Source organism: Candidatus Gastranaerophilales bacterium, from assembly GCA_028693235.1.
Lineage (GTDB): Bacteria > Cyanobacteriota > Vampirovibrionia > Gastranaerophilales > Gastranaerophilaceae > JAQUVW01.
This window is the reverse complement of record JAQUVW010000001.1, coordinates 1-57,671: the sequence shown is the minus strand read 5'-3', so window position 1 is coordinate 57,671 and position 57,671 is coordinate 1. Positions and strand designations below refer to the sequence as shown.

Sequence of the window (57,671 nt, the reverse complement as noted above, 5' to 3'; positions counted from 1 at the left end):
TATTTGTCAAAATATTATAAGTTTTATCAGGAACCATTTTGCATAAAAATACTTTTTTATGAAAGCGATTTTCAAGCTCTTCACAATATCTCAAGGCATTTTCATCGTCAGAACTTTTGTTGACCAAAATAATTTTATCTGCACGTTTTATGTTTTCAAGCGGTTCTCTCAATGGTCCTGAGGGCAACAATAGTTCATTACCGAAGCGGTTTTTATTGTCAACCAAAGCGAGATTAATGTGACGCCCTAATTTTCTATGCTGAAAAGCGTCATCTAACAACAAAACATCAGCATTAAAGTTTTTTTCGGCAATTTTAGCAGCCTTAACTCGTGAAGCACAAGTTACAACTGATACATTTGGGCAATTTTCCGCCAAGAAAACAGGTTCATCGCCACCTTTTTCAGAAGAATAAAAAATATTCTTGCCGTCAGAAATTATATTTGGCTCTTTGTTATCTAAAGCAGCCCCGTAGCCACGTGACAATATAGAAACTATTTTGCCTTTTTGCGAGAATGTATTTGCAATTTCAGCAACGACTGGAGTTTTGCCAACGCCGCCTGTTGTGAGATTTCCGACAGAAATCGTCAAGGCGTGAGGGCAATAAGACTTGATTAAATTTTCATCATAAAGATAATTTCTGAATTGGACAACCAATTTATAAAAAACAGAAAAGCCGAAAAGGACCTTCAAGACCATAGCCTCGAAAAAGTCCAATTCGTTTATATTTTTATAATGTAATTTTGATAGAAAAAGTTTCATAACTAGAATAACAATCTAAATAACAAGAACCGTTTGTTCAATTTTTCAGAGAATTTTTTCAAATTAGAAGAAGTAACATTTATATCAGCCATAGTCGCTTTGATTTTTTCTCGGTCTTCAGGTGTTGCACTAACGGAGTTAACTGTATCAAGAGTTACACTCAATTTGTCTAACGCCGTATTTAATTTTATAACTGAATTTGAAATATTAGATTTTAAGGCCGGGTCTTTTGTCATATCATTTACGAAACCGGAGATTTCAGCCACATTTCTTGTTGTAACATCTAAATTCGCCAAAGTAACTTTTGTTTTAGGATCTTCAATAATTTTATTCAAATTGTTAGACAATCTGTTGACTGACTTGCTCGTAGTGGAAATATTGTTGATAAGCTCTTTATCACCGGCAATAGCATTCAAATTATCCGCAAGAGTAGAGATTTTTGCCGCCAACATATCTGCATTACTTGATAAAGTCAACAATTCATTTTTAGATGTATCAATCAAAACTTGAGCTTTTTCAAAAGTAGTATTAGCATTTAATGTCAACTCTTTCATCGCTTTTGCAGATTGTTTCAAATCTGCAATTACATCATCAGACAAGAGCAAAGACAAACGTTCATTAGTTTCAGCCAAAGACTCAGCTGAACGATATTGGAGTTTCATAAAATCAGATAAACGCATAGGTTCAATGATTGTATATTTTGATTTTGTTTGAGGAAATAAAATTTGAGCCCCATCGGCTGCTGCAATGCGAAGCTTATCATTATTGCCGTCAAGACTTATTTTACCGGTTATATAATCAGGCAAAATCAACCCCGGTAAATTTATGATATATCCGACTTTATATGCCAATTTTGTTTTCAGATTTTGTCTTTCTGTCAACGGCAATGTTGAAGTATCCACAATTTCAATCTGTTTAACCAAACCGACATCATGCATTTTTTTGCTTAAAAGCATTTGGACTTTGTCGTTTATATGAAGCACATGCGAGCTGTTTCTTACAGGTAAATATATTGTTTTTAATTGAGGAGGTGTAATTTCCAAGAATTGCTCACCGATAATTCCTGATTGTTGAATAGATATAGAAGAAGCAGTAGGTATTTGAATATTAGGTTCTGTTATGACAAATTTGACGATAACGCCGCTATCAGTCGCTTCTATTTTTGGTACAAGTTCTTCCACCTGCCCAATACGAACTCCCATCATTTGAACACCTGAGCCGACCCTCATTCCGTTGATATCTTTAAATTCAACCGCAAATCTTTCACCGCCGGATAAGGTTCTGCCTTTTACCCACAAAACCGTGAACACCAATATAATTATTGCCGCCAGTGTTAATATTCCTACTTTAAATGATGATGAAAATCTCATATATTCCTCAATTCAACTTTAATATTATAACAAATTTTTAAAAACTTGAAGACATAATCTTCATTGGACCCTCTATTGACGCCGAAACGAACTGTTTTGTAAAAGGGTTCTCTTGTCTTAACATTTCAGCAGGCGTCCCTTCGAAAACGATTTTGCCGTCATAGAGCATTATGACTCTATCTGCACACCTTGTAATTGTAGACATTTGGTGCGTGACAATTATTGATGTTGCCTGTGTTTCACTGTTTAAGGTATTTATATAATCCTCGATTATTGTTGAAGCAACAGGGTCTAAGCCGGCTGTAGGTTCATCATAAAGAATAAATTTAGGCTCCGTAACAATCGCCCTCGCGAAACTTACCCTCTTTTGCATACCACCTGAAAGCTCATGCGGGTATTTTTCTTCAATACCTTCTAAGCCTACTATTTTTAGATTTTTAGCAACAATATCTTGAATTTCATCTTTTGTATATTTCCCTTTAAACTCATGTCTTTCAGTCAAAGCAAAAGAAATATTATCAAAAACATTTATGGAATCAAAAAGAGCCGAATACTGAAAAACCATTGCAACGTCACCAGCTGAAAGTTCAATATTTCCGCTATCTTGTTTTAAAAGACCTGAAATAAGCTTCAAAATAGTACTTTTTCCTGAACCACTGAATCCGACAATAGCTAATTTTTCACCGTCTTTTACCGTGAATGAAATATCGTCAAGAACTTTGCGTCCGTCAAATGATTTTGTTAAATGTTCAACTTTTATACCCATAAAGTAACCTTCTTTAAAAATAAAATATAAGTGCAAAAAGATAATCGATAATAACAATAGCAACAAAAGACCAAACAACGGCTTTTGTAGTAGCTAAACCGACCCCTTTGGCACCACCATTTGCGTCATATCCGCAACTGGCACTTATCAAAGTGATGGCAGCCCCAAAGACTGCTGATTTGAATAGAATACAAATACTAATATCTTTCAAAGCAAGCCCATGCCAAACAGAGCTTACATAATTCAAACCGCTCAACTCAGGAGAAACCAATGAAGAAGCCATTCCGCCTGCCAAAATGCCGACAAAAGAAGCAATTGTAACAACAAACGGCATCATAATTGTACCTGATATCACTCTGGGAACAAACAAATATTTGAAAGGGTCAACTTTCAAAACTTTAAGTGCGTCAATTTGCTCTGTTACACGCATTGTGGCGATTTCAGAGGCAATAGCAGAACCAATCATTGAAATAATTGCAAAACCTGACATTATTGCACCGACTTCTCTGACCATAATCATTGCAACGAGCATACCGATATAGTCTTTTCCGCCTTGTTTTATCATCTCAGGAGCTACTTGAACAGCAACAATAATAGCTGTCATTGCAACTATTGATAACGTAATAGGTAATGAATCAACGGCAAATCGAGAAGAACAATCAACAACTTGTTTCCAACTTATTTGACCTTTCAATATATACTTCAATGTTAGAACAAAACGAATACCAATCTCGCCTAAAGTTTCAAAAAAGTCTTTTAACTGTTTAAAAAAAATGCGGGACAACTGGTATGTAGCCGTTTGCTTGAAGTAAATATGAATATTTTCCATAGGTACCTGTTCTGTTTTTACTAAAATGTATAATTTATACAAAATAGCAGAGTCTCTTATAGTATTTTACTCCAAAACGCAGGAAAACTCCAGTTTTCGCCTACTACAGACAGATGATTTTTCATCTTGAACTCATAAAAAGCATGTGTTATACTTTATTGCATAAAAAAGGCAAATAAAATGAGAAAAGCATTCACATTAGCAGAAGTTCTTATCACATTAGTGATTATAGGTGTTATTGCAGCATTAACAATACCGAGCTTATTAAATAGTACAAATCAACAAGAAACGATTACTGGAGTAAAAAAGGTTTACTCTCAATTATCAACGGCATTACAGAACAATTATGCTAAAAATGGGGAAAGCCTTTCTGACATAGAAGACAAATGCGAGGATGACTCAAACTGCTGGTATGATGAGTTTTATTCAAAAAACTTTAATATCATTTCATCAATGGCTCCTGCCGATAGTAAAGCTTGCACGAGCTGGGAACATGGCTCTTATGATATAACTTTTTATACAGCAGATGGAATGGCATATTCAATCTCTGGAGGAAACATTCTTGTCGATATAAATGGAGATAAAAAACCAAACGAATATACAACAGAATGGTCTAGCGAAGTAAAATTAAATGATGGTTTTGGTTTTTCTTTTTCAACAACAGGTCATTATGACTCTGATATTGGTGCTTGGAAAACAGATGGCGATATAGTTGAAGCTGAGGCACCAGCAACTGCCATAATCGAAAATATTGATTGCACGCATGGTCGCCACGATTGTGACTGCAATGCGTGTTATTAACTGTTCACAAAATGGCATTTTGCAAAATGAGTGTAAGAAATCTCTTGTTTTTGAGGTTCTATTTCTCGACAAATTTCTTTTGCATAAGGACAACGTGTATGAAATTTACAACCCTTTGGTGGATTTTGAGGTGAAGGCAAATCACCTTCGAGCAATATTTTTTCTGTCTTTAAATCTTGATTAATCGTAGGGATTGCACTCAAAAGAGCTTTTGTATAAGGATGTTTAGGATTATTGAAAATTTCGTTTTTCAAACCGAGCTCAACAATTTCACCCAAATACATCACAGCAACCCTGTCTGAAACATATTTGACAACGCTCAAGTCGTGAGAAACAAAAAGAACCGTCAAATTGAGCTTCTTCTTTAAATCTAGCAACAAATTTATAATTTGAGCCTGAATGCTCACATCCAGAGCACTTACCGGCTCATCTGCGACAATAAACTTGGGGCTCAATATTATTGCCCTTGCAATCGCAATTCTTTGCCGTTGACCGCCTGAAAATTCATGCGGATAATTAAATAAAGAACGTTCTTCAATCCCAACAAGTTCAGCTATATTTTTTATTTTCTCGTCAATCAAATTTTTATCTTTGTAGCCATGAATAACAAGAGGCTCTTTCAACGTTTCATAAATGGTCATTTTGGGGTCTAAACTGGCGTACGGATTTTGAAAAATGAGTTGTGCATGTTCTCTAAAAATTTTCAATTCTTTTTTATTTTTTTTAAGGACATCATCTTTTTTATATAAGACTTCACCGTGAGTTGGTGCAATTAAACGCAAAACGCACTTTCCCAAAGTCGATTTTCCGCACCCGGATTCTCCCACGAGCCCGAGGATTTCGCCATCGTATATTTTAAAATTCACATCATTTAAAGCATATACATAGCCGCTATTTTTCCCCATAAAGCCATCATTTAGCGGATAATGCATGTCCAAATTTTTTATTTCAAATAAATCTTGCATATCAGCATTATAAATCCCGTTTTGAGGAGATGAATTCTCTACCTGCATTATACTATCGCACTTTCTAATGTTTTTATAAGCCCTAAGTTAGCGTCAAATTCAGATTTGACACCTATAGGCAACGTGTATTTTTTTGCAGCGTGGCTAATATAAAATCCATCTGAAACAGGTACATCAAGTTTTTGAGCTTTGTCTGCCAAAAATTCATCGAGATATTCTTGTTTATCCAAACCCACAAATTCGCCGATTGCAATTCCAGCCAAATTATTTTTAAATTTTTCAATATTAAAAAGCTGCGTAAGCATTCTGTCAATCTTGTAAGCAGGCTCGTTGATATCTTCAAAAAAGAAAATGAATTTTTCGTCAGGAATAAAATCAATGCCCGCAAGCGTAGTTATCGTGGAGAGATTTCCTCCCCAGAGAATACCTCTAGCAACTCCGCAAGAATAAGTTTTAAAACCGTCTTTAGCCTTGAATTCAAGACCTTTTTCCTTTGAAGTAACTACACTGAAGAAAGAATCTTTTGTAAATTCATCGATTTTATCAGCTCCGAAATCACCGTTAGCCATAGCCCCATGAAAAGTTATCAAACCTGTATTCTTATATATCATAGCTAACAATGCTGTTATATCAGAATAACCGATTAATAATTTCGGATTATTTTTTATCAATTCATAATCAATATTTTTAACGAGCCTCAAAACTCCGTAACCACCTCTTGCACACAATATTGCATCAATTTTTTCGTCAGCAAAAAAATTATGTAATGCTTTTAGCCGAACATCATCTGTACCAGCCATGCAAGTAAATTTTTCATCAATATTTTTTGAAAGCACAACTTTATAACCTAAAGCCTCAAAATATTTTTTGGCTTTTTTAATTTTTTCAGCCTCTTTTATAAGCCCTGAAACTGCCAAAATGCCAATAGTGTCGCCTTTTTGTAATTTTTTCGGTTTAATTATGTTCATAAACGCCCATTTTTTAAATTATTCGTATATAATTATAGTATCAATTTTGAGCGGAGTAAACAATTGAGCGAAAAATACGTTCCTTTATATAGAAAATACAGACCTCAAACTTTTTACGATTTAATCGGACAAGAAAATATCGTAAATGCGTTGAGTAATGCAATAAAACTAAACCGCATTGCACACGCATACTTGCTTTGCGGACCGAGAGGAACAGGCAAAACATCATCTGCAAGAATTCTCGCTAAATCACTAAACTGCAAAGAAGGTCCAACATTAAAACCGTGCGGCAAATGTCCGAGCTGCCTAGATATTATGAACTCCGTACCAGTTGATGTTGTTGAAATCGATGCTGCAAGCAACAGAAGTGTCGAAGATACTCAAGCTATACTTGAAAAAATCCAATATGTACCGGTCAACGGCAGATACAAAATATATGTAATTGATGAAGTTCACATGCTTTCAAATCACGCCTTCAATGCTCTTTTGAAAACACTTGAAGAACCGCCTGAAAACGTTATCTTTATCCTTGCAACCACAGAACCTCATAAAGTTTTAGAAACAATTATTTCCCGTTGCCAAAGATTTGATTTCAGAAGAATTACAACAGAAGATATAGTCAAAAGATTATCTTATATTTCAGAACAAGAAAAAATAAATATCGCAAAAGAAGCTCTTTACTCAATCGCCAAAAATTCAGCCGGCGGTATGCGTGACGCTGTAGCTCTATTAGACCAAATCAGCGTTTTGGGACAAAACAAAGAAATTAATATAGAAGATATCAACGAACTTTTGGGAAAAATATCTTTTGAAATGCTTTTTGATATTACTACTTGTATTATCGACTCAGACTCAGCTAAAGCAATTGAGCTCATTGATAAAATCTACAACAAAGGCAACGAACCTATCCAAATCGTAAACAACTTAATTCAATATTTCAGAGATTTGATGATTTTAAAAAACTGTAACGATAAATCGCTTGTTTTAAACCTTACACAATTAAATGAAAATTCAATAGAAAAATCAAAACCACAAGCTGAAAGCTTTGAACCTGAGCAAATAATCGCCCTAATAGACAAGCTTTCTTACTATGCAACTCAAATTAAAGAAACAACAAATAAATACTTATGGCTTGAGCTGTGTCTTATTGATATTGCTAACAATCAGGCAAATATGACCGTCGCATCGCTGACAAAAAGAATTGATTTGTTAGAATCGCAAATTGCAAACGGCTCGCCTATTACGGCAGCACCTCAATCAAAAGCCTTGCAACCTGTCAAAAAGCCCGTTGAGCCCCATGCAACACAACCAATTCATTCAATTGACAAAGAGCCACAAAAGCCAATTGAGCAGACTGAACCGACAGAAACCAAAAAGCCTGCTTCATCACCTCAAAAGCAAGAAGTCAAAACCCCGCAAGAGGTTAAAGTTGCCTGTCTTACAGACGGTGATATAAGAACGACTTGGCACTCTTTGCTCGAAAATATTGAAAGTATGCCCTCTAGAGCCTTCTATTCCAGCTTGGCTCGCCCGATAGAAATAACTCCTGAAAAAGTAACTATTTCATTTGCAAAAGACATTTTTGTCAGACAAGCAAAAGAAGACACGAAAAAATTGCCATTAGAAAATGCAGCAAAAAAATTCTTTTCTGTAGCATCAATAAAAATAGAAGTTCACCTCAGTGACGGTACAGAACCTGAACAAAATGTAAAAAAAAAAGTTGAACTAGCTCCTAAATCCGACACTGATGACAACGAAATTCATACGCAAGAGGAAGAAGAATATTTATCCCAAATGATGAAAAAAGACGCTCCTCTCAAAACCGAAAAGCCGGCTGACCTCGATGAATCCGACCAAGCTAAAATGTTTATTCAACTATTTGATGGCAAGTACATTGATTAAAATTTAAAGACTCAGAGGTAATCTCATCTGTCAAAACATAGGCATGATTTCTTTTTTTGCTATCAAATTCTGATTTTTTATAAATATTATCAATAACACGTTCTCTGTTTCCCAAAACTTCGTCTGCAAACAAATCAACAACATAACCACTTTTTACCAGATTATTTATCAACAAAAAGCTCAGTTTTTCCCCAAGCATATCAAAATCCGTATCCACGTAAATTGAAGTAATAAAAGCTATTTTATTTTTAACCATAAATTCCCCTCACATATTTGATGTAATCTTTTATCAATATAAAATTAAGCTTAACGCCGCCTGATTCAAAGTCAGAATCTGTATAAACAGGAGTGACAAAAGCGACTTTGCCCTTATTCATAGCCAACCTTCTATAATTTATAAGTCAATATTTATATACTTATAAATTATGAATAGAAACAAACCCTACTTAAAAAGTTCGGTAAAAATGTAAAAATCGAACGTATAAAAAAAGACCTGACACAGGAAAGACTCGCAGAGATAATGAATGTCTCTCAAAATTACGTTGCAAACATAGAATGTGGCAAGGCTAATATGTCGCTGGCAAAGGTTTTGGAGCTTTCAAAATTTTTAGATGTAAAAATTGAAGCCCTGCTTACTTTCAAATAGTTATCTGACTTTCATCGCCCTTTGAATATCGCGGTTTTGAGCCTTTTTAGCCAAGTCATCACGCTTGTCATACAGTTTTTTACCTTTAGCAAGTGCTATTTCCAGCTTTGCCCAGCCATCAGATAAAAACATTTCAATCGGAACTATTGTGTAGCCGTCTTTTTTTATTTTCCCGATAATTTTTTCAATTTCTTTTTTGTTGAGCAAAAGTTTGCGAACACGCAACGGGTCTACATTGTAGCGGTTTCCTTGCTCATAAGGGCTAATATGACAATTGTACAAAAAGGCTTCAGCATTTTCTATTTTAACGAAACTGTCCTTAAAATTAACGCTACCTTTTCTTATAGATTTTATTTCAGTACCTGTAAGCACCATGCCTGCGACGTATTTGTCAAAGATATGGTACTCGTGGAATGCTTTTCTGTTTAATGAAATTTGTTTTTTACCCATAGAAGGATTATAGCACGGAAAAGTTTAACAGCGAATAGCCAACTTTGTTGAAGCGATTTGAGAAAGGTTGAATAAAGTTTTATTTGCAATAAAAAACAAAATAAAAGTTTATGAAACTATTACGGAGTTTTTAGATAAAGTTGACTTCTTAAAAGCAAAGCCGAAATTGAGTAAAGCTTTGTTTTTATACACGCCCGCTATTGTCGAATATCTCTCCGTCCAAAACTTTCTGGTTTTTCAAAAAGCAAAATGGTATTTTTATGTGTAGGGTCATCGTCATATAGTTTTGGAACGACTTTTTTCAGATAAAATCCTTGACGCTTAATTGATTTTTGAGGTAAATAGCAAGCACTGTAAACAACTTTTTTATTAGCGTCACCTGCAAAAATCCCCCCGAAACGGTCTTTATAAACGCAACTTGAAGCACGTTTTTTTGTAAAATAAACTGCATTTTTTGCCAATGTATAATCATAAAGTCTTTCTGGATATTTTACATTCATAGCTTCAATCAGTGCGTTATTGGCGATAATATACTTATAATTATCGAGATTAATTTTGTCTAAATCCTCCAATAAAGCAAAGTCCACAGTCCAACCATTTAAAGCCAAAAGCTTGACATTATAGGCTTTAAACACAGTATTGCTAAAGACAAGGATACTTTTATTTTTAGAATCTTCATCAATATATCTTAATACGGAGCAAACATCTGCATCACCTTCAAAAGCCAATGTTTCAGAGCAGCCCATTGTTTTACGGACTTCTTTTGCAGTATATCCCGCATTAAATTGGCTCATAATAACCAAAAACGGCCTTGTTTTCAAATTAATAGATATTACGCAAAAATAAGAAAATACAAAAAACAAAATCAAGTATTTTAAAATATTTTTATTTGATTTTATATAAGAAAATACCAAAACAGGAGATGCCACCACCGCAAAAAAGGCTATAAACCTAACGCTGAAAACCATATACCCAAGAGAAAAAGACAAAACAATCATATTAATAAAAAAGGAAAGGGATATTGCAGCCAAGAGTATATTTCTTTTGCTTTTTTGGTTTATCAATGATTTAAAAATAGCAATGAAAAGAGCAGGAATAAAACAAATCAACCCCAACATACCAAGCCCGATATAAGGGTCTATAAGAGTGTTATTTAAAGTATCTTGACTTGAGATAACCCCAAGTTTGGGGTTTATATGCAAATAAGAAAATATTGCAGCCTGAATTTTTAAAATTATTGGACCAAATACATTTGAATAACTAAAACCACTAAAATCAAACAACAAAAATGTGTTGTGAATCAAATTTGCAATAAAGCCTTTTACTCCGCCATAACAAGAATGGTACTCATACGCCATAGAATTTGAGAGCGGATTGCCAAATTGTATAGCATTTAACACGTAGTTATATGAAGCAAAAATCACGAAATTCAATAATAAAAACCTGAAAAAGTTTGAAAAAGCAAATCGATATTCTTTATTTCCATACAAATGAACAATCACAAAGCAAATCAACAAAAATGATGGAAACGCCATTATTGCAGGGGTTTTGGTACCAATAGCGAGTGCATAAGCCAAAGATGACATATATAAATAAGGGGCATTTTTTTCTTTTGCCCCTATAAAAAATAAATAGACAGAACAAAAAACCAAAGCCCCTAACAGCAAATCTGTTTCAGTGCTAGACGCTTGAGCAACAATAGACGCAAGTGATGAAAAGATAAAAACGCTCCAGAGCATTTTTCTTGTAGAGAAATGTAACTCTTTCAAAAACGAATACAGTGCTATAACGGATACTATGAAAGCTGAAAAAGAGAGCAAACCTAATCCGACACCTTCTTTAAAGAATAATATGTTCCAAGCATATATTATTTCGGAGTTTATAGGCATTATAAGACTTCTGATGTCAGCAATTTCATAATGAGCCAGAGAGCCTTGAGCCACCCAAAAAACCGAGCGTGAAACGTGATAGACTAGTGAATCGTAAGCATTTACACCGGAAACTACAGATAAAATTGCCGTTATTATTAAAAAGAATATAAAAAATATTCCCATTGCCAATAATAGTTTGTCTTTACAAAGTGCTTTGTATATTCTATATGCTGACGTTTTTAGTTGCGGAACATAAACAATTTTTCCACATTTAACCCATAAATAAAAGCTTGCAATCAAAACCAATACATTAGCAATCAATACACAAGGTACATTAATAGCTTTAAATAGGGATAAAAATTCAAAAGTTGCAACCACCTGAGCAAAAAATATTAAGAAAAGAGATATAGCCCCTGAGGCAGTGTATTTTTTTTCAATTTTTGTTTTACTCAAGAATACTCCTGTCAAAAGATAAGAGGAGAGTAGGACGCAAATAAAAGAAATAATAAATAAAATCATGTTAATAATAATCCATATTTTGAAAATTCACATAACTAATCCTAATAAATAAAAATATATATACAAGTGGATAATATACGAAATATAAAATATTAAGTATTATACACCTATACATATTCCACTCTCACTCGTAAACTGTTTTCATTCGGCCGATTCTTATGATCGGTCTTTTTTTTTGGTTATAAATCTTAATAATTATCGTATAGCTATAGAGAACTTGTGACACGAAAAGCATTCTAATTTTGAAGTTTTTTATTTCGAAACGCAATATTGATATTATCCAAATTTAACTAAGTGGATATAAATATACGAATATGGCACTGTTTTTAGATAGTAATTAGAAAAAAGCTATTGTAAATTTAAATGCCAAGAGAATAAGATGTAAACAAGTAAATCTTTTTAAGTTTTTAATCTTTTAGCATAATCTCAACAAATGCTATTGCGTTACTTTTGCAGTGAGAAAGGCTAATTTGAAATGTTAAATTATTATACTTTTCGTTATTTATAAATACATAAGGAACTCCCGTTTCCTTATTCAAAATCTCAATTTCTTTAAATAGAGGACTTTCAAACTCTAAACTTGAAAGAGCCTTAAAAACAGCCTCTTTAGCACAAAATCTCGCCGCTAAATGCGGAGCAGGCAGACGCTTTGAATAGCAATATTCAATTTCCGCCTCAGAATAAACTCGTTTAACAAACGCAGAATTTTTATCTTCTGAATATTTTACAAACCTTGAAATTTCTTCTATATCCACTCCAACAGCGTTTTTTAATGCCATAGAATAGCCCTCAGATTGAACAATATCAAGATTTTATTAGCAAATAGCAACAACCCTAAAAACAAACTAAAAAAAGTTGCGAGCAATACAGCTCCCGCAGACATGTCCTTAGACATTTCAACAAGTTTAGAATATTTATTGCGATAAGTAGCATCTAAAACGAACTCTATAACCGAATTAAAAAGTTCACATATCAAAACCATTGCAATTACAAAAAGCAAAATACACAATTCAATCGTACTAAAGCCCAAGAACAAAGCCAAAATAATAGCAATAGAACCTACAAAAATTTGAGTACGGAAATTACGCTGCGACTTGAATGCGACACGAAGCCCTCTTAGGGCATAATACAAACTTTTTGAAAATTTTCCTGCTGTGTATTTAGACATTTAAAACCGCCTTTGCCAGTTCTTGTGTGTTCATCATGAAATTATACTCATCTTCTGTCTGATGGTCGAATCCCAACAAATGCAAAACTCCATGAGCCAATAAGAAATATAATTCATCATCAAAGGTTTGATTATGGTCTTTTGATTGTTCTTCGGTTTTGTCGATAGAAACAATTATCTCCCCTAAGCTGATATCGCCGTCAAGAATAAACCTCTCGTCCTCATCAGAATCTGCAAACATCGCAAAGGTAATGACGTCAGTAGCCCTATCTTTGTTTCGATAATCTCTGTTTACTTCATGAATTTTATCATTATCACACAAAACGACATCAAAACTTAAAGAATTGAAGACATAATTAGCAAGACAAGAGTTATCAAAGACCTCATTATTTGCCAATATATATTCGACGATACGTTTCAAATTGACGAGAACCTTAGCCTCATCAATCTCGTATTTTTCATAAATGTTTTCAATAAAAATATTAAGTTGGGTCATTTGGATTTTTCAATTGTCGTTTTTGTATCTTTTTCTCTATTTTATCTTCAAGCTCTGTATCGGTCATTTTACTAATATTAGGAGCTTGTTTTGAAGAATTAACTTTATCTTCCAATTCTTGAATAATATTTTCGTGATATTTAATACGTTGGTGATGAGCAGCTCTTAGAATTCTGCTGAACGTAGCGGCAATAGTTTTCAAATCTTTTAAAGTCAACGGACTGTCGGACAATTGCCCATCGTTCAATCTGTCTTGAATAAGCTTGTTTATCATTTTTTCAAGTTCTTCTTGGGAATGATTTTTCAATGTGCGAGAAGCAGACTCAACAGCATCGGCTATCATCAATATAGCAGTTTCTTTAGAATTTGGCTTTGGACCTAAATATCTGAATTGTTCTTCTTTAACATTTTCTTCGCCCTCTTGTTTAAGAGCTTCGTTATAAAAATAGCTGGCTAAAGATTCACCGTGATGTTGAGAGATAAAATTTTGAATAACTTGCGGAATTCCGTACTCTTTTGCCAAATCAATACCATCTTTAGGGTGAGCTGTAATAACCATTTTGCTCAATCTCGGATTTAATTTTGTATGAGGATTTTCAATCCCGAAATAAGTTTGATTTTCAACAAAGAACAATGGGCGTTTAATTTTGCCGATATCATGATACAAAGCTCCGACACGAGCTAAAACAGGGTCACCACCTACTGCTTCAGCGGCAGCTTCAGCGAGAGTTGAAACCATCAAAGAATGGGAGAAAGTACCGGGAGCTTCAAATTGAAGACGTTTTAGAAGTGGCTGATTGTGGTCAGCAAGTTCTGCAAGCCCATATGGACTGATTATACCGAATACATTTTCTAATAAAGGTAAAACGCCCAAGACGAAAACCCCACTGATTATACCGGAGCCGACTCCTGATTCTAAATCTTTCAAAATCATGCCTGTGCTGACGTCAGTAATACAAAGCTCGAGCAAATATACGCTGGCGATAGAGATAAGCATAACAACAGAAAGTTCAATACCAATTTTAATCAAATCAAATCTTCTGGAATATTTAATTTTGGTAGTATTTAACATTGCTATTAAAGCAACGAATACAAAAACGACAATAGCAGGAGCAGACATCTGCATTGAAACGCATAAAATGGCTAACAGAGTCATAGTGATAACAAAAGACGCCCTTGAATTCAAGAATATAGACAAAATAATAGCAAAAGCAGGTATCGGAATTAAGAAAACCGACCAACCATCAGGTAAAATAGCAGCACAAATAGTGACGGCACAAGCAAGCAACGCAATAATTGAAAGGTATCTTCTATTTAAAAATCTTCTTTCAAAATACTGCAAATATAACACAACAGAAAATATAGAAAGGATAACCAGCGAGAATACACCGACCACGCCTTTTACGTTTAACTGCAAAATATTATATCCGGCCTTATTTATAGCATCACGTTTTAATTTAGTTAAAGGTTCGCCAGCAAAAACGATTTTTTCACCTTTGGTGAACTTGACAATTGTAGGAGAAACAGAATCCATTGCATTTTTTTTAGCCATTTCAGTTGCAGCTTCATCGACAACCATGTTAGGCATAATTACCTGTTCAATCAAGCCTGTAATAACTTTTAGCTGATTACGAGTGGTGTGTGGTTCTGCATTTCTTCCGACAATTTTTACTATGATATTTTTTTCAAAATCTTTTTCGGTAACCCCTTCAGCAAGAACATTTGCAAGAGTTTTCTTTGACTTATTTCCAACTATTTCAAAAGTCGTAGAATCGGTGTTCAACAAAAAGTGGATAAGGAACGTTTTTCTGTGGCTTTCAGGGATATCCAACAAGGAATCTATTTGAGTCGCTTTTAGCTCACGGCTTATATTTTTTCCACGAATGCCTTTTATTGTATTTAATAAATTATCAAGATTGTTTTTTATATAAGAATCTTCTGCAGGCGTCATAATGGGGTCAATTTTTTGAGCCATTTCTTTTTTACGTTGCACTGTTTTAAAAGTATCAACTACTTCAATAGTTTTAGGGGCGACAATATCAACCCTGCAAGTATTGTCGTCATCAACGATACTTTGAAATATAAAATATTTAGAAAGTAACAACGTCGTAAACGCAATAGCAAATAGAATAAATAACGTAATATTAATGGTTCTTGAAGAAGTCAAAGTTTCCAAAAACGTATTTAAAAATTTAGGTTTATTCATATAAAATCCAATAATTATATACTTATACGGGAGATTAATAAAGTTAGATATATTCTCTAATTTTAAAAAATATCACTTATATCTTAAATTATTTTACTCCTTTATTTTAGATTTGCAACATAACCAAATATCCGTTGAACTTTTGCTGTTTATAAATTATAATAGGCAAGTAGAATTTATATAAAAATGCGAACTAATAATAAATATTTAATAATAATAACTATAATACTTTCAATAATTCTTTTTGCAGAAGCTTTTTTCTTATTTGGACTACCCAAAATAGTTAATATAGCGGCAAAAGAAACTTTTGTTGAAAAATTATTTGCTGACAAAACAGATGCAACATTGGATATTGAAAAAATAAAACTGAAAACTTATGCCGATTTTTCAGTAGAGATTTCAGCAAACAAACTGGATATTTATGACAAAAAAAACAATACCCCGATAGTTCAATCGAAAAAGCCGAGAGTCAGAATTTCACTTTTCCCACTTTTAATAAAACATCTGAGCTTTAAAGATATAGGAGCCAATGACCTATCATTAAACCTTTTGCGTTATAAGGATAAAAAATGGAATATTGAAAAAATAATTTTCAAAAGTGATAAAAAAACACTAAAAATAAAAGCTAAAAAATCAAGAATTAACCTTTCAAATTATGATATAAAAATAGACGACAAGTTCTATAACAAGCATTTTAAAATCAACGGAGAATATTTTAAAATTGCAAATTTCACAATGGATAAATTAATTGATGTTGATACCTACGGAACAATTACAGCACCTGGAGTCAATACAAATTATCAACTGCATATCCATTCAAACTTGCCATTGAAAAATCATTTATCAGACAAAGATTTTACTATTTCCGGATATATTAACAACATTGAACCAGAATATTTTTCACCCTATATAACAAAATACCTCGGCTCAAACACTACACAAATAAAAGGTAAAGCCTCTTTAAATATTTATACAAAAAGAATTTCTAAAAAAGAAAAAGGAATAGTCCTTGAAAGCGTATGGAACAACGTATTCATAAAGAAAAACCCTGTTGAATATTCAATTTCAGCCCCTGATAAAACTATCATAAAAGGTAAATTAGACCTCAGAGGCAAAAACGCTATTTTGAAAACTTTTTCGCTAAAAACCAACAACTTCAGCATTCTTGCTAAAGGAACAATCAATCAATATAACTCAAAGAAGCCAAAGCCTGATATTTCAATAACCTTACCAAAATCAAAACTTCAAGATATTGCAGCATTTTTACCCGACAATCTTCTCCCGGGAAGAAGCGAAATCAAAAAAATCAAGCACTACGGGATAAAAGGTGACGTTGTTGCAAATGTCACAATAAAAGGAAAGTTGCCCCAACCTGATATTACAGGTGTTGTAACATCTCATAATCTTCAGATTTTAAAGGATATGGACGCTTTTCACAGAGGCGACGTAAAGCTTACTTTCGACAAAAGAAAATTGCACACGCAAGCAAATGTTTACTTAACGAAAACCAAAGAATTTGTAGATGTTGACGGCATAACCCATATTTATATGGACGACAAAAATCACTTCAAAATAATTTCATCACCTACCGTCGAGCTAAAAACTACTCAAAAATTATTACTTCCAATCCAAGATGTCTTTATGTTCCAACTCGGGCCTGTTCCTGAGATGAAAATCACCAAAGGAAAAGGAAGAACTGCTCTATATATTAGTGGCACAAAATATGACGGCACCGTCGATGGATATGTAAAATTCAACAACGCAGAAACCACATATAACGGCATCTATGGGATTATTAAAAATGCTACGGGAGAAGTTCTTTTTAACAAAAAAGTTATAAGCTTCCAAACCAAAAAGGCTTTTATTGATAATCAGTTTATTTCAATTTTCGGAAAAGCAAAAATGGAAAAAGATGTGGACTTCAATATTGAAGCTAAAAACATCAACGCTGATTTTTTACTCCGTATGCTTAAACATAGCACGCTTTTAGAAGAAATTAATGATAAATTATATTTTTTAGAAAAAGCCAGAGGCAATACAAAAATCAAAATAAATATAAAAGCAAAACTGCCAAAAGCCACCCCCGAAACATATGGTAAAAAGATTTCACAAGAAGACCTTTTAAAAGATATGCTAGTTAATGGAGCTATAACCTTTGATAACGCCAACGCAATGGTTAAAGATTTTTCAATGCCAATAATAAATATCAAAGGCTCGATAACCTTTACACGCGACCAAGTTACGATAAAAGGGCTCAACGCAAAATTACACAATTCATTATTCACAATTAACGGAAAAATCATAACCGATTTAAAAAGCAACATTCCTGATATCGACCTTACGGCTCAAAGTTCAAAAGTATCTTTAAATGACATTGCAGCAATGATTTTGAGCTCAAAATATGCGTCCAAAATCGACAATAAATCATTAAATCTTGCCCACATTAAGGGATTTTCTACTTTAAAATGCCACTATAAAGCAAAATCAAAAGTCATAAACTTAAACGATATAAGCCTTTATATGTTATTTATTCCCCAAAAGACACAATCTTCTTTGATGATAAACGCAGGGTCCATCGAGTTAAAACACGGAAATGCAAATTTTGATAATATTACAGGAAAACTATTCGGCTCACCTCTAAAAATATCAGGAAATATTCATTCTATATTTTCCGAAAAACCTAACTATAAGCTGAAAGTGAATGCCTCAAATGTTGACATAAAAATTCTCGACTACTTAACTTCACATAACAAACTACCGAAAAAAATCAACTTTGTACTTTCGCAATACACAAATTATCTTGGGAAAGTAAGCCTAGACGCAGACATAGCAAACAAATCAATAAAAGGAAATGTTGCCTTAAACAATGTGCAATTTGTGCATAAATATTCAGGCGTCCCAATCCTTTTGAACAATGCGTCGATAAAATTGAATACAAACAGAATAGTTATAAAACCGCTCACCGCAACAATCGGAACGTCGCCTTTATATGCAGAATTAATAATTTCAAACATACTAAAAAACCCCTCAATTGACGGCTATTTCACGACCAAAATAACAAATGATTTTGTCGATACATACGTAAATACAAAATTGAGCTATCCTGTAAAAATAAAAGGCGATGTAACACTTTCAGCAGACCTTTCCGGAACCATTGAAAATCTTGCGGTAATGCCAACGTTAAAGTTAAACGAAGGAGCAGATTTATCATACTTGAGCTCTAATTTAGGCGATGAAAACGTCGTTAGAGAACTCAGAGGAAACTTCTATTCTTCCCCGACCCAATTGACTATTAAAAAAATAGATTATCTAAAATATATGACCTCTCAAAATAACAGAACCTACCCCCTAAACTTTGCAACGATTAAAGGAACAGCTATTAAACATGGAGAAAAATACATACTTGATTCCTTATACGTAAAAACAACAAACGGACTTCCGGCGAGATTGTTGAACTTTGCCTTCAAAAAATCCCTGCTAAAACAAGGCTCTTTCAACTGCAATATGTTTTACAAAATGAACCATACGACCAAAATTCCAAAAGTATTTGGCTCAATAGATTTACGCAATATAGATATTCCGCTCTATGACACATTGATAAAAGATGTAAGCATAATATCTACCCAAGACAATATCACAGCGAATGTAAAGGGAAGTGCCGTCAACTCTGACTTTTCAATAAAAACGAATATCGTAAACAGGCTATCTTACCCAATAAAAATTAAAAATCTTGATATTGAATCAAAACGATTTAACTATGATGAACTTTTGAACACAATGAACAAAATGAGTCTTGAAAATTATCAAAAGAAACCCTCACAACAACAAGGTTTACCAGAGTTTAATCTGTCCAATATTTCTATAGATTCAGGGAGCATAAAAGCAGGTGACATAACGTTTAAAACACTTCCTGCACATAACTTATCCACTAAATTTTCTTTAAAGAATTCAGTTTTTAACCTTTCTGATATAAATTTCGAAATAGCAGGAGGAACCTTAACAGGTACCAGCGAATATGATTTCAATACAACAAAAATAGAAGCCGAACTTACTGCACGAGGCGTAGACGCAAACTCAATGGCTACTGTTTTTTATGATATGAAAAACCAAATATACGGAAAAATGAATTCACAATTTTACGTCTACACAAAAGGAACAAATCAAGAAACAAGGCTCAAAAACCTTGGAGGACGTGTATATTTCAGAATATCAGACGGAAAAATGCCAAAACTCGGCTCACTTGAATACTTATTAAGAGCCGGCAACCTTATAAAAAGCGGGCTTACAGGACTAACCATAAACAATATTGTAGACATAGTTAATCCGATAAAAACAGGAACTTTCTCCTCAATCAATGGTAGCTTTACTTTATCTAACGGAACAATCGAAAACTTAGAAATCTATTCAAAAGGCGAAAATCTAAGTATCTACCTCAAAGGTACCTACGATATAGTTAATGCAAATGCCGATATGAAAGTCCTAGGCAGACTATCAAGAAAGATTTCAACCGTTCTCGGACCGGTCGGAAACGCCTCTTTGAACTCATTCTTTAAGCTTATTCCGGGGGTGATTCTTTCCGAAGCAGATAGAGCTAAATTCTTAAAAGACCTTTCTAAAATCCCCGGACTCGAATTTTCTATAAATGATTATAGAATTTTCCAAGCAAAAATCGATGGAAACATTAACGGTGACAAATACGTTTCATCTTTCAAATGGATTGAATAGTTAAAATTTCTTTATAAATACTGGAAAAAACACTATAGATAATATTTAATGGAATGATGATACCAACAAACACATTCAGCCAATTTAATAACTATATTCCCTCTAAGTTTAGCCAAACTCAAATTGTTAAACACCACCCCCCACAAAACAAAGAAGAGAAGAAAGGCTTAAAAGCGGCGAAAAATGAATTATTTTTCGCACTTGGAATTATGGCAGCAACTGCCTCAGCTTCTGCATTGTTGATTAAACGCCCTCAAAAAATTAAAAATATTATCAAATATACCTCACCTGAAAATGACACGATTATTCCCACAGTTGTGAAAAATATTGAAGCAACTTCTTTAGGAAAAAAGTATTTAAACTCAAAAGAGTCGATATTTAATTTTATAAATAAAATTGATGAACCTGCAACTAATGTAAAAGAATTTTTATTAGCAATAACCGCCGATAAAGACAAGGGCTTCGACTTTATAAAAGAAATAACCCAAGACCCGAGAAAATCAAAAAATATCGTTAATACTTTAATACAAAAAGTCGGTGGCAAAAACAATTTTACAGATTGGTATTATCATCCTAAAGGGTACGCAAAAGCCTACTCTCAATTCATTGGCAGGTTTTACAACAAAAGTGACAGCCTTGATAATCTTACAAAATTCACTCCAAGCTGGAGTTTATATGGCGTAAGAGAAAAATTCGGCACTTTAGGCTCCCTGCCTAAAGAATTCGGTTCGAAAGAAAAATATCAAGAATTAATAGATTTATTAAGAAAAAACCAATCTGCCAACAGTGACTTTGAATATGAAAATTTAAAAATAAAGTACATGAATAAAGGCTATTCGGCAAAAACTGTAGCTAAAGTATCTTCGGAAGATAAGAATTATATCGTAAAATTCCAACAATATCTCCCCTCCGATGAGCAATCTCAAGAAATGTACCAAATGCGAAGTGCTGCAGATTCTATTTTTACTAACGCTAAAGTGGATTCATATTTAACTCAAAATAATTGCAAAAATTCTGTTAAATTTTACTACTATGACCCCAAAACAGAATCTTCTGTTTATGATTTTATAAAAACGACCCCATCACACGAGCAAATAAATCCAATGGAAGCAAATAACTATATGCCTGATATGAACGCCTTGGGAGTCTATATGAACGATATCAATCTGGGTAATTTTTCCGAAGATATGACAAAAGTAATCGATATCGGACACGCTAGTTTTAAGGATATTTTACGTCCGGTTTTTTCAGAAAGAGCGAATAATATTCCAAACGCATCAGGCTTTGATTTTGCAGAAGATATGTACGCAAAACAACTCCGAGAAGCCACTAAATAAAGCTGTTTTGAGAATTTTTGGCAGAGCCTGAATTCATCATATCAGCTAAACGCCTTATCGACAGGGTTTTACAAAGATTTAGAACAAATATTTTTTATGACAAAATATCTGCAATCACATTGTTTGCGAGCTTTTGCGGCAATCAAGCAATTCAAAAAAGTCTTATTTTTCCGACAAAAAAGGTGCATACCCAACAAGTACGCACCTTTTGAAGCTATGACTGTATTATTATTTTAAAGGAATTGATAAATCAGAATTTAACAATACATATACAAAATCATTTTCATCAGCTTTGAAAGCCAAACCTGGAGTTACAAAACCAGTAACTAAGCCAACACCTGCACCAACAGGAAGACCTATTGCAGCAGAACCGATAGCATAATTTTTCGGGTTTGGAATAGCAGCAAATCCGGCACCTGCTCCAGCACCGATAGCCGCACCACCAGCTGTATAAGCGGCAACTTTACCGGCAGTAGCTAATTTTGAAGCTGAAAGAACGCCATCTTTATCGTTCAAGACTTTACCATTAATACCGATTTGTTTACAAGATGGCAAAACAACTTTTGTGAATAAGATAGTAACTTCAGCATTTTTGTTGAATTTTTGTTGAGGAACTAAATTTTGGATATAGCCGATAATTTGAGTTTTTCTCGGAAGAACCAAAGTTCCTTCTTGAGTGCACAAATCTTCAGGCAAAACGAAAGTAACGGCTTGACCTACTTGAACATTTTTAGAGTTAAAAGGTTCAGCAAAATAAGCTTTTAAAACGTTTCCTGAAACAACTACTTTTCTAAAATTAGTAATTTTAACTTCGTTTGAAGCAGCATCTTTATAAACATTTAAGTGTTCTGTAGCAACCAAAACTTCTTTAGCTAAATATTTGTCGCTAACCATATTTAAAGAAGCTTGTAATTTGTAAAGTAAAACAGCAGCTTCAGCTCTGTTCAAAACTTTAACAGGAAGCAACTTTTCAGCATCCGGATAATTTACATAAATATTCAAACCTATAGATTTTGCATATTGAGTTTTAGCCCAAGCAGGAATATCTTTAGAATCTTTGAAATTAGTCAAAACATTCATATCGACAGCCGTGTCTTTAGTGATATGGCTGATGATAGAAGCAGCTTCTGATTTATTAATAACATTTTCAGGTCTGAAAGTTTTATCAGGGTAGCCATAAATCAAACCAAGTTGTTGTGACATAAGGATATCGCCGTATGCCCAGTGGTTTTTAGCAACATCTTTAAATTTGTTTGTTTCAGACAATTGAGGTGCTTTGTGACCCAAAGCTCTCAACAACATAGAGTTAAATTGTGCTCTAGTAACGTCTTTTTCAGGAGCGAAAATGCCGTTAGAAGTATTCATAACTCCGTCATTTACGACTGCATTGATTTCTTTAGCAGCCCAATAATTCGCAGGAACGTCTTTAATTTCAGCAGAAAATGCAGTATTTGCAAAGCCGATAGCTAGTAAAAACGCAGCGAATAAAGATAATAGTTTTTTCATTTTTAATCTCCATTCTCGAAAAACTGTAACCTAAGTTGACTTGATTATACATTAAATTCCAGTTTTTTACAAATGAGAATTTACTTTTGAAAAAAGTAAACAAACTGTATAAGTTCAATTCATTGCACCGTATTTTATTATTTATTTAACATTTATAGACACAATGTCATTCTGAGGATTTATCCGAAGAATCTTTTTGACGAGAGATCTTCGCTATGCTCATTACGACGAGGAATCCCAAAAGCAACTTTACTACTAATCAAGTTGGCGTCTGAGTGACTTTAGCTTATTTAAACTCCAGGTCACTATTTTAATATACAAGCAAAAAAGTTAAAACTTTTCATTTACCGTGACGCCATTTTCTAAAGCTCATTGTTCGCCTCTACAAGAGGGGCAACACTGAAAAATAAAAGCCGTGTCACTACCTATCGACACCAGAGCGACGAAAGACTCCATCTGAATACCTCCTCCAAGAAGCAACTGCACCCGCAAGTAACACCTTAGTGCTGCTACGTTCCCGTCCTGACACGGTTCGGTGGCTTACGCCACAGCTGACCTTGACGTCATCAATATTCAAATTTCATATTCCGCACCCGAATGCCTCACAGTAGGCTCTGCACCTCGCTAAGCGTTCGAGTCAAGAGATCCGCTAAATCCCCGTGGAACACGGCTTCAATATTTTATCCCAAAAATAAACCTCTGGCAAATCCCTACTACGACAATTGTAAACTTTTCTTATTAGTTAGAGCATGAAATCCAAATTCATTAGTGAAAAAATTTATGTTTTGTTTTAAAATACATAGAAAGCAAAGGACTGGCGGAAACATGAAACATTCAAAATATTCAGCTGTTATTGTAGGAAGCGGTATTGCAGGACTTTATGCCGCATTAAAATTGGTGGAAGAAATTAATTTGCCCGACGGCGTTCTTGTCATGACAAAGGCAAACCTCAAAGAATGCAACTCAAGATATGCTCAAGGCGGTATTGTTGCAGTAATGCCTGAGGTCAACAAGCCTGACTCTACAAGTCTTCATATCTCAGACACAATCAAAGCAGGTGCAGGGCTTTCAGACTTTAACACTGTAAAATTTATTTCAGAAAATTCTGATGAAGTTATAAAAGATTTATTGAAATACGGAGTTGAATTTGACAGAGATTCTGAAAATAAACTTCGTTTTACTCGTGAAGGTGCCCACAGCGTAAACAGAATACTTCACTCAGGTGGCGACGCAACTGGTTATGGCATTGAAAAAGTGCTTGTTGAAAGAGTAAAAGAAAACCCTGAAATCAGCGTATATGAACAAACTACTGCTGTTGAACTTTTAATCAATGCAGACAAAGAATGCAAAGGGCTTATCGCTTACAACTCAATTACAGACGAATATGAAACGATTTATTCATCAGCAATTATTCTCGCTTCAGGCGGTGCAGGACAAATCTACAGCCACACTACAAACCCTAATGTCGCAACAGGCGACGGAATTGCCCTCGCTTATAGAGCCGGAGCTTTAATTCAAGATATGGAATTTATCCAATTTCACCCAACAGCATTCAATGCAATCGGGGAAGACAATATGTTCTTAATATCAGAAGCCGTTAGAGGTGAGGGTGCAAAACTCGTTGACGAAGACGGAAAAAGATTTATGCTTAATTACGATGAAAGAGCAGAACTTGCCCCTCGTGATATCGTAACTCGTGCTATGTTCAGCGAAATGAAAAAAGCAAACGCCAAAGTTATGCATCTTGATGCAACAAACATAAACAAAGAAAAATTTTTAGAAAGATTCCCAAATATCACCAACATGTGCAACAAAAACGGAATTGACCCGACAAAAGCCTACATTCCTGTTTCGCCCGCTGCTCACTACACAATGGGCGGAGTAAAAACAAATATGGAAGGAATGACTTCAATTTCGGGGCTTTATGCAATTGGTGAAACATCTTGCACAGGGTTACACGGAGCTAACAGGCTTGCCAGCAACTCCCTTCTTGAATGCGTCGTAAGTGCCCATGAACTTGTAAACAATTTAGGGTTCAGAAACTTGGAAATCTCCGATTCTATCGATGAAAACGTTATGGCATCTGTCAGAAAATATCAATCTGATGATGAATATCACGAAATAAACGTAAACAAATTGAGATATCAATTGCAAGAAATGATGTGGCAAAATGTTGGAATTGTAAGAAATCAAAAAAATCTCGAAATTGCAGAAAAAGAACTTGAAAAAATAAAAACAGCATTTCAATACTCTGACAAATGCACAACTCGTGAAGAATACGAGCTTCGCAACCTCATAACTGTTGCCGGATTGATTATCGAATTCGCTTTAAACCGTAAAGAATCAAGAGGGGCTCACTACAGAGAAGATTTCCCTCAAAAAGCAGACATTGCTTGCCACCATACATACTCAAAGGAAAACAAAACTTATGCCAAAATACTTGCTTCATAACTTTATAATTGACAATCATATAAAAACTGCACTTGAAGAAGACATAGGCTTTGGGGATATATCTACTGACTATTTAATCTCTGATGACGACCAAATTACATCCTACCTAAACACTAGAGAAGACGGCATTCTTTGCGGAATGGATATCGTAAAAAGAACATTCAAAACATTGTCTCGCAGAGTCGTTATCGAATCATATTTTGAAGACGGTGACAAAATAAAAAAAGGCGACACTTTAGCAAAGATTTCAGGACCTGCCAGATTTATTTTAACAGGCGAAAGAACTGCATTGAATTATGTTCAACGTCTAAGCGGTATCGCAACTGAAACAAACAAATATCAAGAAGCTATAAAACCTTACGCTGCAGGAATTACAGACACAAGAAAAACAACTCCCGGGTTTAGACTTTTTGAAAAATATGCCGTAAAAGTAGGTGGAGCAAAACTTCACAGATTCAATCTTTCAGATTGCGTTATGCTAAAAGATAATCATATAAAATTTGCAGGCTCAATAAAAGCTGCCGTTCAAAAAGTTAGAGAAAACATCTCTCACGCTCACAAAATTGAAGTTGAATGTGATACTCTAGAGCAGGTCAAAGAAGCTCTAAAAGCAAAAGCTGACATCATAATGTTCGACAATATGACAATTGATGAGATGAAAGAGGGCGTCGAATTGGTCGGCAAAAAAGCTATGACAGAAGCCAGCGGAAATGTAAAACTTGATACGGTAAATGAAATCGCATCAACCGGTGTAAACGTAATTTCATCAAGTGCTATTGTAGCTAAAGCTTTTCCACTCGATATCGGCTTGGATATGTAAAAAATATTTGCAAAATCATAAAAAATAAGCGAAAATAAACCTATCTTAATCTATTAAGGGAGGTTTATTTGTGGAAATAGCAGTTTGTATAAAACAAGTCCCGGACACCAACGATATAAAGTGGACAGAAAATAACACCATCCAAAGAGAAGGCGTTGAAAGCATTATCAACCCTTTCGACGAATATGCAATTGAATCTGCAGTAAGACTAAAAGAAAGCGTTGGCGGACATATCACCGTAATAACAATGGGCCCCAATCAGGCTGAAGATATTTTGAGAAAAGCTATGGCTATGGGCTGTGATGACGCATTTTTAGTAAGCGATAAAAAGTTCTCGGGTGCTGACACGGTAGCAACCTCAAAAACTCTGGCTCAAGCCATAAAAGAAAAAATTCCCAAAGTAGATTTAATAATTTGCGGTCAATTTGCAACTGATGGCGATACCGCTCAAACAGGTCCAAGTATTGCCCAAAATCTCGATTTCCCTCAAGCTACCTACGTAAAAGAAATCATTGTTGCTGACGATACAACAATTACCGTAAAAAAAGAAATCGAAGACGGAATTGAAACATTAAAAATCAAGCTTCCGGCACTAATCTGCATGCAAAAATGCGACTACGAACCAAGAATACCAAGAATATTGGGCTACATAAAAGCTCAAGATAACAATATCCCCGTTTTTAACGCAGAAGCTATAAATATTGATTCATCAGAAGTCGGAATAAAAGGCTCTCCAACTTACGTCAGCAAAGCGTTTAGACCAGAGCAAAAAAAACGTGGCGAAATTATACAATTCACTCCAAACGATGATTCAATACAAAATTTGTGTTCTAAAATAAAAGATTTTTTATCACAAGAAGGAGGCGTTTAAATGGAAAATAAAGGAATTTTAATCTACGCTGAATTGACTCGAGATAAAAAACTTGCCCCTGTAGCCATAGAGCTCGTAAATAAAGCCGTTGAGCTTTCAGAAAAGCTTGGCAATGTTGAAATATCAGCTCTTATCGTTGGACAAAAAGATGATTTTAAAGAAGAAATCGAATTATTATCTCAAAGTGGTGCCGACAAAGTAATATTGACTAACAACTCTGAATTGTATGAATATTCAACCGAATTTTATGCACAAACAGTTATGGACGCAATCAAAAAATATACCCCTGAAATCGTTTTAATCGGTGCTACAACTCAAGGCCGCGACCTTGCCCCTAGAATTTCTTCAAGTTTGAAAACAGGATTAACAGCCGATTGTACAAAGCTTGATATTAACGAAAAAGGACAACTTGCTGCAACAAGACCAACCTTTGGCGGAAATCTTATGGCGACAATTCTATGCAAGACCTTCCCGCAAATGGCGTCAGTTCGCCCAAATGTTTTGCCTAAGCCAACTGAAAAATTAGAAAAAAATACCATTGTTGAATACCTCAACAACGACCTGTCAAACATCAAAAGACGTGTCGAAATAATAAACTTTGCACAAAATATCCTTAACCAAGAAATTGGTCTGAATGAAGCAGAAATAATTGTTGCAGGTGGCAGGGGAATGAAATCTGAAGATGGTTTTAAAATATTAAACGACCTTGCCGAAACACTTCACGGCTCAGTCGGAGCTTCAAGAGCAGCCGTTGATGCAGGCTGGGTTGACCACTCAATCCAAATTGGACAAACCGGAAAAACAGTCACTCCTAAGCTATACATTGCCTGTGCGATTTCTGGAGCAATTCAACATATTGCCGGCATGAGTGCATCAAACAAAATTATCGCCATCAACAAAGACCCGAAAGCCCCAATTTTCGATATTTGTGATTATGGTATAATTGGTGACGTATTTGAAATCATACCGAATTTAACTAAAATATTAAAAGAAAACAATTACACAACAAAGGAATAAAAATGAACGAAACACAAACGCAAGAAACAAATGTTTCAGCTAAAACAAAATCAACAAACGGACTACAAAAGTTCACTACAATGCAACTTTTGAACTTCTGTTTAGGATTTTTTGGATTACAATTTGCATGGCAAATGAGAATTATTCTCTCAGGTCCAGTAACAGAAGGACTCGGAGCTTCACCCTTCATATTCGGCTTAATCTGGCTTGCAGGTCCTGTAACAGGAATGGTTATTCAACCGATTATCGGCTCTATGAGTGACAAAACTTGCACAAGATTCGGAAGAAGAAGACCTTATTTGCTTTTAGGTGCTATTCTTGCCAGTTTGGCGTTATGGATATTCCCAAATTCTGCCGGAGTTGCTGCTAAAATAGCCGGATTATTGCACATTCCGACTCCTGTTTTAGGCGGACTGCTCGTTGCAGCTGTTATGATTTGGGTCATCGATGCTTGCGTAAACGCTGCTCAAGGTCCATACAGAGCATTGGTTCCTGATATTATTCCTCAAGAACAACATTCTTTGGCTAACTCTTTTTTAAGTTTTGCAATTGGCTTAGGCTCTGTAATCGCAGCCGGTACAGCACCTTTCCTTAAATGGATTTGTAACTATCAAATGTCTATCGAAGCTCAATTTATAATGGCGGCTCTTGCGTTTTCCCTAGCTATGATTTGGACTTGTTTAACAACTAAAGAACAAACCTCTAAAGACATGCCTGTCGTAGAAAAAGAAGAAAAAACAAAGATTAAAGAAGATGGATTTATCACAAAATTAAAAGACTTCTTCTCATCTTCACCCGAAGTCGGTAAAATCTGCACAATTCAACTTTTCACTTGGATTGGGACAATGAGTATGATGATTTTCTTTACTCAATATGCAATCCATACTTTGTGGCAAGTGCCTGACCTTACAACAGCTTCTGCCGCTGTCAAATCATCATTTGAAGCTGCAACATTGCAAGCGACAAACTTTTCATCAATTTCATTTGCTGTTTTCAACCTAGTGTGCTTTATCGTTTCAATCCCAATAGGTATTTTGTCCTCAAAATACGGCAACAAAAAAGTCCATTTAGTATCATTAATATCAATGGCTATTGCTTATATCGGAATGGCTATAAGCAGTAACCACGCTGTAGTTTTGGCATTAATGGGTTTGGCTGGAATCGGTTGGGCAAGCATATTGGCACTTCCTTTTGCAATGCTGTCTAAATACATCAAACCCGGTTCAGAAGGTTCTGTTATGGGGATTTTCAACATCTTCATCGCAGGTCCTCAAGTTATTGTCTGCACTATTTTGTCAGCATTTATCACAACTTGCTCTTTCAAAATGTCTACGGGAATAAACTATCACTGGGAATACGCCCTATTTGTAGGTGCTGTTGCTCTAGCTTTAGCAGCTATCGTTACCGCTTTAATTAACGAAGAAGCATAGTTTATACAAAAGAATTAATAAAAAGCTTGAACTTGTTAGTTCAAGCTTTTATTTTACAATTTTTTCACTGACTTCGGTCAAATTTTGATTTGCACCGAGCTCTTTATCTAGCCTTGCAAAAAATATTTTATAAGCTGTTTCATCTTTTACGTGAATGATTTTTATTCTGTTTTTCTTACCTGTCAAAAGTCTTAAAAGCACCATATCTCTTTGACCTAACATATCGGTTTGCATATCAGCTCTAACGATTGTTTTTCCGTTTTTAGGAGTCACGTTAACTGACAAAATAACCTTTAGTTCCTTGTCTTTAAACTCATTTGCAACAATCCAAACATCGCTCACTACACAATAAGAACGAAGCCCATAGGTAACAATTGTTTGAAAAATATCAAAGCCCATTTTACCTAAAAAGCCGACTACTAAAAACATATTAACATCACGAGCCGTTAAAGATTTAGTAGCTTTAATGTAGTATAAATCTTCTTCTATCAATAGCGGCGAATAATTTTGTTTCACAATTATATTTTTAACAGCCTCCATCACTATTTGAGGATTTTGGACATCATAAGTCCTTGTCTGATAAGAGTTAAGCTCCTCCTCGGTGACAAGTTTTTTTTCTGCTGCAAAAGCAGGGGATATGACTCCACCCAAAATAATTGATATAATTGTCAAACACAAAATTTTTTTCATCTTAGTTATTTATGTCTCTTTTTAGGTTTAATATTAGCAGTTTGAGTTTTCTTTATTTGTTCAAAGGTTGACTCTGTTGATAATGAAGTTTGTTCCTTATTTTGCTGCAAAGAAGCCTCCTCCGGCGATTTATAAGAGTCTAATTCTACTTGCAATTTGTCGAAAAAGTTATCGTAAAAAGTTTTGTCAACCAAATCGGCAACTTTAATTTCGACATCATACATGTTTAAGATTTTTTTTCTCGCTCTCACCCGAACTAACGTCTTTGAGCCGGCAGAAGTAACTGTATAATTTCCCTCTGTCCTTGCAACTGAGTATCTCTTAATCCCTGTCATTAGTTTTTTACACCCGAAAGTTTCTTTAATATCAATATATGGGTCATAAGTGTCAAATTCTTTTGCAGCAAGGATATACCCGATTTTCGAGTCTGTTTGCTCAACAAAATAATACTCATCTTGCAAAACATTCAAAATCGATTTCATAACTTTAAAAGTATCAGCTGTTTCAAAGGTTCTTTCTTGCATTGTTCTAAGTTCAGAAGCAGAAAGTTTCAATGTCGGTTGTTCGCTTTCTTTAGCTGAAACAACGCCATTTGAACACACATACACTGCAAATAGAAATATCACGATTAACTTTTTCATTTTTGCTCCTAATCGAATCATTTTTATTAATTATAATCTAAGTGACGTATTTTTTGCAAATAAATACATCCTTATTTGTAAATACCGAAAAATACTGTTATAATACTAACCGACTATTTGCGTATAATAATACCTTTTTATCAAAACGCAATCACACCGATTTTTAATCGCAGATACCATTTAAAATTAGGATTCTTATAATGGAAATTTCTAAAGAACAATTTAAGAAAATCATCGAACTCTCAGGACTCGATGATATAGACATCAACAACTGCACTTTAGTAGATTTTTCAAGAGCTATTGTCGAAATAGAGCGTAAACTCAATTTCTTTGACACAAGTATATCGTTCGATAATGCTTCTGATTGCAAAAACGTCTTGATTGTTGACGATTTGGAACTTTCTATCTATCAATTAAATCAACTTTTGAAAAAAATAGGAATTCATCCCTCTGTTGCGAGAAGCAAAGATGAAGCTATTGCTGAACTAAGAAAAAAAAGCTTAGATTTTATTTTGATAGACCTCTTTTTACCGGACTCAAAAGACGGTTTTGCTCTACTTGAAGAAGCTGTCAAAGTTAAAAATGAAACTCAACCTAATTTGAAAATTTTAGTAATGTCAGGAACAGATGACAAATCAGTCATCGACAACTGCTACAAATTGGGTGCTGATGGCTATATAGCAAAAAGTGAAATGTGGCATACAGAAATATTGAAATACATGAATACAATATTAAGAAAAAATGATAATGCCGATTTCGTAAAAATTTCAGAATCTGCAAATATCACAACATATACTGTCGCACGCTTGAACAGCAAACAAACTCTTTCTGAAATCACCGAAGACATAAACTCAACTGTCTTGGTCGGTTGCAAAAATATAATTCTTAATCTTGAACAGGTTACATCTTTTGACCCAGACAACGCTTATGTTTTTGCCGAAATCTACAAAATTTGTGCAGGAAATGAAGGCGTTTTCGCCATTGCAAATCCATCTGAAAAAGTTAAAAAAGCACTGTCTTTCGCTTACTTAGACGGAATTATCCCTCTTTTCTACTCAGTCAGTGCTGCAATAAACTATATCGAAAACAAAGCCTAAGCTTCAGTTTCCATCATATCTACACGTCTTTGGTGACGTCCTGCTTCAAAATCTGTTTCAAGCCAAATTTTTACAATATCTTTTGCAAGCTCTGAGCCGATAATTCTTTCGCCGAAACAAAGAACGTTCGCATCGTTATGGAGTCTTGAATATTTTGCTGAACACGTATCAGAACAAGCTATTGCTCTAATTCCTTTAATTTTATCAGCTACAATTGCCATTCCTAAACCAGTTCCGCAGACCAAAATACCTCTATCAAAATTGCCATTTACGATTGATTTAGAAACCTCTTTCGCAATCACCGGATAATCAACGGACTCGGGAGAATTTGTTCCGAAGTCTTTTACCTCATACCCGTTTTCTTTTAAATAATCTATTATTTTATTTTTTAATTGATATCCGCCATGGTCAGCTCCGATTGCTATTTTTATATCAGACATTTTTATCCCTTTCAGCTTGTTGTAAATGCAATTTTATTGTAACAAAAGTTAATTTTAAGGTCAAAAATAGTCATGAAAATAGCGTAATTTATCTTTATATATATAGTTAGGGCGAAAGATTATATTTTTATGGAAAATTATCAAGTTACACAACCTCAAACGACACCGATGCAACAGCAACAAAGCTATATGCAACAGCCGATTGCACCTGCTCAAAACACTCAAGCAGCTCAACCGACTCAACCTGCAACAAGTGCTTCTGGCGTCAATATTATGATTTACAATCCGACTGCCAACGGTGGCTCAGGGGGGCTGCCTCAAGCATATCCGTCAAATTATTATTTGCAACCACCTGTTTTTAACAACAATAATAATTTTCAACCGCAAATGCCTCAACAACCTCAAGCTACAACCCCTGTAGCTGAACAACCACAGGCTGCTGCACCTATGGCTGAAACAAAAACTGAAAACAAAAAAACAGGAAAAACCAAAAAAGTCATAGAATTAACTGATGATTATATCAAAACATTGGAAAACTATTTGAGAAACCCAAACAAAGAAACAAGAATGATGGGTGCTAAAGAACTCGCAAAAAGATTTGAAGAAGATGACACAAGAAAAAATGATAGAGCCCTAAATGCTTTATTAGACTTGGCTCTTCAAGATAAATCGGCAGATGTCAGAGCCCTTGCTTTAGCGACTATAAGTGGCGGTTTAGCTCAAGGGGACGATACAACTGTAAAACTTCTTCAACAAATGCAAAAATCTAACTCTGCATACGGGCTGGATGCATTAAACGCAACAGATGCACTATTAAAAATGTCAGGCAACACTATAGAAATCCCCGACAACTCTCCTGACAAACCTAAAAAACAAAAAGAAGAAACCGAAGAAACTAAATAAAAAAAGCCTCTACGGGCACGGAGCAAAAAATGGGTAAGTATTCAATAATTTCAAAAGGCATAGGAGCAGCTGCAGCCGGCATGATGCTTTATGATGCAGGCAGAGCCGGTGTCGTAAATTCTGCAAAAACACAAAAATGCTACACTGCCGACAGACTCCCTGACCAATATATCAACTCTATGAGAATGAACGACAACAGTGCAATCGGAAACAAGCTCAAAAAAGGTTTATTCAAATGGCAAATGGACGATAATATCGGAGAATTTTTCTCCTCAATTGGTGGATTTTTCTCAGGTGCCGGTACAAGTCTGGTCAGCAATGTAATTCCTGCTGCATTAGCAACAGGAGCTATAATGTTTAAAAAAGCAGGCAAATTCTGCGGACTCGGGCTTCTTGCTTGCGGGGCAAAATATCTGCTATATGACGTTTTAAATGTCGGAAAACCGAAACAAATAACTTAAAATCAAAAGCTTGAGTTAATTCTCAAGCTTTTTCTATTAATATTAAACAATTTAGTCAGAAATTTTTTTACAGCATCTTCCCCCCATAACGGTATCCAAATACAACATCGCACTTGTATTATCATTGGCAAATCTAACTTTTTCAACCAATTCAGCTGCTGTTGATTCTTCTTCTACCTGCTCATCAATATATATACGCAAAAATGAAGCGGAAGGTCTATCATTATCTTCATCTGCATAATCGGCAAGTTTATTAATCAAAGAAGATATATAAACCTCATGTGCCAACATTGACTCAAAAACATCAAGAATTGACGCAAACTCCTTAGGCGGTTCTTGAATTGACTCCAAAGCAACCCGTCCTCGTCTTTCTATAATGTATTTGTAAATAGATTTTGCATGTTCAAGTTCTTCTTCAACTTGGATATGCATCCAGTTTGCCATACCTTTGAAATTTTTATCTTCAAGATAAGCTGCCATTGACAAATAAAGATACGCTGAATATAATTCTTTATTTATCTGGTCATTAAAAGCTCTTTGCATTTTGTCACTAATCAATTTTCTGCCCTCCATAAGCCGTGAACATTACACAATTCTCGTGCTATGATTTTTTCACATTTACACTTTAAATCCAATTTCGGTTCATCATTTGGACTTAGATATTTTCGTTTTATGTACTTTTTATCAGGGGATATAGCTTCGACAAACATAATATAATGATTTTCTTCCATAGGATGAGGAATAGAACCAACTCTTATAGTTTTTGTTTCTCCATCAAAAGTTATAACCGGTTTGTGTTTTTCTGCTACTCCATCATCATTTGTTTGTTCGGTTAACAGCTCCATTTTTTCACCACAACAGACAAGGTCACCTGCCCCAGGGTGGATAACTTCTACAATATTTCCACAAATATTACACTTGTAGATTTGCATTAATTCAGTCATGAACACCTCCTAAAAATCCATATCAAAAGTATAGAGTTAATAGAGAGTGAGTCCATTGCCGAAAAGACTTAATTCCGGCATAACAATTATACTTATCTTATAATAAATAATTGATTGCTTTATTTGCATACAAAAAGGACGTAAAGAACCTTCTTTATTTAATCTAATTTAGTGAATAAATAACATTTACAATACTGTCTTCAAGGGCTTTTGCATCTTTTTGCGGTGCTGTAAAGTTTTGAACAATAATCGAAACTGCATATATTTTGCCGTTTTTAGCTCTGACATAACCGGCAAGTGCACTTATATTAGCGATGGAGCCTGTTTTTAGCCAAGCGTCGCCCCTTAAATCCAACATTCTCAATGCAAGAGTACCATCTCCCGGTTGTGCCATATTTAGTTGAATATTCTCAAAATCCGGAGATTGATATAATTTGCAAAGTGCATCGGTCATCCAAGTAGTAGAAACTAAATTATTTCGAGATACACCACTCATATCTGCCAACACAACAGGCTCAGTTGAAAGCCCTTTTTGCGTATAAAAATCTTTTACCATTTCAATTGCTTTTTCATTGGTGCCTTGAGAATTGAATTTTTCTGCTGAAGCAACTTTTGCAAAAGATTCGGCTGATAAATTATTACTGTTTTTAAAAATTGAAGGCAAAATATCTGTTGCGTTGTGACACACTTGCCCAACCAATGTCGCATCTTTAGGTGTTTTTCTGGTATCAAAAGATTGTCCTTGATATTTAATATTGTATGTAGTCAAATAATCACTGACTCTATATGCAAAATATCGTGACATATTATTTATTGGAATTGATACACTTTGAGGAGTTTTGAAAGTTCCTGACAAAGTAACAATATCAGGAGATTTCCAATCTTGTCTTTCGATTTTTATCTTTGTTTCAGAGCCGTTTTTTATATTATTCATAACAGCTGTCGGGTACATAGGAGAAACGGTAAATTTTGGCGAAGTCGCAAAATCATTGTTTGAAACATTAACATTAAAAACATTTCCATCTAAATTGTAAGCACTGAATTTCGGCATATAAGAACTTGTTCCGTCATCCCACATCCAGCCTATGCCCCATTCATTTGAGTCAACAACGCTATCGTCAAAATAAATTTTGTTTACAACTTTACAATTTTTACCACGTAAGTCTTTGATTAAATATTTTAATTCATTACTTGTAAGCAAAGGGTCACCTGCTAATTTAAAATACAAGTTTTTGTTTTTATCTTGAAAAATTTGAGTCTTGAACTGATAACCATTCCCTAAAGCGGACATCGCAGCAGGCGTAGTTATTAATTTCAAAGTGGAAGCAGGATGCAAAAGCTTATCCTGATTGTATGAATAATATTCATTGCCGTTTGAAGCATCTTTTATACTGACAGCAATAACCGCAGATTTATTAATCGGTGAGGAGGTAACAATATTGTCAATCGGATTGATTTTTTTAAGAACTTTTGCCTCACCTTGTCCGACAAAAACCACCATTATAAAAAATACTGATAACAGTTTTAGAATATTTTTCATTCTTCCTCCGAAAATTTATACTCACGACAAGTATCACTAAGAGTCGGGATTGATTTTCTCAACTCATACATATCATTCAAATCTATTTCAACTTCAAGAACGCCTTCATTTTCACCCAAAGAAGCTACAATTTCACCCCTTGGGTCAACGACCATAGAGCAGCCAAGATTATGCGTTCCATCTTTTAAAAATCCGGTTTGTGAAACTGCTATCATAAAAGATTGATTTTCAATAGCTCTAGCCTTTTGCAAAGTAGTCCATTGATTCTTTTTAGATGCAGCCCAAGCTCCCATATTAACAAGCAAATCGGCACCTGAATAAGTATATTTTCTAAATATTTCAGGAAATCTCAAATCATAGCAAATTGTAAGTCCTATTTTCCCTACGTCGGTAGTCGCAATTACAACATTTTTGCCCTTTTCGACATAATCACCCTCACAGGCGTCACAATGAGAATAAAGATGCATTTTGTCATACATAGCAATCAATTTACCCTCACGATTATAAACAGGAGAAGTGTTTCGCAACTCTCCGTTATCAAGTTTTCTGATATAACTGCCACCTAAAACATTTGCTCTGAAACTTAATGCGATATTTCTTAAAAAATGCAAAGTTTGAGAATGTTGCATCTCCTCAGCAGCATCTGGAAAAGAAGGGCAATCCCAGCCGACATTCCACACTTCAGGAAAAACAATCAAATCAGGATGCGATTCGACATAAGGAACCAAAAGCTCCACTATTTTATTAAAATTAGCTTGTTTTTGCCCTATTAGAGCTCCATTTTGCACAATTAAAATTTTAACTTTTTTTTCCATATCTGAATTTTATTACAAATGAGCAAAATACACCAGAAAAGTAAACATGTTGAAACAATTATTTTAAGTAATCATCAAAGGATTTTTTTTCTACCTTATAACCGCAACCTTCATGGAGTTGAGCTGGAAAATTGACAAACCGCATCGGATATTTTTTGCACATCGGCAACCTTTTATCATAATCGCTACAAGTCCCATCAGGATTAATCAATTTGCAGGCAAAAATCAAATTCCCCGCTTCATCTTTCCCTTTTATATAAAATCTTTTGTATGCAGGGTATAAAAACTGCATTATTTTGAACTCTTTTTCTGAATATGTATCAAAACTATACATATAATTGCAACATTTTCCGCACTTTTTGCAAGTGCCCGTAATCCTATATTTCATGCGTTCTGGCACGAAATATGACATCAGTTCGTAATACATTGTTTTTAATATATTTATCATAATTTGAAAATTATATTTTCTCTGCTAAAATGTTTGAGTGTTACTAAGATAAGAATAGTATATTATGACTGATTTTGAAATGCCAAGAAAATTTAAAAATCCAAAGAAAAACAACCCCATAAAAACTTTTATCATTATGGCGTTAGCTTTTCTACTCGCTTCTGTAGCGATTTTAAAGGTTTATTTAGCTTCGCTTCCACCTATACAAAACCTTGAATCTTTTAAGCCAACTATCGTTACAAAAATTTATTCAGCTGACGGCGAAATAATTAAAACCTTCACTGCATACAGCTATGAAAAAGTTGATATTTCAGATGTGCCTGACAACTTAAAAAAAGCTATCATTGCAACTGAAGACAAAAACTTTTATCAACACGATGGCTATGATTTGTTCGGCTTAGCTCGTTCAACTGTAGCAAACCTCAAAGCCGGTCACGTGGTTCAAGGTGCTTCTACTATTACTCAACAGCTTTCCAGAATATTGTTCCTTTCTAACGAAAAAACTTTCGACAGGAAGTTTAAAGAAATCATTATATCTGCAAGAATTGAAAAGACAATCTCAAAAGACAAAATCCTTGAAATGTATTTAAACAACGTATATTTGGGTTCTGGAGCCTATGGTGTTGCAGGTGCTTCCACAATATACTTCAATAAACCGTTAAAGAATTTGACTTTAGCTGAATGTGCCCTAATTGCAGGTCTACCTCAAGCACCTTCTGTTTATTCGCCATACAACGACAAAGAACTCGCAAAAGAAAGACGTGCACAAGTTTTGACTCGTATGTATAAAATGAGATACATAACTAAAGATGAATTTGAACAAGCGAAAGAAGAACCTATCCGTTTAAATTCAAACCCTAATATATATACGCTTAACAGAGCTCCTTATTTTGTCGATTACGTAATGAAAGAATTAGAAGCTTTAGGCTTTGATGAAACTGAAATTTCTCAAGGCGGCTATAAAGTTATTACAACTCTAAACTACAAAGCTCAACAAGCAGCTGAAAACGCTATAACAAAAGACCTTGCGGCTTGGAGTATGAGAGGCGATAATCAGCAAGCAGCCGTATTCTCATTCTCTCCGATTTCAGGTGAAATAATAGCTTATGTCGGCGGTAAAAACTACGGAAAAAGCCAATACGACAGAGTTTCCCAAGCAATAAGACCTCCGGGCTCATCTTTCAAATCATTTGTTTACGCTGCTGCCGTTCAAAAAGGCTGGCAACCTACTGACAAAATTGAAGATACACCAATTAGAATTGCCGATTGGGCACCTAGAAATTATGGCGGTAAATACAGAGGGAAAATCCCTCTTTACAAAGGCGTAATGGTTTCTTCAAATGTCGTAGCTGTCAGATTGATTAAAGATGTCGGTATTCGCTCTGTAATCAACGTAGCAAGAGCACTAGGAATTTCAACTCCTATGGAATATGACTTCACTATAGCTCTAGGTTCTAACGGCGTAAAACTTCAAGAAATGACTATCGCTTACGGTGCTTTTGCTAACGGCGGTTTCAAAGTTAAACCTTACGCAGTTGAAAGAGTCGAAACCTCAAGAGGTAAAATCGTTTATCAAGCTCCAAAAACAAAAATTACAAAAGTTTTGGACTTGAACACTGCGGCAATGGTTACTGCAATGTTAAAACAAGTAATCATCAGCGGTACAGGACGAGCTGCAAACATTGGAAAACCTGCAGCAGGTAAAACCGGTACAACTGATGACTGCAAAGACGCTTGGTTTATCGGATACACTCCTGATATAGTTACAGGCGTATGGGTCGGAAATGATGACAATACAAAAATGGCAAACCTCACAGGTGGTACTGTTCCTGCTATTATTTGGCGTGATATGATGAAAGTCGCAACTGAAAAATATCCTCATTCCGATTTCGATTATCCTGATTACAACCTTAAAGCAGAAAAATTGCCGGCTAAAGATACTCAAGAAGGTAATTTCTCATCATCACAAGAAAATAAAGATGAAACAGATATTGAAACGACTCAAGATGCTTTAGCTCCCCCCACGCCTACAAAACATACACAACAAGGCTCAATGTCTGGGAACTTTAGCGATATACCAACTCAAGCTCCGCACCCGACACCACGTCAAGCAGCTGAGCAGACACAAGCTCCTGTTCCTGCTCAAAGCAGTCAAGGCAGATTTTATTAAAAACAAAACAAAAAGGAAGTTGACAATTATCGACTTCCTTTTTTGTAACTTACTTTAATCTAATCTACAATCCCATATCAAGCTTGGGGATTTTTACATTGAATATTTTTTCAAGGTCAACACTGTTTACCATCGCATCAATCAATACGCTTGGTTGAATATGCTTTGTATCAAAATCTTTTATAATACCTAAGATTTTTGCATCAGAATATTCTTCAATCATTCGTGGTGCGGTTTTTATCGCATAGTCCTCAGTCCCTTCCGGGTAACGATTAATAATCACGCCTGATACCTTTAAGCCTTCTGAAATTGCTTGGTTGATAGTTAAAAGCGTATGATTAATTGTGCCCAAATCAGGTCTTGCAACAATAACGCAAGGCAAATTGAGCTTTTTCGGCAATTCACTCATTAAAACATGGGGAGCAACAGGCACTAACAAACCGCCGGAGCCTTCTACTATAACAGTATCACAGGTTTGAGCCATTCTACTGTAGTCTTTTTGAATTACATTTAAGTCTATTTCGACATTTTCCAATTCCGCCGCAATATAAGGAGCCGTTGGTTCTTTTAAAATATAAGAAGCCTGCGTCGTAACATAAGGGTCAATCCGTTTTACAAATGACAAATCGGGTGAAATCATAAACGAGCCTTGGATTATAGCCCCGCTCTGCAAAGGTTTCAAGACACCTGCTTTATATCCTAAAGATTGCATAACCGCAGCCAAACCGGCTGTTACAACGGTTTTTCCGATATCTGTATCTGTTCCTGTAACAAAAATATTCATAATTGCCCTTTCTGCATCACAAGCATTATATCGCAAAAAATAAATCAAGAAGACTATGGATTATTATTTATAAGTTATTAAAATGAATCTATGAAGAAAATTATTTCAATTTTAATATTGTTTTTTACAATTATATACGCAGGTGTTTCATTTGCTGACAGCAGACTCAAAATCAGCAAAGACGCTTTTATCCGAGTTTTAAATCCTGTTGAAATATCAGGAACTATCGCAGACATAGGCGACAGCGTATATTTTATAAATGTTGATGACCTTTATATCAATGAAGAAAATGTTATACCTAAAAACAGTCGTTTCTATGGCGTCGTAGAAGACCTCAAAGAGCCTGTTCAAGGCACAAACGGTTCTGTTAAAATCAGGATAGATAAACTGGAAAAGCCTGATAAAACAACTATAGCGATTAAAGGTTATATTTTCTCATCAAACAACAACTACATTGGAGGCGATGCAACCCCACCAACATATTACAAAAGAACACCCCACTATACACAAGGTTGGAGAGGGGGCATTTTGCAATACACACCAACCAACATAAGAAGCTTCGGAGAACCTATTATAATAAAAGCGGGGGCTGAACTTTTCGTTGTACTTACCGAAGATTTATATTTGAACAATTAATATAACTTATCGTTATAATCTTCGTGATTGTATTTTCACAAAAAACATATATAATACTATTAAAATATTAGGCATTTATCATACACAAAGCAAAAGGAGGTCCTATATGAACAAAAGAACATTAACAATTATTATTGTTGCAGGGATGTTATTATCCAATGTATCTTTTGCTGCAACAAAAACGAATCCGAATTTTCAATTTGAATCAGCAACTCCTCAAGCTCAGTACAATAATTACGAAGGATATTCAAGTGAGTATTCCGTCCCTCAATCATTTGCCGCTCCGTTAAAGGGTAGCGTTACAATGGTTCCGGCGGGAACTTCATTTGCAGCAACAACAAGCTCTGAAATAAGCACTACCGCTCTCAGTCTTGGACAAGGTGTAACAATGTCTTTGCCAAGTAATTTTTACTACAACGGAAAACTAATCGCTCCAGCCGGTAGTCAAGTGAGCGGAAATGTAATATTGCTCAAAAAAGCAGGATTGGCGGGCAAAAACGGCCAAATAAAAATTAGATTTACCAATATTTACACACCTCAAGGTCAAATGATTCCGATATCAGGCGTCATTAGAACCTCTGATGGAACCGGCATTTTGAAAGCTGCAACTGCAAAAGATACAACTAAAGACTACGTTAAAGATATAGGAATTGGTGCTGCCAGTGGTGCGGTTTTAGGTACCGCAATGGGTGCAATGGCTCAAGGTTCTGTGGGATTGGGAGCTATCTATGGCACAGCTCTCGGCGGTGGCTTAGGGCTCGGCAAATCAGTAATCGACAAAGGTATTGATATTAATATTCCGGCAAATTCTAAGATTGATATTGTAATCGACCAACCGATTACAGTATCTCCTAGTGCTAAATATTAAGTAAAGTAGGCGATTTGTTTTAGTAAATGTTTTTTGCTAAAATAATTGGGAGAAAAAAGAAACTTGGGGAAAAATGGCACTACTTGGGAATAAATATGACTTCATAGATGATGAACCTCTAGAATCTGATGATTATCGGATTCCTTCGGTGTTCCAAAATCAAGAAGAAACTAAAGGACTCACACTTAAAAAATCAATAGTTCTATCAACCATTCTGCACCCTGCAGTTGTTGGTTTCGCTTGGCTATTGATTTTTATATTGACATTACTCGGAATAAAAATTACAGTTTTTGACAAACCTCAGCCTCAACCTAAAGATATTGAATTTGTACTTGTAAATAAAGAAGCAACTCCTATCAACAAGAACACAAAATTTAGAGCTGACAAAAACTCAAGAGCAGGTGGCAAACACGACCCCACAAGAAAAGTGTCTATGCCTCAAGCTCCTGCACCAAAAGCGAAAAGTACACGTTCGCAAAATGCGGCTCCTGCTCAAAGTGCAAAAAAAGCACCAACCAAAAAGCAGCCTACAAAAGCTACTACTAATACAAAAACTCACTCTACACAAAAACACGTAAAATCAGCGGCTCCTGCATCTAAAGCTTTTGAGTTTTTCGCACCAAGACCAACGGCAAAACCATCAGCTCCAAGACCTGTCGCTAAACCAAAAAGCAATTTCACAATACCTGTACCAAAATCCGCAATTCCAGGAGTTGCAACTCCATCCGGAGGTCCTTTGACCTCAGCTCCTCACGCAACAGGACGTGGCGGAAACGGCTCAGGCTCAGGACACCCGTCCCCAAGCTTTGCCCCGACTAAATCAGGGACAGGCTCAGGAACCGGAGCAGGCTCTGGAGGAAGATTCTCAGGCTCAAGAGGCGGAACCGGTAGCGGAGGTAATCTCGGCAACCCAGGACCCGGAAATCCAAAAGGAGCTCCCGGTATTGACGCTGTAAGAGAACCGGATTTCGGACCATATATGAGAGAACTTCAACGTAGAATTAAAATGAACTGGGAACCCCCAAAAGGTAACGAAAGCAAACGTGTAGTATTACTATTTACAATAACCAGAGACGGACGTTTACAAAGCGTACATGTAAGCAAATCATCAGGTTTGGCAGCAGCTGACAAAGCCGCAATTTCAGCGGTTCAACTAACTGCCCCATTCCGCCCCTTACCACCGGAATACAAAGGTAGCAATGTCGATATCCAATTTACATTTGACTACAATGTATTCGGAGCTTCAATGAGATAAGATAACTAAAATAACATATAGAAATGAGGATATAAAACTATGGATCTTTTACTTCAATCAATTCAAATGGATTGGCCCGTTCTTACACCAATCTTTGTGTGCTCTATTTTGACAATAGCTGTCGCACTTAACAGATTTGCTTTTTACAACAAAAACAAACGTGACGTCGTTCAATTTATACCTAAATTGCAAAAAGAACTTGCAAGAGGAAGACTTGAAGGTGCTCAAGCACTAAGTATTCAACTCGGTGGCGTTATCGGAGAAGTCACGGAAGAAGCTGTCAGAATTTTTTCTGAACAAAAAAAAGGTTTCTCTCGTTCTTTTGATATTGCGGCTAGTTTAGCTACAAGAAAACTTGAAAGCCATTTGACTATTTTAGGTACAATCGGCGGTGTTTGCCCGTTCTTAGGCTTATTCGGTACTGTCGTCAGAATCCTTTATACTTTCCAAGATTTAGCTGTTCAAGGTAACCAATCAGCTGCCGTTGCAACAGGTATCGGGTCTGCATTGATTGCTACTGCTTTCGGTCTTGGTGTTGCTATCGTGGCTGTTATCCTATACAACAGCTTCCAATCTATCGTAAAAAGATATGAAGATGACTTCCAATTAATTAAATTGCTATTCCTAAGCTTCGTTGATTCTGAAGAAGAAGTAGCTCTAAACTCTCAATCAAATATTTCACTATAAAAGAATTCACAAGCAGGTAAAAAAATGGCTTTTAAAACTACAAAAGGTAAAAACGCAATGTTCACGGAGATTAATATCACTCCTTTGACCGATATTTTTCTCGTTTTGTTAATCATCATGATGGTTGTAGCTCCTACATTCCAATCTGCTGATAACAATATTAATGTGCCCGAAATAAACAGTGGCGTTAGTATTGAACAAAAAAATGCAACAGTTTCAGTCACCAAAAACGGCGATTTCTACCTAAATTCAACACCTGTCAATCCCGACAGTCTTGCTGATGAACTGGAAAAATTAAAACCAACTTTAGAAAAAAAAGAAGTTGTTGTTAAAGCTGATACTGCTGTGAAAAACTCAGAAATTATGAAAATTATGAAAGCAGCTGAAGCTGCTGATTACAAAAAACTAATCGTTGCAGGTGAACCGCTTTCTAAAAAAGAACAAAAAAAACTTGATGACAACAAAAAAACAGCGGTTGTTCCCGTAGCACAAACCGCACATTCTGAAGAACCCCAAACCAATATCCCTTCAGATACAACGGATTGGGAGGAATAGAGGTTATTATGGCAAGACAAAGAGATTCATTCAACGAAATTAACATCACTCCGTTAACAGACATATTTTTGGTTCTGCTAATCATAATGATGGTCATAGCTCCATTACTCGACCAACAAGGTTTAAATCTTGCAGTCCCCGAAATGGTAGAGGCTGAATCGGTCAAAGATGCTCACATGATTAACGTAACCGTTGACAATCAAAATCACTATTTTATCGACGATAGAGAAGTTTCTGCCTCTCAACTCCAAGATACAATAGCCAACAAAAAAGCTGAAAACCCTGACGGCGTCTTAATCCAAACAGAACCCGACTCCACCCACGGTGCCGTCGTTAAAGTTATGGACTCTGCCAGAAACGCTGGCGTAACAGAAATATCAGTAACGGAAATTTAATTTATTTTTATTTTTTATATCTTTATTTAAAATGGCTCCACGACTTACTTTTCGGGGCTATTTTTTATATAAAGTTTTTTTACCGAGGGGTTGAAGAATTTTTATGTTTTAATTATTATTATAAAATGATAAGATATATGAGATGTTTCATGCCTAATCTAAAAATCTCAACCAACCTTTAAAATGTAATTAAATCAATATAGAAGGAATAAAAAAATGAACCCTATTGTAAAATCATTAGCAGATGAATATTCTAATAAAGAATTGCCTGTCGTAAACCCCGGTGATACCGTTAAAGTTTTCGTAAGAATTATCGAAGGAAACAAAGAAAGAACTCAAGCTTTTGAAGGTACTGTTATTAAACAACGTGGTTTTGGCGTCGGTAAAACTATTACCGTTAGAAAAATTTTCCAAGGCGTTGGCGTTGAACGTGTATTCCCGCTTCTTTCTCCTCGTATCGAAAAAATCTCTATCATCAGACGTGGTGATGTTAAACGTGCTAAACTTTACTACTTGAGAGAACGTTCCGGTAAAGCTACTCGTATTAAAGAAAAAATTGAAAAGAAATAATTGGGCTTACCCGATTTATAATTTATAAAAGCCATAATCTCTAAGGGTTATGGCTTTTAATATAAAATAAAAGTTAGGAAAACAAATGACACATATTCACTGGTATCCCGGTCACATAGCTAAAGCTGAGCGAAAACTTAAAGAACAACTGAGTCTTGTCGACGTTGTAATTGAAATTATTGACGCAAGAATCCCTTTGAGCTCTATGTATCCTGATATAAGCAATTTAGTAGGGCAAAAACCAAGGCTTATTCTGCTAAACAAATCTGATTTGGCTGATATCGAGCCGACAAAAGCTTGGCTAAAAATAATTAAAGCTCAAACCGGTGCAACAATTCTTTTAACAAGTGCCAATAACTCTAAAGACTTGAATTTAATCGTCAATAAAGCCATTGAATTGAGCCAACCTGCAATAATAAAACTTGTACAAAAAGGGCTTCTCCCTAGAGCAGCAAGAGCAATGGTAGTAGGCATGCCAAATGTAGGCAAGTCTAGCATTATAAATAAATTAATCAAGAAAACTAAAGCCAAAACTGGTGCAAAAGCAGGCGTGACAAGGCAACAACAATGGGTCAGAATTAACCCAAGATTGGATTTGTTGGATACTCCAGGAATTATTCCCTTAAAACAAGAAGAACAAGAAAAAGCTAACAAGCTTGCTTTTGTAAACTCAATCGGCGAAAACGCATATGACTCAGAAAGTGTCGGAGACAAATTTATCGAAGTGATTTCTGATTTATATCCGAATTTATTAAATTCTTATTACAAGCTTGATGGGGCTGATATTTTAAATCTTGAAAATATCGCTTTAAAACGAAACTGGATAGTTTCCGGTGGCAAAGCTGATACCAAAAGAGCTGCTCAAAATATGCTCCTTGACTTTAGAGAAGGAAGATTAGGAAAATTAACCTTAGATAAAATAGAAGAAAATGAATAAACTTTTTGAATTTGATAAAAAAAAGAAAAAAGATTTTGACTTTTTAATTGGTACAGATGAAGCAGGCAGAGGCCCCGGGGCTGGCCCCGTTTATAGTGCCGCCGTATGTTTTAACAACATAAATCAAACAACAAAAAAACTTTTTGAAAAACTAAACGATTCAAAACAACTTTCAGAAAAAACAAGAGAAGAACTTTTCGACATTATAAAAGCAAACTCAATTTACTCAATAGCTTTTTCTACAGTAGAAGAAATTGAAAAACTGAATATTTTAAAAGCCTCATTACTATCAATGAAACGTGCATGCGAAAAAGTTTTCGAAGAAATAAAAAGCGACAAAGCACTTGTCTTGATAGATGGAAACAAGTTAATACCACAATTTGATAAAGCTCAAGAATTTATAATAAAAGGGGACGCAAAATCTGCTTCAATAGCAGCAGCGAGCGTTCTTGCAAAAGTTTCACGTGACAGATTTATGAAAAAGCTGGCAGTCGAACACCCCGATTACGACTGGGAAAACAACAAAGGATATCTGACAAAAAAGCATCTTGAAGCAATAGATAAATGCGGCACCACTGAGTGGCACCGCAAAAAATTTTTAGAAAAACATTTTAAAAAAAGTGAACAAATGAAACTATTTTAACTCGGTTCCCCATAATAATCACCGCCACCACTTTCTGAATAATCACCGCCAAAAAGTATTTTTTGCGTCAATGAATCAGGAACAACAGACATTCCCTCATAGTCAGCTGTATTACTACGTCCCATTTTAAAAGTATAACCACCATCTTTAATGTCATCTGTGCTCATTGAAACTTGATTAGGACCTTTGTCTCCATTCACGTCAACATAGAGCCAATTTCCACCATCAAATGTATAAGCGATACCATCTGCACCATACATTGTCAATTCACCATCATCATAAGAATGATTGCCGGTAGCTGCAGTGGCAGAAGACGGATTCATTGATGAAACAATATTCATCCGCTTAGAAAAAAATTCTGTATATAGACAAGAATTTGAGCTGCACCTATCATTTAATTCGTCCCAATCTTCTCCTGTCAATGCATAATGTTGTTGCAATGCTTGATTTAAAGTAGCATAAGCCTTTTTACCAGCTGTTCGATATTCCTCGTTATTTGTATTGTTCAACAAAGCAGGAATAGTTAATGCAGCTATAACTCCTATTATAACCAGCGTAATTAGCACTTCTGCAAGTGTAAAACCTTTTTTCATAAATTAACCTTTCAAATATTCTAACCTAAATAATCCAGCGTGTTATTAATTGACAACTTATATCATTATAACAAAACTCTTCAAATATTTCTATGCTATTTATAGTAAAAACCTGTAATCTTGTTACAAATCGTGACATAAATCACAATTATTATCCATCTTGTTTGCGGTATAATATTATTATAGCCGAAATGAAAGATTATTATGATTAATACAGAAAAATTAACCGTAAGATTTGGAAGCCAAACCTTATTTGAAAATATAAATATAAAATTCGCAAAAGGTAACTGCTACGGAGTTATTGGTGCAAACGGTTCAGGAAAAAGTACCTTGTTAAAAGTATTGGCAGGTGACTTGGAGCCTACTTCAGGAGTTGTCCATATTCAAAAAGGACAAAGAATTGCCGTTTTGAAACAAAACCACTTCGAATTTGACGAATATACCGTTTTAGACACCGTTATTATGGGACATAAAAGGCTCTATCAAGTTATGAAAGAAAGAGATGAGCTATACGCAAAACCTGATTTCAACGATGAAGACGGGCTTAAAGTCGCAGATTTGGAAACAGAATTCGCAGAACTTGACGGATGGCAAGCTGAATCAATGGCTGCAAGTTTATTAAGCGACCTTGGTATCTCTGATGAGCTTCAAAGCCAAAAAATGGCTGAACTTGCAGGAAGTGAAAAAGTCAGAGTTCTTCTTGCCCAAGCTCTTTTTGCAAGCCCTGATATCCTCTTGCTCGATGAGCCTACAAACCACCTCGACATCAACACCATCAGCTGGCTTGAGGAATTTTTAATAAACTTCCCAAATACTGTCATAGTCGTTTCCCATGATAGAAAATTCTTAGATAAAGTATGTACTCACATGGCTGATATCGACTATAACAATATACAGCTTTATGCCGGTAACTATAGTTTTTGGTCTCAGGCAAGTCAATTAATAAAAAGACAAAAAGAAGAATTGAACCGTAAAACTGAAGAAAAAATGGAAGAATTAAAAACTTTTATCGCAAGATTTAGTGCCAACGCATCTAAAGCGGCTCAAGCAACATCGAGAAAAAATATGCTCGACAAATTATCACTTGAGGACATAAAACCTTCTTCCAGACAATACCCCCGGATTAGATTTAACTACGTCAAAATGCCCGGCAAAGATGTTTTAAATATTAAAAATTTAACAAAAACTGTCGATGGTGAAAAAATTATCAAAAATTTCTCACTTGAAGTCAGCCAAGGTAACAAAATTGCTTTTATTTCAAAAGACCCGAATATTGTTACAACTCTGTTCCAAATTTTAGCCGGCGAAATAGAACCGGATTCTGGCGAAATTCACTGGGGAGTAACTGCTACAAAAGCATATTATCCTAAAGATAACACTAAATATTTCGGAGAAGATGCTACCCTTATTAAGTGGCTTGCTCAATATTCACCAGACCAACACTCCAGCTTTTTAAGAGGTTATCTCGGCAGAATGTTATTCACTGGTGAAGAAGCTGAAAAAAACTGCACTGTACTCTCTGGTGGCGAAAAAGTTCGTTGCATGCTTGCAAAAATGATGCTCGCTGAAGCCAATGTCTTGATTTTTGACGAACCCACAAACCATTTGGATTTGGAATCAATTACTTCCTTGAACAATTCTTTGATGGATTTTAACGGTACAATTTTATTTACTTCTCAAGATTACCAATTTATACAAACTGTAGCGGACAGAATAGTTGAAATTTCACCAAACGGTTGGATTTATTCAATGGACAGGTATGAAGACTATTTAAAAAATCCTGAAATGAAAAAGAAACGTGAACTTTTATACAAAGAACCGGTAAAACAATAGACTAAAAATTTATTGACTTTGTATATTCAAAGTGAAATTATTTCGCCTTCGTGACGCCATTTTCAGAGATTCAGAGATTCACTATATCTCGCTAAAAAAAACAAACAAAAAGCCAACATTTGTTGGCTTTGAATTATATCCTAACCTAGATAATAAATATATTATACTATGTTTATCTAAAAGTTCAATGTTTTTTTGGGGTGATTTATTTTAGATATATGATTATCCCAATTATATAGAGAGTTCTTATCGTTAGTATTGTCTATATATTTTGCATAATTCTCAAAAATCATATTACCTGTTCTGAATGTCGAATAGAGTTTGTTTATTCCGGAAGTTCCTTTTTCATCAGGCACAATCGGCAAAGCATTATTAGCCCAAGGGTCAACCATCACGGCATTTTCACCCCAAGTTTCAGGATTAGACAAATCAGCATTGTCATCGAGCCCCAAAACAGCAAATACGTGCTGGTCAGTATTATTCGGATGGAAAGGATCTTGACCTGTCATTGTACAAGCAACTAGTCCAACATTTTCCGCACCTTTTTCTTCTATCAAATAATTGGCAGCCAATATCGCCTGATCTGAACAATTGCCTGCTCCAAGCATTGGTACACGCTCTTTTGTCATTTTGACATATTCATCAATCGGCAATTTTCTACGTTGAGCATTCATATATGCTATATCAGAGGCTGCCGTTTGATATTCTTCCGTTGGAGCATATTTAATCATCGGATTTTGCAACTCCATCCACGAAGATGACCTCAATTTCATATCTTTAACAAATTTTACTGCCTCAACTGCTAATTCTTTATTTTGTTCCTTCGGAGAAATTTCACATGCTTGCAAACAATCTGCTTTTTTTATGCCCAAATACGCTTGACATTGTTCAGGGGTCAATGTTGCTATATGAACTTTAATAATATCATGAGAAGATGTCACGCTTTGATTTGTATCAGAATTCAAAGTACTTTTAAACCCGATTTTAGAATTACAAAAAGAAATGCCAGTAATCTTCATAAAAACCTCACTTTAAAATAATAAAAACTCTCAAAATTTTTTTTGCTAAAATTACCCTAACCGGTATTGAAAGAAATAACCCCAATAGTTATCATTATTACATAAGGGGAAATAATAATGTTGTTTGGTTCAATATTTGACGATATAAAAAGTGAAGAAAAAATAATTTACCTTGGAGGCGGATGTTTTTGGGGTATTGAAGCTTATTTTTCAAAAATTCAAGGTATAAAAGACACAAAAGTAGGTTATGCAAACGGAAATATTAAAAATCCAACTTATCTCGATGTAATAACAGGAACCACTGGCTTCGTTGAAGTTGTTAAACTTAGCTATGACCCAAAAATCCATCCCCTTGCAGATATATTAGACCATTTTTTTGATATTATCGACCCAACATCCTTCAATAAACAAGGTAACGACGTCGGCTCGCAATACAGAAGCGGCGTATATTATATCGATTTAGCAGATAGAAAAATAATTGAAGATAAAATAAAAGAAATCCAACCAAACTATCCTTCAAAAATAATGACAGAAGTAGAAAAACTAAGAAATTTTTATTCGGCTGAAGAATATCACCAAAAATATCTTCAAAAAAACAAAACAGGATACTGCCATGTAAATTTAGATGAAATAAACAAATATTTCAAACCATCAATGGCTACTATCAAAGCAAATTTGGATGACGAAAGTTACAAAATAACACAAAAAAAATTTACAGAAAAACCTTTTAGCAGTCCATTTTTAAAAAACAACAGCGACGGTATCTATGTCGATATAGTATCAGGAGAGCCTTTGTTCTCATCAAAAGACAAGTATGAATCAGGCTCGGGCTGGCCAAGTTTTACAAAACCCATTAATAAAAAATTTATAAAAGAATTACCCGACAACACCTACAAACTCCATAGAACAGAAGTTAAAAGCTCTTTTGGAGATTCTCATCTCGGTCACCTATTTGACGATGGTCCGACTAAAACCGGAGGGAAAAGATATTGTATAAATGGAAAAGCTTTGAAATTTATTCCTATTGAACTTATGCAAGAAAAAGGATACTCAAAGTATCTGAAGATATTTCAACCAAATTTATAATTCTATAGGAAGATATATATCAATTTTGGAAAAATATGATATAATGGTAAACATAACATAATTATTGTGTTTACATTTTTACATTGGTTTCTTATAGTTATATAATGTTAAACTTGTAGTGTATTAGGTTAAATGGGTGATTAAATGAACGGAAAAAAGATTTCTTTGGGCAAAAAAATTGCAATTGCTATGATTATTGTAAGCACGATTTTGGTAATCATTACAACTTGTTTTTCTGTTTTTGAACTAAGACAATCTATGTTAAAAGATGCGAACAGTAAGACTTCTGAAATTCTTGAACTTGCTAATAATGTTATTAAAGGCTATCAAGCTCAAGTTGCTCAAGGCTCTTTGACTAAAGAAGAAGCCCAAAAAATGGCTTTGAAAGATTTAACTAATTTTAGATATCAAGGCTCTAATTATGTATGGGTAAATGACTATAACGTAAGATTTTTGGTTCACCCTATAAACCCAATTGGCTCTGATGGTGCTATAATTAAAGATCCCGACGGTAAACCTTTTTTTAAAGACTTAACCACAATGGCACTTGCCAATAAACACGATTACATCAGCTATAAATGGTCAAAAGCCGGACAATCAAAATCCGTGTTCTACCCAAAAACATCTACTAGTTTAAACATACCTGAATGGAAATGGGTAATCGCAACAGGCGTCTATGTTGATGAAATAGACAAAACTGTCATTGAATTAACAGCACTTATAATTTTTGCTAACCTAATTCTTTTAACCGTATTAATAGCTTTATCACAAATATTATTTGTTAAAAAAATATCTACTGAAATGACAAATATCACCGCAGATATGGAAAATGGAGCCAAACAAGTGGCTCAAGCTTCGCTATCTCTTGAAAAGTCCAGTGAAAACTTAGCCGAAGGTAGCAATGAGCAAGCTGCTTCAATTCAAGAAATTGCAGCTACTATTGAAGAATCAGCGTCTATGATTACGAAAAATAACGAAAACAGTAATTATGCAGCTGTTCTCGTCAAACAAGTTACCGATAAAGCAAAAGCCGGACATGACAAAATGGAACAAATGATGAACGCAATGGAGAAAATCAATAATTCCAGTAACGAAATTTCTAAAATTATTAAACTGATTGACGAAATTGCTTTCCAAACAAATATTTTGGCTTTGAATGCCGCCGTAGAAGCAGCAAGAGCTGGTGACGCCGGCAAAGGATTTGCCGTAGTTGCCGAAGAAGTAAGAAACCTTGCCCAAAGAAGTACAATCTCTGCTAAAGATACAACCAAATTAATTGATGAAAATATTTCACTTTCCCACGAAGGCTCTCAACTCGCTAGTGAAGTATATGGTGCTATCGATGAAATAGACAACGAAATAAACAAAGTAAACGGAATTGTTCAAGAAGTATCTGTTTCCAGCCAAGAACAATTACTTGGCGTTCAGCAAATCCAAACTGCTATTAATCAAATGGAACAAGTTCTTCAAATGAATGCTCAAACCGCTGACTCAAACTCTGAAGCATCTCAAGAATTAGCTGCTCAAACGCATGAACTTAATAATCAAATTGATGATCTTAGAGATATCATCGAAGGTACTAAATAAATAAAAATTATTAATATAGAATAAAAGCTCTATGGAAGTAGAGCTTTTGTTTTATATATTGACGAAAGTAATTGTTAATATTAAAATGAATACAATCAACATTTAGCAACAACTTGGAAGCTATTTATGTCGTAGTGGCGGAATGGTAGACGTGCACGTTTGAGGGGCGTGTGAAGAAATTCATGGGGGTTCAAGTCCCCCCTACGACATTTTGAATTTGTTCTTGAACTTTGACTTATACTTTCACCCCGCTATTTTGACAAGCAAAATAGGGGCGTTTACTCAAGAGCACTCGCTGCTATGGCAGCTTCGCAAGTCCCCCCTACGACATTTTGAATTTGTTCTTGAACTTTGACTTATACTTTCACCCCGCTATTTTGACAAGCAAAATAGGGGCGTTTACTCAAGAGCACTCGCTGCTATGGCAGCTTCGCAAGTCCCCCCTACGACATTTTAAATTTGTTCTTGAACTTTAAGCTCCTAATACAAATAAAACCTTGAATCTCTATTACTGACTCCAATACACTTTTTAACAAATATCCATCAAAAAAAGGTAGGTTAAAATTATAATTTGAGTTAAAATCCCAATATGAATTTTATTTGGTTTTTATTAATCTTTATCTCTATAATCATTGGAGCCATAACGGGGAAACTCCCTGATGTTGTAAATGCAATTTTAGAAGGTGCTAAAACCTCTATTGACGTTGTTTTAGCAATTATGGGCGTAATGGTTTTTTGGTTAGGGATTATGAAAATAGCTGAAAAATCCGGAATTATAAAGGTCATATCAAAAATTATACAACCGGTGGCAAAATGGCTGTTTCCCGAAATCAATTCTGAAAGTAAAGCCATTGGTGACGTAGCACTTAATTTTTCAGCAAATGCTTTGGGATTAGCAAATGCAGCAACTCCTATCGGAATAAAAGCTATGGAAGAATTTCAAAAAGAAAATATAAATAAATCTTCCGCATCAGATGCTATGTGCACTTTTTTAGCAATGAACACCGCAGGCTTTCAACTTATTCCTGCAACCGTAATTGCCATTTTAGCAGGATTTGGAGCAAAAAATCCAACTGAAATAATCGTACCGACACTTATTGTCACAACATTTGCTTTTTGCTCTGCAATTTTTATTGCTAAAATTTTAAAAAAGATTTTTCCGCCTCAAATTAAAGAAAATGAGGTAGAAGAAAATGCATAATATCAAAGCCATAATTGATATAATTTCCCTATGGACACTTCCTGCAATACTATTGCTAATCTTAGGATGGGCAGTTATTAAAAAAGTACCCATATACGAAGCTTTTATTGAAGGGGCAAAAGACGGCGTAAAAGTAAGTGTAAATATAATCCCTTATTTGGTGGCAATTATTGTAGCAATATCTATGTTTAGAGCATCTGGAGCAATTGAACTTCTAACTTCTCATTTAAAAACGATACTAAACGTTCTAAAAATTCCTGCCGATATTTTACCACTAACAATTGTCCGCTCTTTGTCAGGAAGTGCTGCTTTAGGTGTATTTTCCGACATCGTAAAGGCTAATGGCGTTGAATCTTACCCTGCAAAACTGGGAGCAATAATGTTAGGAAGCTCCGAAACTACTTTTTATGTACTTGCTGTGTATTTTGGAGCAGTCGGAATAAAAAAATACAGATATGCACTTCTTGCTGGTTTAATGGCAGATTTTGTCGGCATTGTCGGAGCCATTATTGTTGCCAGATGGTTTTTCTTATAAAAGAAAATGAGAGCAATTATAAAAGCACATAAAAAAAGCCCTTCGACTAATCGATGGGCATAGAGTTGTTTGAAAGTTTGCTGAGAAAGCATTAATAACTCAGCTCTTGTTTAAGAATTACTTTGGAAAAATAATTTTTCCGTTTCGTTCAGGTTTTTATTCAATTTTCATTTTGTCAGAGTAATATCAAAGTTATCGTAATTACGAGAATAGCGTGGCAATTTATGTTTATAGCTCGGCAGAGATTGCCTGTGTGTTCACTGATAATTACATTGCCTTTTCAAGTTTCGCCAATCTCCTTTCAAACGAGTTGTTTTGTTTTTCCAGTTTTTTAATTTTTGCTTTCATTTCTTGGTTTTCTTGTATCAATTTTGTATTTTCTTTTTCAATAGTTTCAATTCTGGTGACAGCATTGACGATTTTTGTGTTCAATTGTTTTACGGAGTTGACGAGAGCGAAAACGATTTCGCTTGTATCAACATACAATAATTTTTTATATTGTTGGTTTCCATCGGCTTCAAAAATCGCACGAGGGAATACTTTGCGAGCTTCTTGTGCGATTATACCCATGTGTTGACGTTTGGTTTTGTCATCTTTGTAGGTAAAATCTTTGACTTTTAGTTGTAATATTTTTTCCAGACCGATTTTGTTTTCTTCACCCACATTTTTCATTCTGGCATCAGACGTTCCGCCCCAAGTCTTGCAAGTTAAAGTTCCGTTGACTTTTAGAGTTCTGGCTTTAAAGTCACCATATAAAAGGGCACTCGCTCCCGAATAAGTCTCGCCATTACCCTCAATATACAGTTTATAATTTGCTGTACTTGTAGCCGAGATTCCTGCTTTGTATCCAATACCAACATTATTAGAACCAGTTTCGTTGAAGCCAAGTGCGACACAACCGACGGCTGTGTTATTAGAGCCTGTTGTGTTTGAGCTAAGAGCAGAATTTCCGTGAGCTGTATTATAAGAGCCTGTTGTGTTTGAGCTAAGAGCAGAAGCTCCGTGAGCTGTATTTTCATTGCCTGTTGTATTGTATAAAAGTGCCATCATTCCGTTAGCTGTGTTAAATTCTCCTGTTGTGTTAGCATAAAGAGAAAGAAAACCGACTGCTGTGTTGAAGTTCGCTGTTTCAACTCCCGATGACGGATTATTGTAATATAAGCTGTAACCCCCTATCGCAACGTTGCCGTAGCCTGAAGTGTTAGAATATAATGTGTATTCGCCAATCGCTGTATTAGTTATTTCTTTATCTTCAAATCCTAATAGAACTTGTTGAGTATTTTTAGTTTTAGGGGAGTAGCTAAACTGAGAATAAGAGCCTATAGCTATGTTGTAAGAGTTTGTTTGGCTGCTAAAGAGTGATTGATAACCGATAGCGATATTGTTAGAGCCATTAGAGGCATCTTCTATTCCATAGAGGGAATTAGAACCTATTGCAATATTGTAATCACCTTTTTGGTAAAAAGCTGATTGATAACCGATGGCGGTATTATCAGACGTTGTGTCATTTGAATATAAAGAATTATACCCTAGGGCAGTATTTCTATGTCCTGCAGTATTTGAGAAAAGGGATTGATAGCCTAAGGCTGAATTGTAACCCCCTTCTGTATTTGACAATAATGAGTTAGCACCGTTAGCAGTGTTTCTAACGCCTGTTGTGTTGCCTTGTAGAGATTGATATCCGACAGCAGTATTGTATCCGCCATCAGATTTGCCCTCTTCACCAAAAAGAGCATTAGTTCCCATCGCAACATTGTAGCTGCCAGTTTGGTATATAGCGGATTGATAGCCGATAGCTGTGTTAGATTCTCCTGTTGTGTTAGAGTATAGTGCAGCATGTCCGTGAGCTGTATTATTATTGCCTGTTGTGTTGTAATGAAGTGCATAACTTCCGTGAGCTGTATTATAAGAGCCTGTTGTGTTTGAGCTAAGAGCAGAAGCTCCGTGAGCTGTATTTTCATTGCCTGTTGTATTGTATAAAAGTGCCATCATTCCGTTAGCTGTGTTAAATTCTCCTGTTGTGTTAGCATAAAGAGAAAGAAAACCGACTGCTGTGTTATAAAAACCTGTTGTGTTGGAGCGAAGTGCCTCATTTCCGTTAGCTGTGTTATAAGAACCTGTTGTGTTGGAGCGAAGTGCACCATTTCCGTTAGCTGTGTTATAAAAACCTGTTGTGTTAGCAAAAAGTGCACCATTTCCGTTAGCTGTGTTATAAAAACCTGTTTTGTTGGAGCGAAGTGCACCACTTCCGTTAGCTGTATTATTAGCACCTATTGTGTTATAGTAAAGAGCATGATATCCGTTAGCTGTGTTATCACGGCCTGTTGTGTTGGAGCGAAGTGCACCATTTCCGTTAGCTGTGTTATAAAAACCTGTTGTGTTGGAGCGAAGTGCCTCATTTCCGTTAGCTGTGTTATAAGAACCTGTTGTGTTGGAGCGAAGTGCACCATTTCCGTTAGCTGTG

Annotated in this window: 55 protein-coding genes, 1 tRNA gene and 1 other RNA gene (1 of these 57 running past the window's edge); 29 read left to right on the top strand and 28 right to left on the bottom strand. The window is 35.2% G+C overall.

Features of this window, described 5'->3' with window-relative positions; translation table 11 throughout:
• The 4 genes in view from lpxK to PHV37_00270 are tightly spaced (at most 37 nt apart) and all read right to left on the bottom strand, a layout consistent with a single transcriptional unit that may run on beyond the window.
• On the bottom strand, positions 1–760 hold the 5' portion of the coding sequence (lpxK, locus tag PHV37_00285) for a tetraacyldisaccharide 4'-kinase (protein ID MDD3236516.1). 311 nt of this gene lie to the left of the window's left edge; 760 of the gene's 1,071 nt are visible here — the first part of the coding sequence; it begins with the start codon at positions 758–760; its stop codon lies beyond the left edge, outside the window.
• A 2-nt stretch (positions 761–762) separates the two neighbouring features.
• Entirely contained in the window at positions 763–2,130 is a 1,368-nt protein-coding gene (locus PHV37_00280; GenBank protein MDD3236515.1) for an MlaD family protein, read from the bottom strand.
• Positions 2,131–2,167: 37 nt separating this feature from the next.
• Positions 2,168–2,896, bottom strand: coding sequence for an ATP-binding cassette domain-containing protein (locus PHV37_00275; protein MDD3236514.1), 729 nt, complete (start codon positions 2,894–2,896; stop codon positions 2,168–2,170).
• A 13-nt stretch (positions 2,897–2,909) separates the two neighbouring features.
• Positions 2,910–3,725, bottom strand: coding sequence for an ABC transporter permease (locus PHV37_00270; protein ID MDD3236513.1), 816 nt, complete (start codon positions 3,723–3,725; stop codon positions 2,910–2,912).
• A 180-nt stretch (positions 3,726–3,905) separates the two neighbouring features.
• On the opposite strand from PHV37_00270, the gene PHV37_00265 reads away from it, so the two are divergent.
• The gene (locus PHV37_00265; protein MDD3236512.1) at positions 3,906–4,526 is read left to right on the top strand and encodes a type II secretion system protein; all 621 of its coding nucleotides are present in this window, start codon (positions 3,906–3,908) and stop codon (positions 4,524–4,526) included.
• Here the strand turns inward: PHV37_00265 and PHV37_00260 are convergent.
• Positions 4,523–5,491, bottom strand: a complete 969-nt coding sequence (locus PHV37_00260) for an ATP-binding cassette domain-containing protein (protein MDD3236511.1) — start codon at positions 5,489–5,491, stop codon at positions 4,523–4,525. The genes PHV37_00265 and PHV37_00260 overlap by 4 nt on opposite strands.
• Positions 5,492–5,538: 47 nt before the next feature.
• Positions 5,539–6,459 carry an LD-carboxypeptidase gene (locus tag PHV37_00255; protein ID MDD3236510.1) on the bottom strand — a complete coding sequence of 307 codons (921 nt, stop codon included), beginning with the start codon at positions 6,457–6,459 and terminating at the stop codon, positions 5,539–5,541.
• 63 nt (positions 6,460–6,522) lie between these two features.
• On the opposite strand from PHV37_00255, the gene dnaX reads away from it, so the two are divergent.
• The gene (gene dnaX / locus PHV37_00250) at positions 6,523–8,361 is read left to right on the top strand and encodes a DNA polymerase III subunit gamma/tau (GenBank protein MDD3236509.1); all 1,839 of its coding nucleotides are present in this window, start codon (positions 6,523–6,525) and stop codon (positions 8,359–8,361) included.
• On the opposite strand, the gene PHV37_00245 is transcribed toward dnaX, so the two are convergent.
• Both PHV37_00245 and PHV37_00240 read right to left on the bottom strand, forming a co-directional pair.
• Entirely contained in the window at positions 8,327–8,617 is a 291-nt protein-coding gene (locus PHV37_00245) for a hypothetical protein (GenBank protein MDD3236508.1), read from the bottom strand. The two genes, dnaX and PHV37_00245, sit on opposite strands and share 35 nt — an antisense overlap.
• Positions 8,610–8,738: a hypothetical protein gene (locus PHV37_00240; protein ID MDD3236507.1), complete on the bottom strand. Its 129-nt coding sequence runs from the start codon at positions 8,736–8,738 to the stop codon at positions 8,610–8,612. The genes PHV37_00245 and PHV37_00240 overlap by 8 nt, the downstream gene beginning before the upstream one ends.
• A 104-nt stretch (positions 8,739–8,842) precedes the next feature.
• Between PHV37_00240 and PHV37_00235 the strand changes: the two genes are divergently transcribed.
• Complete coding sequence (locus tag PHV37_00235; protein ID MDD3236506.1) at positions 8,843–9,007, top strand: helix-turn-helix transcriptional regulator; 165 nt, start codon at positions 8,843–8,845, stop codon at positions 9,005–9,007.
• Here PHV37_00235 and smpB read toward each other — a convergent pair whose 3' ends face one another.
• From smpB to PHV37_00205, 6 genes are all read right to left on the bottom strand, one after another.
• Positions 9,008–9,457 carry an SsrA-binding protein SmpB gene (smpB, locus tag PHV37_00230; protein ID MDD3236505.1) on the bottom strand — a complete coding sequence of 150 codons (450 nt, stop codon included), beginning with the start codon at positions 9,455–9,457 and terminating at the stop codon, positions 9,008–9,010. It lies immediately after the preceding gene.
• Between the two features lie 197 nt (positions 9,458–9,654).
• Positions 9,655–11,781: a hypothetical protein gene (locus PHV37_00225; protein MDD3236504.1), complete on the bottom strand. Its 2,127-nt coding sequence runs from the start codon at positions 11,779–11,781 to the stop codon at positions 9,655–9,657.
• A 473-nt stretch (positions 11,782–12,254) separates the two neighbouring features.
• A complete protein-coding gene (gene acpS / locus PHV37_00220) occupies positions 12,255–12,626 on the bottom strand; it encodes a holo-ACP synthase (GenBank protein ID MDD3236503.1) in 372 nt (123 codons plus the stop codon).
• Entirely contained in the window at positions 12,617–13,015 is a 399-nt protein-coding gene (locus PHV37_00215; protein ID MDD3236502.1) for a diacylglycerol kinase family protein, read from the bottom strand. Before PHV37_00215 ends, acpS begins: the two co-directional genes overlap by 10 nt.
• Positions 13,008–13,511, bottom strand: coding sequence for an rRNA maturation RNase YbeY (gene ybeY / locus PHV37_00210; protein ID MDD3236501.1), 504 nt, complete (start codon positions 13,509–13,511; stop codon positions 13,008–13,010). The genes PHV37_00215 and ybeY overlap by 8 nt, the downstream gene beginning before the upstream one ends.
• Positions 13,498–15,717 (bottom strand): HDIG domain-containing protein, encoded by a 2,220-nt coding sequence (locus tag PHV37_00205; protein MDD3236500.1) that lies wholly within the window; start codon positions 15,715–15,717, stop codon positions 13,498–13,500. Before PHV37_00205 ends, ybeY begins: the two co-directional genes overlap by 14 nt.
• A gap of 186 nt (positions 15,718–15,903) precedes the next feature.
• Between PHV37_00205 and PHV37_00200 the strand changes: the two genes are divergently transcribed.
• Together PHV37_00200 and PHV37_00195 are read left to right on the top strand one after the other, a co-directional pair.
• The gene (locus tag PHV37_00200) at positions 15,904–20,442 is read left to right on the top strand and encodes an AsmA-like C-terminal region-containing protein (protein ID MDD3236499.1); all 4,539 of its coding nucleotides are present in this window, start codon (positions 15,904–15,906) and stop codon (positions 20,440–20,442) included.
• 53 nt (positions 20,443–20,495) lie between these two features.
• Positions 20,496–21,779 (top strand): hypothetical protein, encoded by a 1,284-nt coding sequence (locus tag PHV37_00195; protein ID MDD3236498.1) that lies wholly within the window; start codon positions 20,496–20,498, stop codon positions 21,777–21,779.
• A gap of 228 nt (positions 21,780–22,007) precedes the next feature.
• On the opposite strand, the gene PHV37_00190 is transcribed toward PHV37_00195, so the two are convergent.
• Both PHV37_00190 and ffs read right to left on the bottom strand, forming a co-directional pair.
• Complete coding sequence (locus PHV37_00190) at positions 22,008–23,285, bottom strand: S-layer homology domain-containing protein (protein ID MDD3236497.1); 1,278 nt, start codon at positions 23,283–23,285, stop codon at positions 22,008–22,010.
• Between the two features lie 413 nt (positions 23,286–23,698).
• Positions 23,699–23,955: signal recognition particle sRNA large type (ffs, locus tag PHV37_00185), an RNA gene on the bottom strand.
• A gap of 155 nt (positions 23,956–24,110) precedes the next feature.
• Here ffs and nadB point away from each other — a divergent pair.
• The 5 genes from nadB (at position 24,111) to PHV37_00160 (ending at position 29,874) form a co-directional block, all read left to right on the top strand.
• Complete coding sequence (gene nadB, locus PHV37_00180; GenBank protein ID MDD3236496.1) at positions 24,111–25,736, top strand: L-aspartate oxidase; 1,626 nt, start codon at positions 24,111–24,113, stop codon at positions 25,734–25,736.
• Positions 25,714–26,556: a carboxylating nicotinate-nucleotide diphosphorylase gene (nadC, locus tag PHV37_00175; protein ID MDD3236495.1), complete on the top strand. Its 843-nt coding sequence runs from the start codon at positions 25,714–25,716 to the stop codon at positions 26,554–26,556. The genes nadB and nadC overlap by 23 nt, the downstream gene beginning before the upstream one ends.
• Positions 26,557–26,626: 70 nt before the next feature.
• Positions 26,627–27,427 carry an electron transfer flavoprotein subunit beta/FixA family protein gene (locus PHV37_00170; GenBank protein MDD3236494.1) on the top strand — a complete coding sequence of 267 codons (801 nt, stop codon included), beginning with the start codon at positions 26,627–26,629 and terminating at the stop codon, positions 27,425–27,427.
• Positions 27,428–28,444, top strand: coding sequence for an electron transfer flavoprotein subunit alpha/FixB family protein (locus tag PHV37_00165; protein MDD3236493.1), 1,017 nt, complete (start codon positions 27,428–27,430; stop codon positions 28,442–28,444).
• A gap of 2 nt (positions 28,445–28,446) precedes the next feature.
• Positions 28,447–29,874, top strand: a complete 1,428-nt coding sequence (locus PHV37_00160; GenBank protein ID MDD3236492.1) for an MFS transporter — start codon at positions 28,447–28,449, stop codon at positions 29,872–29,874.
• Between the two features lie 48 nt (positions 29,875–29,922).
• Here the strand turns inward: PHV37_00160 and PHV37_00155 are convergent, their stop codons facing one another.
• Positions 29,923–30,546 (bottom strand): hypothetical protein, encoded by a 624-nt coding sequence (locus PHV37_00155; GenBank protein MDD3236491.1) that lies wholly within the window; start codon positions 30,544–30,546, stop codon positions 29,923–29,925.
• Between the two features lie 23 nt (positions 30,547–30,569).
• Positions 30,570–31,205: a hypothetical protein gene (locus tag PHV37_00150; GenBank protein ID MDD3236490.1), complete on the bottom strand. Its 636-nt coding sequence runs from the start codon at positions 31,203–31,205 to the stop codon at positions 30,570–30,572.
• A gap of 200 nt (positions 31,206–31,405) precedes the next feature.
• Here PHV37_00150 and PHV37_00145 point away from each other — a divergent pair, with 200 nt between their 5' ends.
• Positions 31,406–32,302 (top strand): response regulator, encoded by an 897-nt coding sequence (locus PHV37_00145; GenBank protein MDD3236489.1) that lies wholly within the window; start codon positions 31,406–31,408, stop codon positions 32,300–32,302.
• On the opposite strand, the gene rpiB is transcribed toward PHV37_00145, so the two are convergent.
• Positions 32,299–32,742 carry a ribose 5-phosphate isomerase B gene (gene rpiB / locus PHV37_00140; protein MDD3236488.1) on the bottom strand — a complete coding sequence of 148 codons (444 nt, stop codon included), beginning with the start codon at positions 32,740–32,742 and terminating at the stop codon, positions 32,299–32,301. The genes PHV37_00145 and rpiB overlap by 4 nt on opposite strands.
• Positions 32,743–32,871: 129 nt before the next feature.
• On the opposite strand from rpiB, the gene PHV37_00135 reads away from it, so the two are divergent.
• Both PHV37_00135 and PHV37_00130 read left to right on the top strand, forming a co-directional pair.
• Positions 32,872–33,645, top strand: a complete 774-nt coding sequence (locus PHV37_00135) for a hypothetical protein (protein ID MDD3236487.1) — start codon at positions 32,872–32,874, stop codon at positions 33,643–33,645.
• Between the two features lie 29 nt (positions 33,646–33,674).
• Entirely contained in the window at positions 33,675–34,106 is a 432-nt protein-coding gene (locus PHV37_00130) for a hypothetical protein (protein ID MDD3236486.1), read from the top strand.
• 51 nt (positions 34,107–34,157) lie between these two features.
• On the opposite strand, the gene PHV37_00125 is transcribed toward PHV37_00130, so the two are convergent.
• The 5 genes from PHV37_00125 to PHV37_00105 form a co-directional block, all read right to left on the bottom strand.
• Entirely contained in the window at positions 34,158–34,664 is a 507-nt protein-coding gene (locus tag PHV37_00125; GenBank protein ID MDD3236485.1) for a ferritin, read from the bottom strand.
• Positions 34,661–35,050 carry a desulfoferrodoxin gene (locus PHV37_00120; GenBank protein ID MDD3236484.1) on the bottom strand — a complete coding sequence of 130 codons (390 nt, stop codon included), beginning with the start codon at positions 35,048–35,050 and terminating at the stop codon, positions 34,661–34,663. Before PHV37_00120 ends, PHV37_00125 begins: the two co-directional genes overlap by 4 nt.
• Positions 35,051–35,213: 163 nt before the next feature.
• Positions 35,214–36,590 (bottom strand): D-alanyl-D-alanine carboxypeptidase/D-alanyl-D-alanine-endopeptidase, encoded by a 1,377-nt coding sequence (dacB, locus tag PHV37_00115; protein MDD3236483.1) that lies wholly within the window; start codon positions 36,588–36,590, stop codon positions 35,214–35,216.
• The gene (locus PHV37_00110) at positions 36,587–37,405 is read right to left on the bottom strand and encodes a hypothetical protein (protein MDD3236482.1); all 819 of its coding nucleotides are present in this window, start codon (positions 37,403–37,405) and stop codon (positions 36,587–36,589) included. Before PHV37_00110 ends, dacB begins: the two co-directional genes overlap by 4 nt.
• Positions 37,406–37,463: 58 nt before the next feature.
• Positions 37,464–37,853, bottom strand: a complete 390-nt coding sequence (locus PHV37_00105; protein ID MDD3236481.1) for a YkgJ family cysteine cluster protein — start codon at positions 37,851–37,853, stop codon at positions 37,464–37,466.
• A gap of 64 nt (positions 37,854–37,917) precedes the next feature.
• On the opposite strand from PHV37_00105, the gene PHV37_00100 reads away from it, so the two are divergent.
• Positions 37,918–40,023: a PBP1A family penicillin-binding protein gene (locus PHV37_00100; GenBank protein ID MDD3236480.1), complete on the top strand. Its 2,106-nt coding sequence runs from the start codon at positions 37,918–37,920 to the stop codon at positions 40,021–40,023.
• Between the two features lie 64 nt (positions 40,024–40,087).
• On the opposite strand, the gene bioD is transcribed toward PHV37_00100, so the two are convergent.
• Positions 40,088–40,807 carry a dethiobiotin synthase gene (gene bioD, locus PHV37_00095; GenBank protein MDD3236479.1) on the bottom strand — a complete coding sequence of 240 codons (720 nt, stop codon included), beginning with the start codon at positions 40,805–40,807 and terminating at the stop codon, positions 40,088–40,090.
• 90 nt (positions 40,808–40,897) lie between these two features.
• Between bioD and PHV37_00090 the strand changes: the two genes are divergently transcribed.
• The 9 genes from PHV37_00090 (at position 40,898) to PHV37_00050 (ending at position 47,353) form a co-directional block, all read left to right on the top strand.
• Positions 40,898–41,443 carry a hypothetical protein gene (locus PHV37_00090; protein MDD3236478.1) on the top strand — a complete coding sequence of 182 codons (546 nt, stop codon included), beginning with the start codon at positions 40,898–40,900 and terminating at the stop codon, positions 41,441–41,443.
• Positions 41,444–41,549: 106 nt separating this feature from the next.
• Positions 41,550–42,311, top strand: coding sequence for a hypothetical protein (locus tag PHV37_00085; GenBank protein MDD3236477.1), 762 nt, complete (start codon positions 41,550–41,552; stop codon positions 42,309–42,311).
• A 73-nt stretch (positions 42,312–42,384) separates the two neighbouring features.
• Positions 42,385–43,566: a TonB family protein gene (locus PHV37_00080; GenBank protein MDD3236476.1), complete on the top strand. Its 1,182-nt coding sequence runs from the start codon at positions 42,385–42,387 to the stop codon at positions 43,564–43,566.
• 39 nt (positions 43,567–43,605) lie between these two features.
• Positions 43,606–44,253, top strand: coding sequence for a MotA/TolQ/ExbB proton channel family protein (locus tag PHV37_00075; GenBank protein ID MDD3236475.1), 648 nt, complete (start codon positions 43,606–43,608; stop codon positions 44,251–44,253).
• Positions 44,254–44,277: 24 nt separating this feature from the next.
• Positions 44,278–44,808 (top strand): biopolymer transporter ExbD, encoded by a 531-nt coding sequence (locus PHV37_00070; protein ID MDD3236474.1) that lies wholly within the window; start codon positions 44,278–44,280, stop codon positions 44,806–44,808.
• A gap of 8 nt (positions 44,809–44,816) precedes the next feature.
• Complete coding sequence (locus tag PHV37_00065) at positions 44,817–45,203, top strand: biopolymer transporter ExbD (protein ID MDD3236473.1); 387 nt, start codon at positions 44,817–44,819, stop codon at positions 45,201–45,203.
• Between the two features lie 216 nt (positions 45,204–45,419).
• Positions 45,420–45,773, top strand: a complete 354-nt coding sequence (gene rplS / locus PHV37_00060; GenBank protein MDD3236472.1) for a 50S ribosomal protein L19 — start codon at positions 45,420–45,422, stop codon at positions 45,771–45,773.
• 85 nt (positions 45,774–45,858) lie between these two features.
• Positions 45,859–46,710, top strand: coding sequence for a ribosome biogenesis GTPase YlqF (gene ylqF / locus PHV37_00055; GenBank protein ID MDD3236471.1), 852 nt, complete (start codon positions 45,859–45,861; stop codon positions 46,708–46,710).
• Positions 46,703–47,353 (top strand): ribonuclease HII, encoded by a 651-nt coding sequence (locus tag PHV37_00050; GenBank protein MDD3236470.1) that lies wholly within the window; start codon positions 46,703–46,705, stop codon positions 47,351–47,353. Before ylqF ends, PHV37_00050 begins: the two co-directional genes overlap by 8 nt.
• Here the strand turns inward: PHV37_00050 and PHV37_00045 are convergent.
• Complete coding sequence (locus tag PHV37_00045) at positions 47,350–47,946, bottom strand: type II secretion system protein (GenBank protein MDD3236469.1); 597 nt, start codon at positions 47,944–47,946, stop codon at positions 47,350–47,352. The two genes, PHV37_00050 and PHV37_00045, sit on opposite strands and share 4 nt — an antisense overlap.
• A gap of 204 nt (positions 47,947–48,150) precedes the next feature.
• On the opposite strand from PHV37_00045, the gene PHV37_00040 reads away from it, so the two are divergent.
• Positions 48,151–49,779, top strand: coding sequence for an ATP-binding cassette domain-containing protein (locus PHV37_00040; GenBank protein MDD3236468.1), 1,629 nt, complete (start codon positions 48,151–48,153; stop codon positions 49,777–49,779).
• Between the two features lie 176 nt (positions 49,780–49,955).
• On the opposite strand, the gene PHV37_00035 is transcribed toward PHV37_00040, so the two are convergent.
• Positions 49,956–50,798: a hypothetical protein gene (locus tag PHV37_00035; protein MDD3236467.1), complete on the bottom strand. Its 843-nt coding sequence runs from the start codon at positions 50,796–50,798 to the stop codon at positions 49,956–49,958.
• 117 nt (positions 50,799–50,915) lie between these two features.
• Between PHV37_00035 and msrA the strand changes: the two genes are divergently transcribed.
• The 5 genes from msrA (at position 50,916) to PHV37_00010 (ending at position 55,207) form a co-directional block, all read left to right on the top strand.
• On the top strand, positions 50,916–51,884 hold the full coding sequence (gene msrA / locus PHV37_00030) for a peptide-methionine (S)-S-oxide reductase MsrA (protein ID MDD3236466.1): 969 nt from the start codon (positions 50,916–50,918) through the stop codon (positions 51,882–51,884).
• A 144-nt stretch (positions 51,885–52,028) separates the two neighbouring features.
• Positions 52,029–53,471: a methyl-accepting chemotaxis protein gene (locus PHV37_00025; protein ID MDD3236465.1), complete on the top strand. Its 1,443-nt coding sequence runs from the start codon at positions 52,029–52,031 to the stop codon at positions 53,469–53,471.
• 128 nt (positions 53,472–53,599) lie between these two features.
• Positions 53,600–53,680, top strand: a tRNA-Leu gene (locus tag PHV37_00020).
• A gap of 380 nt (positions 53,681–54,060) precedes the next feature.
• Complete coding sequence (locus PHV37_00015) at positions 54,061–54,672, top strand: nucleoside recognition domain-containing protein (GenBank protein MDD3236464.1); 612 nt, start codon at positions 54,061–54,063, stop codon at positions 54,670–54,672.
• Positions 54,665–55,207 (top strand): spore maturation protein, encoded by a 543-nt coding sequence (locus PHV37_00010; protein ID MDD3236463.1) that lies wholly within the window; start codon positions 54,665–54,667, stop codon positions 55,205–55,207. The genes PHV37_00015 and PHV37_00010 overlap by 8 nt, the downstream gene beginning before the upstream one ends.
• Before the next feature lie 267 nt (positions 55,208–55,474).
• On the opposite strand, the gene PHV37_00005 is transcribed toward PHV37_00010, so the two are convergent.
• On the bottom strand, positions 55,475–57,671 hold a 2,197-nt coding region (locus PHV37_00005), incomplete at its 5' end, for a tail fiber domain-containing protein (GenBank protein MDD3236462.1).

What these genes read in the sequence shown, in the direction of transcription:
- PHV37_00280 (MDD3236515.1), bottom strand. Translation starts at nt 2,130, where the DNA reads ATGAGATTTTCATCATCATTTAAAGTAGGAATATTAACACTGGCGGCA.
- PHV37_00275 (MDD3236514.1), bottom strand. Translation starts at nt 2,896, where the DNA reads ATGGGTATAAAAGTTGAACATTTAACAAAATCATTTGACGGACGCAAA.
- PHV37_00270 (MDD3236513.1), bottom strand. Translation starts at nt 3,725, where the DNA reads ATGGAAAATATTCATATTTACTTCAAGCAAACGGCTACATACCAGTTG.
- PHV37_00265 (MDD3236512.1), top strand. Translation starts at nt 3,906, where the DNA reads ATGAGAAAAGCATTCACATTAGCAGAAGTTCTTATCACATTAGTGATT.
- PHV37_00260 (MDD3236511.1), bottom strand. Translation starts at nt 5,491, where the DNA reads ATGCAAGATTTATTTGAAATAAAAAATTTGGACATGCATTATCCGCTA.
- PHV37_00255 (MDD3236510.1), bottom strand. Translation starts at nt 6,459, where the DNA reads ATGAACATAATTAAACCGAAAAAATTACAAAAAGGCGACACTATTGGC.
- PHV37_00245 (MDD3236508.1), bottom strand. Translation starts at nt 8,617, where the DNA reads ATGGTTAAAAATAAAATAGCTTTTATTACTTCAATTTACGTGGATACG.
- PHV37_00240 (MDD3236507.1), bottom strand. Translation starts at nt 8,738, where the DNA reads ATGAATAAGGGCAAAGTCGCTTTTGTCACTCCTGTTTATACAGATTCT.
- smpB (MDD3236505.1), bottom strand. Translation starts at nt 9,457, where the DNA reads ATGGGTAAAAAACAAATTTCATTAAACAGAAAAGCATTCCACGAGTAC.
- acpS (MDD3236503.1), bottom strand. Translation starts at nt 12,626, where the DNA reads ATGGCATTAAAAAACGCTGTTGGAGTGGATATAGAAGAAATTTCAAGG.
- PHV37_00215 (MDD3236502.1), bottom strand. Translation starts at nt 13,015, where the DNA reads ATGTCTAAATACACAGCAGGAAAATTTTCAAAAAGTTTGTATTATGCC.
- ybeY (MDD3236501.1), bottom strand. Translation starts at nt 13,511, where the DNA reads ATGACCCAACTTAATATTTTTATTGAAAACATTTATGAAAAATACGAG.
- PHV37_00205 (MDD3236500.1), bottom strand. Translation starts at nt 15,717, where the DNA reads ATGAATAAACCTAAATTTTTAAATACGTTTTTGGAAACTTTGACTTCT.
- PHV37_00200 (MDD3236499.1), top strand. Translation starts at nt 15,904, where the DNA reads ATGCGAACTAATAATAAATATTTAATAATAATAACTATAATACTTTCA.
- PHV37_00195 (MDD3236498.1), top strand. Translation starts at nt 20,496, where the DNA reads ATGATGATACCAACAAACACATTCAGCCAATTTAATAACTATATTCCC.
- PHV37_00190 (MDD3236497.1), bottom strand. Translation starts at nt 23,285, where the DNA reads ATGAAAAAACTATTATCTTTATTCGCTGCGTTTTTACTAGCTATCGGC.
- nadB (MDD3236496.1), top strand. Translation starts at nt 24,111, where the DNA reads ATGAAACATTCAAAATATTCAGCTGTTATTGTAGGAAGCGGTATTGCA.
- nadC (MDD3236495.1), top strand. Translation starts at nt 25,714, where the DNA reads ATGCCAAAATACTTGCTTCATAACTTTATAATTGACAATCATATAAAA.
- PHV37_00165 (MDD3236493.1), top strand. Translation starts at nt 27,428, where the DNA reads ATGGAAAATAAAGGAATTTTAATCTACGCTGAATTGACTCGAGATAAA.
- PHV37_00160 (MDD3236492.1), top strand. Translation starts at nt 28,447, where the DNA reads ATGAACGAAACACAAACGCAAGAAACAAATGTTTCAGCTAAAACAAAA.
- PHV37_00150 (MDD3236490.1), bottom strand. Translation starts at nt 31,205, where the DNA reads ATGAAAAAGTTAATCGTGATATTTCTATTTGCAGTGTATGTGTGTTCA.
- PHV37_00145 (MDD3236489.1), top strand. Translation starts at nt 31,406, where the DNA reads ATGGAAATTTCTAAAGAACAATTTAAGAAAATCATCGAACTCTCAGGA.
- rpiB (MDD3236488.1), bottom strand. Translation starts at nt 32,742, where the DNA reads ATGTCTGATATAAAAATAGCAATCGGAGCTGACCATGGCGGATATCAA.
- PHV37_00135 (MDD3236487.1), top strand. Translation starts at nt 32,872, where the DNA reads ATGGAAAATTATCAAGTTACACAACCTCAAACGACACCGATGCAACAG.
- PHV37_00130 (MDD3236486.1), top strand. Translation starts at nt 33,675, where the DNA reads ATGGGTAAGTATTCAATAATTTCAAAAGGCATAGGAGCAGCTGCAGCC.
- PHV37_00120 (MDD3236484.1), bottom strand. Translation starts at nt 35,050, where the DNA reads ATGACTGAATTAATGCAAATCTACAAGTGTAATATTTGTGGAAATATT.
- dacB (MDD3236483.1), bottom strand. Translation starts at nt 36,590, where the DNA reads ATGAAAAATATTCTAAAACTGTTATCAGTATTTTTTATAATGGTGGTT.
- PHV37_00110 (MDD3236482.1), bottom strand. Translation starts at nt 37,405, where the DNA reads ATGGAAAAAAAAGTTAAAATTTTAATTGTGCAAAATGGAGCTCTAATA.
- PHV37_00105 (MDD3236481.1), bottom strand. Translation starts at nt 37,853, where the DNA reads ATGATAAATATATTAAAAACAATGTATTACGAACTGATGTCATATTTC.
- PHV37_00100 (MDD3236480.1), top strand. Translation starts at nt 37,918, where the DNA reads ATGACTGATTTTGAAATGCCAAGAAAATTTAAAAATCCAAAGAAAAAC.
- bioD (MDD3236479.1), bottom strand. Translation starts at nt 40,807, where the DNA reads ATGAATATTTTTGTTACAGGAACAGATACAGATATCGGAAAAACCGTT.
- PHV37_00090 (MDD3236478.1), top strand. Translation starts at nt 40,898, where the DNA reads ATGAAGAAAATTATTTCAATTTTAATATTGTTTTTTACAATTATATAC.
- PHV37_00085 (MDD3236477.1), top strand. Translation starts at nt 41,550, where the DNA reads ATGAACAAAAGAACATTAACAATTATTATTGTTGCAGGGATGTTATTA.
- PHV37_00080 (MDD3236476.1), top strand. Translation starts at nt 42,385, where the DNA reads ATGGCACTACTTGGGAATAAATATGACTTCATAGATGATGAACCTCTA.
- PHV37_00075 (MDD3236475.1), top strand. Translation starts at nt 43,606, where the DNA reads ATGGATCTTTTACTTCAATCAATTCAAATGGATTGGCCCGTTCTTACA.
- PHV37_00070 (MDD3236474.1), top strand. Translation starts at nt 44,278, where the DNA reads ATGGCTTTTAAAACTACAAAAGGTAAAAACGCAATGTTCACGGAGATT.
- PHV37_00065 (MDD3236473.1), top strand. Translation starts at nt 44,817, where the DNA reads ATGGCAAGACAAAGAGATTCATTCAACGAAATTAACATCACTCCGTTA.
- rplS (MDD3236472.1), top strand. Translation starts at nt 45,420, where the DNA reads ATGAACCCTATTGTAAAATCATTAGCAGATGAATATTCTAATAAAGAA.
- ylqF (MDD3236471.1), top strand. Translation starts at nt 45,859, where the DNA reads ATGACACATATTCACTGGTATCCCGGTCACATAGCTAAAGCTGAGCGA.
- PHV37_00050 (MDD3236470.1), top strand. Translation starts at nt 46,703, where the DNA reads ATGAATAAACTTTTTGAATTTGATAAAAAAAAGAAAAAAGATTTTGAC.
- PHV37_00045 (MDD3236469.1), bottom strand. Translation starts at nt 47,946, where the DNA reads ATGAAAAAAGGTTTTACACTTGCAGAAGTGCTAATTACGCTGGTTATA.
- PHV37_00040 (MDD3236468.1), top strand. Translation starts at nt 48,151, where the DNA reads ATGATTAATACAGAAAAATTAACCGTAAGATTTGGAAGCCAAACCTTA.
- PHV37_00035 (MDD3236467.1), bottom strand. Translation starts at nt 50,798, where the DNA reads ATGAAGATTACTGGCATTTCTTTTTGTAATTCTAAAATCGGGTTTAAA.
- msrA (MDD3236466.1), top strand. Translation starts at nt 50,916, where the DNA reads ATGTTGTTTGGTTCAATATTTGACGATATAAAAAGTGAAGAAAAAATA.
- PHV37_00025 (MDD3236465.1), top strand. Translation starts at nt 52,029, where the DNA reads ATGAACGGAAAAAAGATTTCTTTGGGCAAAAAAATTGCAATTGCTATG.
- PHV37_00015 (MDD3236464.1), top strand. Translation starts at nt 54,061, where the DNA reads ATGAATTTTATTTGGTTTTTATTAATCTTTATCTCTATAATCATTGGA.
- PHV37_00010 (MDD3236463.1), top strand. Translation starts at nt 54,665, where the DNA reads ATGCATAATATCAAAGCCATAATTGATATAATTTCCCTATGGACACTT.